This is a genomic window from Rhodococcus sp. KBW08 (assembly GCF_003852455.1).
In the GTDB taxonomy this organism is placed as follows: domain Bacteria; phylum Actinomycetota; class Actinomycetes; order Mycobacteriales; family Mycobacteriaceae; genus Rhodococcus_F; species Rhodococcus_F baikonurensis.
Map to the genome: position 1 here is coordinate 1 of NZ_QAJJ01000007.1, position 57,009 is coordinate 57,009.

Sequence of the window (57,009 nt, forward strand, 5' to 3'; positions counted from 1 at the left end):
CATCATCCGCGTCCCCAAGACCTAGGACGCGACCCAACCCACTGCACTGAACGATGGACACCGCCAACTGCGATCTCGAGTCAAGCAGCGACAGCTGTGGACCAACCGTGGATGTATCGGCACATGCATGGTCGAAGGCACTACCGTCGAACCGCCCTGAACATCAGCAAGATTCGGACCACGCTGTGCGCCGACAAAATAGCCAATGCCTCCAGCGCTGCAAAAAGCAGATCGCAACCCACGGTTGTCAATAGATACGATGATTGGCGACGAACAACACTCAGTTGTTGTGGAATATCATGCTTGCGCGGCAGGTTGATCTGTCAGCAGCTCACGAATGCGCCACAAGTTGATCAGACACAGAGCGACGTTCATTGCCACCATGGGCCAAATTTCGAGAGCACCATTGAAAATGGCCAGAACGACGCAGGCAGCGATGTTGAGCACGCGGAATCGCAGTACTCCAGCTTGCATGATCGAATAGATGAGCAGCGCGGACCCGAACCATCCCATGATGTCCAGCCAAGGCATGAGTACCCCATTGTCTAGTGAGCGGGCGATGTCTTTCCATGGCGGCTACGGTGCTGCTGGTTGCGTCGTTTTTGCAGCAGTCGAGCACGCTTGGAATGGGGCATCGGTGTGGATGTACCGGGGGCACCCCAGATCGGGTCAGTACCTATACCCCGCGAGCAGCGAGAATGCGACGCGCGCGCTCGAAAACCGGCAGATCAATCATCGAACCCTCCATCTGACTTGGCCCGTCTTCCGAGGCGTTCTCGATAACTCCACGCGCCCACTTCAACTCCGCTTCGTCGGGTAGATATGCGCGATTGATGGGGCTGACTTGACTCGGATGAATGCACATCCGACCACCAAAGCCCCTTTGTCGTGACAGATGAGACATCGTGTAGATCGCGTCAGGATCGCCGAAATTCATCGGAACGCTGTCGAGGGGTGCCGCTAACCCAGCGACACGGGATGCGAGTACAAGTTCGTACCGAGCATGAGCCAAGTTTTCATCGTCATTTGCAATGCCTAGGTCCAAGGTGAGGTCGACGGCACCGAGCGCCAGGCGTGCGGCACCCGCTGCCGCAGCCAACGACCGCACGTTCGCAACGCCCAAAGCGGTTTCGATCAACGGAATGACAGGTCGGTCGATCTCCTCCGCAGCCTCGTCGATCGCTGCGACGTCTTCGCTCTTGGACAGGATCACGCAGCGCAATCCCGAAAGGCGGCGGAGGACTTCAAGATCACGTGAGAACTCCGGCGAACTGGCTGCGTTTACACGCACGCAGCCGACGCCGCCGTGTGTCAGCCATTCCGTAATCGCTTGGCGGGCTTGCGCCTTCTCTGAAACTGGCACTCCGTCCTCGAGGTCGAGCACTAACATCTGGGGCGCGGCCGCAATTCCCTTGGCGAATTGCTCTGGGCGGTGTCCGGGAACGAACAGCCACGATGCCGAATCGGCAATCCCGTGGCGTGTCACGGCGATCTCCGCCTGGTGTTTTGTCACTGTCGGATTCCTTTCGTCTGAAGTTCGTAGTCGGATTGGATGGACGGGTTCGGCAACTAACGCGGAAGTTCCGTAAGGCTTGCGACCTTCTCGCCGATCAACCGCCGACTCCGGGAGAAGTGACGCCGCGCATCGAGTGCCGCTACTGCGACGATGCGACCGTCGAACGCGAAGACATTGACATGTCCGGTCTCGTCACTGGCGACCTGACGGCACTCGTCCCACTTGTTCAACCGACCTGCGACCTGGATTCGAGTACCGAGAAAGTCGCTCCAGAAATACGGGACGTCGTCGAACTCCATCTGAGTGGCTTTTCCCGCCAGATTGTGGCCCGCAGTCACTCCCTGCATGACCGCATTGGTCCAATGCTCAACGCGTATGCGCTCGCCGAACCTTCGGGAAGGCCAATTCGCAACATCACCGGCCGCGTAGACGCCGGGCACGTTTGATTCCAAAGTTGCCGAACAAACCACGCCATTCTCAGTCGCTACCCCGCTCTCTGCCAGCCAGGCAATGTTCGGCGTCGCGCCGACCCCCACCACTGCGATATCGGCCTTCAATACGCGCCCATCACTTAGGAGCACGCCCGCGAGATCCCGTACCCCGGCAAATCCGTCAACGACGACGCCGACTTCAAGGATTCCGCCGGCTTGCGTCAGTCGACGAGCAGCTGCGTCGCCAAGATCTGTTCCAAGAGAAGGGAATACAGTCGATTCGCGCTCTAGCACCGTAATGGCGAGCCCGAGACTGAGCAGGCTCGATGCTACTTCCATTCCGATGAACCCGGCGCCGACCACAACTGCGCGGCGTGCTGCGCCAATCGAGGCACGAAGTGAGATGGCGTCGTCGAGGCTACGTAGGTAATGAATTCCGCGGAGGTCGGAGCCTGGAACCTCGAGTTGCCTCGCGGATGCGCCCGTGGCGACAAGGAGACGCTCGTACGGATACTCCGAGTTCGATGTCCTTAAGATCTTGGCTGTCGAGTCCAGTTCCACCGCGCGCTCACCGCAACGCAGGTCCAGGTCGAGCTCAGAAATCGCATCAGCGTCCAACAACTTCGGCGGCCGAGTTCCAATCTCAGACGCCAGGTACTCCTTGGACAGCGGAGGCCGATCGTACGGCTCGTGTTCGCCAGCTTCGATCAGAGTGACTTTTCCAGCGAATCCAGCCCTGCGAACCGATTCGACTGCGCGCGCACCCGCGAGTGATCCGCCGACGACCACGATGCCGCGATTAGGCATCATTCCTCCCGGATCTGGCTGGCACATCGAGCAAGATTGCCCGGGCCGGACAAACGGCGATGGCCTTTGTCACTGCTTCAGCAAACTCGGGTTCGAGCAAACCTGCATCCGCTTGCGCGAGTTCAGGGGTGATTTCAACCAAGCCGTCGTCATCTACTCGGAACGCTGACGGTGAGACGGCTTCGCACATGCCGGCTCCAATACACACATCTCGATCGAGCAGTATCTGCTCTTTCTGAATCGACTCCGGCGCCATTTCGATTCCTCTCACACGGTATCCATCCCAAGCTGACCGCCCAGGCCGACTACTAAAATCTCGTCAGTGCCTAATCCAGATTTCGCGATTCTTGCTTGCACGTTAGATATCAACCAAGGCGGTTCGTCAGAATTGTTGATGATGCGCACAACTCGAACCAGACCGATCTCTGAAAAAGTTCGGAAACATCACCGTCAGTTCGGGCGGCTCATATCGGGTACAAAACAGTCACATGCAAGCTACGGCTTGAACCCGACAGGCAAATCAGGTCGACCCCGCGACGCGCCAGAACCGGTCTGGTAACACTGTCTGCCTTCCTACCTGGTCTGGATTGAATACTGAAACACTAATTGACACATTATAAAATGTCAACGGGCACTGCCGTGCGACTCGCGCGAGTACGCGCCACAGTGCCATTTACGCCGGATGTACGTGTCGCCAGGTTCAACCGCCATACAGCCGAGCAAGCTTTATATATTGTCAAGTTGAAACCCGGTTGCTACCCTAGCCCCTGTGTCACTGCAACCTGCGTTAACCCAAACCAAAGGCGAAGTCGCTTACACCAGACTTCGTGACGCCGTCCGGACCGGCGTCCTCCAACCAGGACAACGAGTCACACTCGTCGACTTGTCGGAACAGCTCGGCATGTCGTTGACACCGGTCCGCGAAGCACTGCGAATGATGGCGACCCAGGGCCTTGTCGAGCAAGAGTCGAACAAATTCACCACGATTGCTCAGTACACATTGGAAAGTGGACTTGAGGTGTATCGCTTGCGTCTTCTGCTGGAGCCGCTCGCCGTCCAGCTTGCAGTGCCGGTGGCCACTAAAGAACAATTAGCAAATCTGCGCGCCATCCAAGCTCGTGCTCGGGCCGCATTACCCTCGGGACATTCCGGAGTTCTGGCGGAGCTGAATTACGAATTCCATATGGCTCTCTGCCAGATTTCCAATCAACCTCTGCTTATGCAGTTCATCGAGCGACTGTGGAATGGTGTGCCATTTCAGGCAATGAGCTTGGCCGGCCGTAACGAAACATCCCTCGATGAGCACGATGAAATTGTTAATGCTATCGAGGATGGAGATCTGAAGGCCGCAGAGCTCATACGAAACCATATCGGCCATGCAGCAAGCGCTACTCTGCTCACGTTGCCGACGTCCAGAAACACAGATGAAGTACGCGCGGAGATCGAAGCGTTAGTCCATCCGATCAAATACTGAATCGTAGATGGACCCGCATCAGTGCTCGGAACGGGTCCTGAGAGGTCGAATTCAGTTGCCGGGCAACACACATTGAGTATCGAGGCCGAGGACGTGGTTGAGCCGACCGAAGGCCAACCACGATCCGAGGCACATGCTCAACTCGACGATTTCCCGCTGGGAGTAGTGAGCTGTCATACGTTCCCAGAACTCGTCGTCGAGTCCGTGGTGGTCGAGAGCGTATCTCTCGGCGTATTCGGCAGCGAGGCGTGTCCTGTCGTCGAAGGCATCGGTGGTGCGCCAGTCCGTGACAGCCTGATCGAACGTCGACTCCACTGTCTCGCCGTCACGCTCGGTGCGCCAGTCCTGACAGAAGATGCATCCGTTGATCTGAGCGATCCGAAGCCTGGCCGCCTCGAACTCGCGGAGTCCGAGAGTGCCGTCCGTGTAGACCTTTTGGGAGAAGCCGGCGGCCGCGGGCCCGATGCCTGGGACCATCTCGCCCCACACGTAGCCGATCGGATTCTTGCCTTCGGGTATGTCGATGTTCATGTGAGTACCTCCGAGTTTCGGGCACCGAGCTTGCCGACGCCGGGTGTGAGCGGAACGTCCAGCGCGTCGTAAAGACCGGGTTCGGCCTGACGAAGCCACGGAATTGCATTGACGAGACGTCCTACAGCCGTGGCATTTCCGCCGGCTGCGCGGTTTCCACCTTCATCGGTGGCCTCGACGTTGATCTCGATTCGTGGTCGTCCCTCGACGATCACCTTGTGCGCGCCATCGCCGCCGTCGGGCGGAAGCGGCCAATCGCGGGCACAGGACGGATGAATACGCGTGACGTGTTCGATCACGATCAAGGGTTCCCCGCCGACGATTCCCTGAACCTCGAATCGCAGTGCGCCCTGGGTGCCGGCCGCAAACTCCCCCATATGGTCGGTCGACACGGTTTCCTCGAGCGGGCGGCGCAGCAAGGTCTCGCGGATCTCGTCGAGTTCCACCCCGAGCGCCCGGGCGATGAGCCGAATCTGGCCGCCCCAGACCATGGTGGGCACACTCGGCGCGACCATGGGAGGTTCGTAGTCCATCGGCTGACCCATCCCGATGAGGTAGCGGACCGAATCCGGCTGTTCGTAGGTCGTGTAGTCGAAGATCTCCTGACACCTGATCTGGTCGATTGTCCCCGCGAGCCCGCTGACGAGAATCGGCAGGATGTCGTTGCCCCAGCCTGGGTCGATGCCGGAGACGAACAGAGCGCCGCCGCCTGCCTTGGCTGCAGCTTCGACGGGATCACGAAGCTCGGAGGGTGCAGATTTCGGGTCGTACAGCGCGTATACGGACGGCGTGACCACCACGGCTCCGGCGGTCAGCGCCCGCGTGATGTCTGCAACCGCGTCATCGGGCCGAATGTCACCGGAAGCCGCGTAGACCACCGCGCCCGGGGACCCTGCGAGCACGGCATCGGCATCATCGGTAGCCGCGACGCCCAGGTGCACTCCCAGATCGGCGAGGTCACCGGCGTCTCGTCCGACCTTCGCCGGGTTGGCAACGATGACGCCGACGAGTTCGAGGGCGGGATTGGCTGTCACAGCGCGAATCGATGCACGCCCGACATTGCCCGTACCCCACACGACGGTCGGAATCTTGGACTCGGCTTCATTCGAAACTGCACCCATCAACCGGACATTACCCAGCTCAGCGCGTCAGGTCAGCAGAATTGCAAGAATTCGTTTCACTTCATCCGGCCAAGAATGCCATGGCCTGCGCAGTCAGTGCGCCGTCACCGCGTCTCCGGTAAGTCTCGGCGGGCCGGCCGTTACCCGGCCTACTCATCTCGCCGGTACTTTCGAGCGCGTCGAACACCTGCCGGCGGAAGCTGTCCTTCTGAAACGGACGATCGAAGACCACCTCGTACAGTCCCCGAAGTTCGGCGACGGTGAACGATCCTCCCGCCAATCCGTCCGGATCCACGTACGACGCGTACCTCGTGCGGAGGTCCGTGACCGCGAGTCGCACCATGTCGGCGTGATCGAACGCGAGTCCGCTCACTGCCTCGTCGTCGTACACATCGACGAGAAGCGCCGAATCGGGCAGAGCCGATTCCGGTAGGCCCACGGTATGCGCGACCGACAGAACCCAACCGCGATCGTCGCGGTCAGGTCGGTCGAAGATCGCCAACTGGCGAAAGTCCGTCCGAGCCAACTCTGCCTTGACCGACAATGCGCGATCAGCTGCGGCCGTGAGCAACTCGCGTTCGTGGAGAAAAGTTCCCGGTAGCGCCAGCGAGCCCAGACGGCGCCGAACAACCAGAACCTTCAGGGATCCACCGCTGTACGTCAACACCGCGACGTCCACTGCCACGGACGGACGTGGGTAGTCCGATAATGCCCTGCCGCTCGTGTCTGTCCATTTATTCACCCTTGCATGTTATCTCAAACATGATCTATGGTTAGCGCAAAGTTGATCAAACGATCTCCGCGAACTTGAAAAGGTGGCTATGAAACTCACCGCACAGCAGTCCGATCGAGCGGCCGGCGTTCTGCTCGGCACCGCAGCAGGCGACGCACTCGGCGCTGGCTACGAATTCACCTATCCGAACACCGAGGTCACTATCGACATGATCGGCGGCGGCCCGTTCAACTGGGCGCCGGGAGAATGGACCGACGACACCTCGATGGCAGTTTCAATCGCCGAGGTGGCCGCGACAGGAATCGACATCGGAAGCTCTGACGGCCTCGATACCATTGCAGCACAGTTCATCCGGTGGTACGACTCGAAGCCTGCAGACATCGGCAACCAGACGCGAGCGGTATTGTCTGCCCGCTCCGAAAGCGCAGCCGCCATGGCGGATCGTGCGCGGGCGATCAGCGGCCGCAAGGCCGGCAACGGCTCGCTCATGCGCACCGCTCCCGTCGCCCTCGCCTACTTGGACGATGCAGAGCGAGCCAGGTCGGCCGCGCACCGGATCAGTTCACTCACGCATGACGACCCGCGCGCCGGACAGGCATGCGAGTTGTGGACCCACGCCATCCGCCATGCCGTTGTCGCCGGCAACTTCGAGGGGGCTCGCGACTTCCTCTCCGTTGCCGATCAGGAGGTCGCCGAATACTGGGGCCCGCTGCTCGATCAGGCCGAAACCGGGAAACCTCAGGACTTCTCCAAGAACGGTTGGGTGGTGCATGCACTTCAAACCGCTTGGTGGGCCATCACTTCCACGGACAATGCCGATGCTCGCCACCTCCAGTACGCGCTGGAAGCAGCCGTGCGAGCCGGCGGGGACACCGACACGACTGCGGCCATCGCGGGTGGCCTCCTCGGCGCCCGTTGGGGAGCGTCGGCGGTTCCCGCCCGGTGGCGCCGGATCATGCACGGCTGGCCGGGATACCGTTCCTCCGATCTGGTTCGCCTGGCGATCAAGACTGCTCGCGGCGGCACCGACGACAAGAACGGTTGGCCGTCGACGGCAGAACTCGATTACTCGCGGTTCCGCGGAACCCACCACCTGACCACGCACCCGCACGACGACGGCGTCCTGCTCGGCGGCGTCGATGCGGTGTCCACTGCGGACTACGACGCTGTGGTCAGCCTGTGCCGCATGGGAACACGGCAGGTCTGCTCCGATCACGTCGAGTTCTGGTTGGTCGACGATGGTCCCGATTCCAACGCCAACCTCGAGTTCGTCCTCGACGACGCAGCGCGCACCGTCCAGGCGTTGCGGGCTGAAGGCAAGCGCGTACTCCTTCATTGCGTTCAGGCACACAGTCGCACACCGTCGGTTGCGGCGCGATACTCGATGTTGATCGGACGTGACCCCTACGACGTACGCTCGGCTATGCCGTGGGCTCGCCCCAAGCGTGAACTCTGGAACACGGCCCTCGGAAACACGGCCGTTGGAAACACAGGAGGATCCATGCCCGCTATTACCGTCGTCGAAGGCGACATCACGACGCTGACCGTCGACGCCATCGTCAACGCGGCCAACTCCAGGCTCCTCGGCGGCGGCGGTGTCGACGGCGCGATCCACCGCGCCGGCGGACCGGAGATCCTGAAAGCTTGCGAGGTATTGCGCAACACCAGCCTCCCCGACGGCCTGCCGGTGGGTGCAGCCGTAGCCACCACCGCGGGAAAGCTCCACGCCAAGGCCGTGATTCACACCGTCGGCCCGAGGTATTCACGATCCGAGGACCGATCCGGATTGCTTCGGTCGGCGTACACGCGCAGTCTCGCCGTTGCAGACTCGATCGGCGCACGAACCGTCGCCTTTCCGTTGATCTCGGCAGGGGTCTACGGCTGGCCGAAGGAAGATGCGGTCCGACAAGCCGTTTCAGCGATTCGCGCGGCGAAGACCGAAGTCGAGACGGTCACACTGGTCGCATTCAACAAGGAGACGGCAGACCTGATGCGCCGCGCGATCGCTTGAACACCAGCGGCGCAGTCACGACACTCAGCCGTGGACCTGACGTGGACCAACTCGGTACGTGAATGCACGCTCGACTTTCGATACAAGTGCTGCACGTGGCTTTTCACGGTCGAGACGCCGATGAACAGCGCACAGGAGTTGTCGATATTGCTCACACCCTGTACCAGCAGTTCGACGACGTCGCGCTCCCGAGCAGATAGTTCCAATGTTCGGTCACTGCAGAAGAATCCGGCGCACTGGGCATACGATCCAGCATGCAGTAGGACTGTTCGACGAATCCGTGAAGCTTCTCCAGAGATTGATTCCTTCCCTCGAGAAGTCACCGCCGCGAACTTGTACCAGCAACTGTCATCGACACGGTGTCGCAGCTGCGCCAATCAAAGCGGTGACCAAGTGCGAATCCAGCGCCACCCGAGACGAGTTGCAATCTGGGCGATGGTGCGGGCTGACTCCAACAGATCAAGGACTTCTGAAATGCGAAACGACACCGGATGGCCGGTCAAGCGACTAGCGTCGAATCGTATGACTGCACTCAACGCTATTTCCCGGATCGGTGTCACTGCCTTTGCGGCCCTTACGATCTCCGGCGTGATGATGCCGGGGACCGTGGCAGCGGCGCCGAGCACGGTTCCGTTCCAGATCGATCCTTACATCCCGCTCGTCGACTTGCCCACGCCCCACCTAGGAGCGATGGTCGGCGAAGAGTCGGGCGTCGCCGTGCTGCACGTGCGCCGCGCGCCCGGGGACGGAAACCCGCACTCCGCGGTCGTCCACTGGCTCAGTCTCGGCACCGGAGCGTACGGATCCGAGTCATTTCCGACACTGGATGCTCAACCCGTCACCATTCGTCCGGGCTCGGGTCAGGTTGTCGCATACGTCGATCCCCAGGCGATCGGAACACCGGGGTTCGGAACCTTCTTCGTCCCGTGACACCTACGTGTTCGCCAGACCGCGCCCTCTGCGCCGACAGGACAATGTCACGTCGTTGAACATGAGGACTCCTGCGCACGGTTGGACAGCGCGAGTATGAGAGCTTCGGACGCTCTACCTGCCATCGCTACGATGTCCTTGTCTAAGCGCGTGTGCGAGAGTCCGAGCACGTATTCGTCGATTCAGTTCGAACTCGGAATGCGATCGAAGCGGCCCGCAAGGACGATGTCTTCTCGGCCCAACTCGACCAACCCGTGAGGATACTCGAGCACTCGCTCATAAGATGGGCATACCTCACGCACAAACTGTTTCGCACCCCCCCCGGGGAGCGCGGTTTCCAACTCCGCCACGCGCGGTAACTCTTCCGCCAGGACCCCGAACCATCCATCCATGCCGAGGGCCGGTCGATTATCTTCGGCCTAGATCTCGCCCAGCGTACGTCCGGTGACTGCTCGTAGAACACCATCGATCAAGTGACCATAGGTGCCGACATGCTCAGCAAGCGCTGAATCCCGGCAGACCCGCACGATGGGTGAGGACGTCCCGCAACGCAGTGCAGGCTCTCCCTTGGTTCCGCACTCTGTCCAGTAACGACTCAGTGGTTCATCGAGTTCGAGGGCCCTGCGCGACTGCTGCCAAAGTGTCGAGTGAGGCAAAGGGTTTGGAGGTTGAATACGCGAACTCCAAGGTGTCGGAACGCCACTGCTGACTATGACCCCGCTCCGCCCAGCCTCCAGACAAATTCATCACCTCGCACCCGCCGATACCGACACAGCACCTCCCACCGAACTGACACTCCGGCCCAATCGACCTCAAGTAGTCGTGCTTGACACCAGTACCCCCTCACCGCCTAGTCTATACCCCCAGGGGGTATCTCCAATTTCCCGAGAAGGGAGTCATATGTCTACCCATCCGAAAAACTGACACACGTCCAGCGCCATCTTCGGTAGCGGTCGGAGGTTTGCGCGGAGCCCCTGGTCGGATTCTTTCCGAGATAGAGCCGAGCCCGACGAAATCTGAAGCGCACGACCCAGGTGATTGCCAAGCCACCGGCATCGATTCCCGCGGCCGGCGAAACGATCTCGGTGAGGCGACCGGACGGGAAGTGCGGGCTGTTCTTTCTCTCCCGTCAATTCACCCCTTCGGCCAGACAGCCGGCCGAATGTTGTTCAGCCCGAACGTCAATGACTAGAAAGGAAACACCGATGTCCACTCCAAAACTCCTCATCGCCTACGACGGGTCACCGAACGCGCGTGGCGCGATGCAAACCGCTGCAGGACTTTTCCCCGGCGCTATTGCAGTGTTGCTCTACGCCCGCCAACCGCTCGAAGGCTTTGCTGCGCACCTTGAAGGCCATCCGGCTCTGGAGAAACTGCAAGGCCTCGACGCCGCGGCATTAGACGTCTCGGAGAAAATTGCCACCGATGGCGCGGAGCTGGCACGCAGCTTCGGCCTTGTCGCGGAGCCCCTGATCTCGTCCACGATGGCCACAGCGTCTGAAGCTATCGTGGAGGCCGCCGAGGAACTAGACGTCGATGTGATCATCCTCGGATCCCGCGGCTTGCGGGGCTTCAAGGCGACGCTACTAGGAAGCACGTCTGCGAACGTCCTTCACCATGCCACTCGTCCCACTCTCGTAATACCCTCGGATGCAGTAGCTTTGGCACGCCGAAACAATGGGAGAACAGCAGACGCAGAATAATCACGCCCGAACAGCATGCAGAACAAGCTGACTGGCCGATCTCGCAATCGGGATCGGCCGTCAGTGCGTTGTCAACGAAGACAATTACTACATCGATACTTCACGCAGGTCTTTGCCACAATCTGCCGACGGCCCCGAGGAGGCACCTAGGCGACTCCAATACAGCCTGAGGCGGTCGCGAAGATCAACGACCCACTCCGCGCCTGGTCCACTCGGAGAATCAAGCCCTGAGCGCCTTTCTGTGGCTTCGAGAGTCGATTCAGCCCCTCGGTAGAGCGGAGAAGAAATCCGACTGCGCAGCGTGGCAATTCTGCATGACCATTGCGGAATTCACACCGACCAGGTCGGCGTGGTCATTGCCAGCAGCCGGTGTTCGCACCTCTGATCGACAGCTGCTCGTTGCTCAGGATCGTTCACTACCCCGTGTCTGGACACATTCGCCTGTGCCTGGTGTGATCGATATCGAAGCACTACACCAGTTCCGCGTCACAAACCTGAACTCCAATTGCTCAAGGAGTTCCGCGCCGAACTCTTCCGTCGTATGTACGACGAACCGATTCATGCTGCAAACCTGAGGCTCGAGCGTGATCCCGATTTCCATGTCGAAGCCGACGAGATCTACCGGGAACCGGCGTACGACTTTCCGCCGCGCGGACACCACACCACGTTGAACACACCACATTGAAGCGCTGGAAACGGGCCTGGCGAGTGGAGAAATTTCACCGGTTGGACGTTTGTCCAACAATTTGTCCGATTCGCATATTTCGCGGCGCGCTCTGTGTTCTACTCCTCTCCAGGGTTTGAGCTGGTGATGAGCAAACGACAAAGATGTATTCGCTTCTCTGTCAGCTCGAGGCCGGTTCCCGGACCCGGCTTCAAGCCGAGAGCTCGATTTTTTTCGAGCGCTACTCAAGGAGAATGTGAATGGTGTCGACGTTGATGCGCCGAGGAGTGGGGGTGGCTGCGTCCTTGACCGGATGCGTTGCCCTGGTCGTCGGCGGAGCGGGAGTGTCATCCGCCGCTGATGTGAACCTTCCGTTCACGGCGTCGTGTCACGGGTGGCAGTTCCCCGGCCCGATCACACACAACGAGACACGCGATTCCGGCGTCACGATCAGTGCCCCGACCGTGGTTCCGCCGAACTCCACCTTCACCTACCGCCTTGCCCCCAAGCCGATGACGGTCCCCAAAGACGGCTACGACCTCAGGTCGGTCGTGAACTGGACGCGTCTCAAGTTCGATTTCGACATTCCTGCGGGCACCACCTTCGTGGGAGCGCAGATCGTGGCCGGGACCAGCTCGAATCTGGGTGGGGTCGCTCCCTCGGTCACTCGTGTGAACGATGCCGGTTCACCCGATCCGAATGGGACGCATCTTCGTATCTCGGGCAACAACATCACCGCGGGCAACGGACCGAATACCGACGACAACGGCGGCGGCGGAATCGAAGTCGGTGGAGGAAAGACGTTCCAGCTCCCGGCAGTCGACGTCACCGTCACGTCCGGGGCCGTCGGCACCCAGATCAAGCCCATGCTCCGCGTTTCCGATACCAACTCGGGTTCCTACGACAGTGCCGCCAACTACCTGACCTTCCTGCAACAAGAGACCCTGCTCGGCGGCGTCAAGTACTGGCTGACCACCAATTGCTCACCACGCGACAACCGTTCGGCCGGATTGAACGCTGGCGGCCAGCCACTCGCCGTGATCAATGTCGACTCCAGCCTCGCCCAGACACAGACGCGAATCGACGCACCCGGTAAGGCTGTCGTCGGCGACTCCGTCGAGTTGACGGCAACGGTCACTCCTTGGCCGTCGGGAGGAACGGTGCAGTTCCGTGACGGAGGGGTCGATCTCGGCGCTCCGGTGGCCGTCGTCAACGGCGTCGCGAAGGCCAACCGCACGATGACAACAGCAGGCGACCACAACATCACGGCGTACTACACGGGATCTGCAGGCTTCATGGAATCGATGTCGGGTGCCGTGACGATCAACGTCGTCGAACCGTCCGAGCCCGAGCCTGGCACCGGTAGCCTCGGCAGCCTTGGTACCCCGGGATTCGGGTCGTGAAAACTGTGAACGGAAACCAGGATTCGTCGATGAACTCGAAACTGCTACGCGGCTCTGCGATTGCAACAGTCTCGGTACTGGCAGGCGGCTTGTTCTCCATCGTCGGCGGCGGAATCGCCTCTGCTGCCCCCGAGACCAAGAGCGTGGCCTTCACAACTGCATGCCATGTGCGCGAGATGGACGGTGCGGCAAGCCCGATCACGTTCAACGAGACGCTCGGCTCGGGGGTCACCATCACCGCGCCGACCACCGCGGCACCAGGTGAGACCATCACCTACCGGGTGCAGCCGAACGAGATGAAGGCAAACGGCGGCGGCCATGCCAGCCGTGGAGTCGTGCATTGGGCCCGGATCAAGTACGACTTCGACATCCCGTCGGGCGTCGAATTCGTGAGTTCCCAGCTTGTGGCGGACAGTGCGTACGGCCTCGGATCCGACAGTGCCACTCCAACAGTCACACAGATCGACGACGGCGGTAATCCATCGGCATCCGGTACGCACCTGCGTATCTCCGGATCGAATCGGACCACCGGAAACGGTCCGTCCTCCGCGGTTCGATCGAGTGACGGCATCATCGTCGGTGCCAACACCAAGTTCCGACTCCCCGCAGTCGACGTCACAGTCAAAGCCGGTGCGGCTGGTAGCGAGATCAAGCCTTCGCTGCGAGTTTCCGATCCCGGCTCCGCCAACTACGACGACGACCGAAATGCGCTCACATTCGTCCAGCGCGAGAAGGATGTCTTCACAGTCAACTACTGGGAGCGCTACAACTGCTCCCCGCGGGACAACCGGAACTCCGGCCTCAACGCCGGTGGGCAGGCCCTGACCACCATCTACGTCAGCCAACCGACAACCACCACAATCCAGATGCCCGACTCGATCCAAGCCAGCACACCGACAGAGCTTGTCGCAAAGGTGGATCCGGCTCCGGTCAACGGAAACGTGCAGTTCAGGGTGGACGGCGCTGACGTCGGTACACCTGTCACGCCCGGTGCCGACGGCACTGCCCGGCTACCGCATACCTTCTTCACCGCCGGAACCGCGCGGGTCTCCGCAACGTTCCAGGGAGTCAACGGATTCCAGAGTTCCAACTCGACAGAGACGATGGTCACGGTGACTGCCGCACCTGTCGTCAAACAAACCGACACTGCCGTGAACGTTCCTACCGATGCAAAGACGGGCGTATCGGTGTCGCTGAGGGCGCAGGTCACGCCGACACCCACCGGCGGCACTCTCCAGTTCAAGGACGGCGCTGCTGATATCGGTGCTCCGATCCCGGTGGGCGCTGACGGCAAGGCCACTCTCGAACATGCCTTCACCTCGGCAGGATCTCACGCAGTGTCGGCCTACTACTCCGGCGCAACAGGTTTCATGCCGTCGATGGCATCGGCCCAAACGGTCACCGTGTCCGATCCCGCGCCCTCCGATGTCACCACCTCGACCTCACTGGCAGCACCCGCGACGGCCAAGCAGAATGTCGCAACAGAGCTGACCGCGACGGTCGCTCCCAATCCGGGCGGAGGCTCGGTTCAGTTCTTCGACGGTGACCAACCCATCGGACAGCCCGTTGTCGTCGGAGTCGATGGTGTGGCGCGCCTGACCCACGCTTTCGCATCGACTGGTGATCATCGGATCACGGCGTCTTTCGCGGGGCGAAGTGGATTCACACAGTCCGCGTCCGACGAATCCGTCGTCAAGGTCTCTGCTGCGCCTGACGATGGCGGGAACGGCGGCTCGGGCAGCCTCGGTTCACTGAGCGGTCTCTTCGGTTCCTGATCGTATTTCGCTCGACACTGTTGCCGCTGCACCGATTCGGAGCAGCGGCAACAGCATGTCACGGCTGTAGTCATAGCACTGATTGATTTATCGATGGAGCACAGGTGTTCAGGAATTCTCTTTCTCGACGGTCCTTTCTCGCCGCCGGGGTCGGTGCGACTGCAGTCGCCGCCACTTCCCTTCTGCCCCCGTCCCTTCAGCGCGCACTGGCAACGCCCGCAAACTCCGGTGGGCTCGATTCGATCGAGCATGTTGTCCTTGTCATGCAGGAGAACCGATCTTTCGACCACTACTACGGCGCACTGAGGGGTGTTCGCGGGTTCGGGGATCCGAATGCGTTGCGACTACGCAGCGGCCACAGCGTCTTCGAACAACCCGGGCCTACCGGTCCTGTGCTCCCCTTCCCCATCCGCGACTCCGCTGCGGCACAACGCATGGACACCCAGAACGTCACCGGGCTGGATCACAGCTGGGCGGGCGGACATGCCGCACTCGCCGACGGCTGGCACGACGGCTGGGTAGCAGCAAAGACCGGCACGACGATGGCATACTACGACCGGCAAGACATCCCATTCCATTACGAACTGGCGGACGCGTTCACGATCTGCGATGCCTACCACTGCTCCGTGCCGACCTCGACGAGCCCGAACCGGAACTACTGGGTCTCGGGATACACCGGATACGAGCCACTTTCGCCCAATCCAACCGAGTCGATCCTGCCCTCGGATCCACCCGGCCCCGAGGGAAGAGCTGTCACCAACGCGGCCTACAACCCCTGGCACGCCGGCTACGGATGGAAGACGGTCCCCGAGCGGTTGCAGTCCGCCGGCATTTCCTGGAAGACCTACCAGGAGTGGGACAACTTCGGAGACAACAATCTCGAATACTTCACTGCCTTCAAGAAAGTGGCGGCAGGGCTGCTTGGCCGACCGAGCCTGCTCCCTTTCGAACTGCAGACCCTGGCCGGGTTCTATCTCGCCCTGCCCTCGATGCCGGCGCCGGTTCAGGATGCAGCGGTACTGGCCCTCGAGGATGCCGCAGATCAACTGTCGGCTGCTGATCGCCAACTCTACGATCGCGCGCTGTACCGATCCCGGCCCGGCACATTGGCCGCCGAGTTCAGGAAAGACGTCGAGTCGGGTCGACTGCCGCAAGTCAGCTATCTCGTTCCGTCCGAGGTGGATTCGGAGCATCCGTCGGGATCGTCACCCGCGGCGAGCGCAACACTGCTCTACCAAGTTCTCGACGCCGTCGCCTCCGATCCGGATCTGTGGGCCAAGACGGCCGTGATCGTCAACTTCGACGAGAACGACGGTTACTTCGACCATGTACCGCCGCCCCGACCGCCGCACTCGATCGAAACCGAATGGGTCGGCAATCAGCCGCTCGGTCTCGGCCCGCGGGTGCCGATGACGATCATCTCGCCGTGGACTGTCGGCGGTTTCGTTTGTTCCCAGGTTTTCGACCACACGTCCGTCACACAATTTCTGGAGAAGCGGTTCGGAATCACGCAACCGGAAATCGACCCGTGGCGACGCACGGTGAGTGGTGACCTGACGTCGGCGTTCGACTTCGCCAACCCGCGTAGCCGACCGACCGTGTCCCGTCCGCAACCCACCCCACCACTGGAACCGCGCTGGACGCCAACCCCACCCACCGAACAGAGAATGCCCCTGCAGGAGAGCGGTACTCGACCAGCGCGGGCACTTCCCTATCAGCCCGACGCTCACATGAGCGTAAACCCTGGCGCCGGCTCGTTGACGCTCCATCTGGCCAATACCGGTGCCGCATCCGCACACCTGGCCTTGTACCCGTATGCGCGAGAGTTCGACGAGCCGCGACATTACGACGTCGAGGGCGAGATCGACGACATCGTTGCGCTCAACGAACGCGTCTACAACCTGACCCTGTTGGGTCCCAACGGGTTCAGACGAGAGTTCGGCGGAGCGACCGACAGCGCGGCGGCCGCGCTCGACGTCTCCACCACCGTCGACGCAGGGTCGCGCACTCTCATGCTGTCCACGACAAATTCCGGAAGTCGTGCACTGTCGGTCAATGTGGACGGGGAACGACGGAAACTCGCTGCCGGGGCACGCGGTCGGTGGACGGTGATGTCGGTGGACGGTTGGTATCAGGCCACCGTGACAGTCGACGAAGATCCTGAATTCAAGCGCGTACTCGTCGGGCACATCGAAAACGGGCGGACCAGTGTCAGCCAACCGACGTGAATCAACAGCCAGCGATCGAGTCCAGACCCGAATTTCCAGTGGGACAAGTCAATCCATCCACACTTTTGTAGGAGGCTATCCGTGCGTCGCATCCCGCTCTCGGCACTGATCATCGCAGGCTCGCTGGTACTGGGCAGCGGCATAGCCGCCGCCGAAGGTAGCCTGCCCATGCCCGGCAGTGCCGGTGGCACGGACGTGCCGCCGTCATATCTGACCGACGACGCCGGCCGCTCTCTGATCCTGCGAGGGTTCAACACGGCGTCGAGCGCAAAAAGCGCTCCGGACGGCATGCCGAAGTTCACCGAAGCCGACCTCGAGCGCGAACACGCGGACATGGGAACAAATTTCGTGCGGTTCCTGATCTCCTGGCGATCGGTGGAACCCGAACCGGGACAGTACGACCAGGAATATCTCGACCGCGTCGAAGACCGGGTCAGCTGGTACGCCGACCGCGGCTACAAGGTCATGCTCGACATGCATCAGGACGTCTACTCCGGCGCGATCACTCCCGAGGGCAACAGTGGAAACGGCGCCGGCAACATCGGCAACGGCGCACCGGCCTGGGCGACCTACATGGACGGCCTTCCGGTCAGCCCTCAAGACCGGTGGGAGCTGTACTACATCCAACCCGGTGTGATGCGTGCATTCGACAACTTCTGGAACACCACGGGCCAACACCCCGAACTGGTCGAGCACTACGCGAATGCCTGGCGGGCGGTGGCCGAACGTTTCGCAGGCAATGACACCGTCGTGGCCTACGACCTGATGAACGAGCCGTGGGGCGGTTCCCTGCAGGGCCCCGCATTCGAAGGTGGACCACTCGCCGCCCTGTATCAGCGAACCACCAACGCCATCAGGGAAGTTGATCAGGACAGCTGGGTATGTGTGGCTCCGCAGGCGGTCGGCGTCAACCAAGGTGTCCCCAGCGGGCTCACCAAGATCAACGATCCACGTGCCGGCGAGCAGCGCATCGCCTACTGCCCGCACCTGTATCCGCTGCCCCTCGACCTCGGTGACGGATACTCGGGCCTCTCACGCACTCTCACCGACGCGACCATCGACACCTGGCGCGACAGCGTCGAACACATAGCCGGAAACGTACTCGGCGGCGCTCCGATCATTCTCGGCGAATTCGGGCTCGACACAACACTGCCCGGCGCAGGCGACTACATCGACCGCGTCTACACGACCGCCCGAGAACTCGGCGCGGGCGTGTCCTACTGGTCGAGCGATCCCGGGCCCTGGGGTCCGTATCTCCCCGACGGAACACAGACGATCCTCGTCGACACCCTGAACAAGCCGTATCCCCGCGCCGTCGCGGGCACACCCACCGAATGGTCCTCGACCGTTGACCGTCTCCAGCTGACCTTCGCCCCGGACCCCGCGGTGACGGCACCGACCGAGATCTATCTACCTGAGAGCGGCTTTCCCGGCGGCGTCGACGTCGCGGGTGCCGACATAGTGAACTGGGATCCCCAAAGCCGCCTCCTCACAGTGGAAACCGCGGACGACACGGGTCCCGTCACAGTCACGGTCACTCCGGCTGCCTGATCTCGAGAGTCGAAGTTCCTGGATATCCGTCCCGTTCTTTCGTAACGTACACACGACGGGTGATCAGCCGACGGAAGGCGAGTATGTCCACGGAGAAGATGTCTGTCCAAGATCGTGTTGCGCGGGTGGTTCTCGATGTCGTCGGCGCCTTACCGACCGGCGCGCAGCGCATTCTCGGTGGCAGGCCTAAGGAGGTCGACGGGCAGACTCTGCACCCCGAGATCCAGCTTGCGCTGCGATTGCTCTCGGCAGTGGAAGGTACGAGCTTCGAGAATCTTCCGGTCGAAGAGGGACGCGCTCAGATCGACGCCGAATCACGGCTGTTCGGCGGTACACCGATCGACATCGAGACGGTTCGTGACCTCGAGATCCCGTGCGGGGATCACGCAATTCCCGCACGGCTGTATCGCCCGGCCGGAGTCTCCACGCCCGCTCCACTTTTGGTGTACTTCCACGGCGGCGGGTTCGTCCTCGGCAGCCTCGAAAGCGGCGACAGTGTGTGCCGCTTCCTGGCCCGACACGGCGAAATCAGCGTGTTGTCGGTGGACTACCGGCTTGCGCCCGAGTTCCCGTTCCCGGCCGGGGTCGACGACGCCGTCGCCGCCTTTCGGTACTGCGTCGAACATGCCGCAGAACTGGGCGCGGATCCGAGATCCATTGCGGTGGGCGGAGACAGCGCCGGCGGGAACCTGGCTGCCGTCGTCGCGCAGTCCACGACCGAAGACGCCGTCAAGCCCGTCTTCCAACTGCTCTTCTTTCCCTGGGTCGACCTCTCGTCGAAGCGTCCGTCGCACAAATTGTTCGGCACCGACTTCTTTCTCACCGACGCCCAACTCGATTGGTATGCAGCCCATTACCTGTCGGGCGGCGCTTCGGCTCTCGACCCGCGAGTCTCGCCGCTGCTCACTCCGGACCTGGCCGGACTGCCGCCCGCGTACGTTGCGGTAGCCGGTTTCGACCCACTACGCGACGAGGGCGAGGCGTATGCGAACCGGCTGCGAGAGGCCGGAGTCCCGGTCGCGCTGAGGCGTCACAGCGGATTGATCCATGCCTTCGTCAACACCACCGGCGTCGGCCATACCGGGCAAGACGCGATGTTCGAGGCCTGCGGCGCTCTACGGGTGGGACTCTCGGGCCCGCACTGACGGCAGATCAGGAAACGGGGAGAGCCAGATCCGCCCACTCGACCATCGCTTCGAGCACGGAGCGCAGTTCCATCCCCGTCGCAGTGAGTTCGTACTCCACTCGCGGCGGCACCTCGGCGTAGGCAGTCCGGGTCACCAGGTCGAACTCCTCGAACCGTTTGAGCCTGGCCGACAGTGTCCTTGGACTGATGCCGGGCAATGCGCGTCGTAGTTCCGTGAAGCGCATGGGGCCGTGCGTGAGCTCACGAACGATCAGTGTCGCCCAAGGTCCGTCCAGGACCAGCAGGAAGCGCGCGACGCCACACTCCGGAAGCACGTGACCTGATTCACTCATCGATTCCCCATTAGTTCACTTGAAGTAACTGGTTCCCGATCTGAACTATAGGCGTCATGACTTACACAGTGCATGGCGCCACCGGCGCACAGGGTTCCCCCGTTCTCGCGGGATTGGTCGCGGCTCTCGCCGGATCGACAGGCGCGGAGGTCCGGGCAATCACCCGTAACCCCGACCAGACGTTCGAGGGTGCGAACACCGTCGTCGCGGACAATGCGTCAGTCGACGCTCTCGCCGACGCTTATCGCGGGGCGGACGGGGTGTTCTTTCACCTGCCACTCGCCGGCGACACCGAGACGCTTGCGGGTTACGCCCACAACGTTCTGGCAGCAGCGAGAGTGGCACGTCCTTCACGCTTCGTGATCTCTACCAGCGGTACGGTCATCGGCGACACCACTTCGCCGCTTGGCGGTCCCAACGCCCCCGTTCTCTCCGAGCTCGTCGACGGACTTCGCGCCGAAGGCATCGCGGTGACCGTCCTGACCCCACGCTTGTTCCTCGAGAATCTACTTCTGCCCACCGTTCTGTCGGGGGTGAAAGACGATGGCGTCCTGCGTTACCCACTGCGTGCCGATCTCGCGGTCGCATGGAGTTCACATCTCGACGTCGCTGATGCAGCCGTCGCGGCCTTGACTCTCGACGGGGCACCGGACGCGGTCGACATCGGACAGATTCCGGCGATCACCGGCACCGAATTGGCCGAGGCATTCGCTCAACACTTCTCGCGCGCAGTAACTTTCGAAGCCGTGACACCCGACGCCTTCGGTGCGTCGATTGCACCGATCATCGGAGCGGGCGCAGCGGCCGGGGTTTCTCAGCTCTACACGGGGCTTGAGTCCGCCGACAACGTCGCGTTCGACTCGGCGACGGGTTCTGCTGCCACCTTGGGTATCACTGCCCGCAGCACCCGGGCCTGGCTGGCAGATCTCGGGGTGAACTGACCGGAACAACGCAAACGGCCGGCTCCGCGAAGCATCGCGTGGAGCCGGCCGTTTTCCGGGGTCACCGGTGCGTGCGGGTCTTCAACTGGCGGTTCAGCTGCCGACTCCCGAAGTCCAGACCGGCACCGTCACTGGTGGCCAGCACGGTGAGTCCAGCGGCGACCAGCAACGAAATAAGCACAACGCTCATGGTGAGTCACCTTTCTTCCTGTCGTGAAACGGTTTTGCGCCTCCGGGAAATGTCGACATATCCGGCACCCCACTTCAGCTGACCTCAAAGTATCTGTAACTATGGGTTACGCGCAATGTGTGGTCCCTCACCTGAAAGCGCAGGGTGATGCGCAGATCACGCTGCGCTCGTTGGCGGATTTACCCGGCCAGAACCATGTTCACGAACTCGTCGGCGAGTGCATGACGGTCCGCATCGCTGCGAGGAACCGCATCGGGCGCACTGTGCACCAGTTGCATCTGCCCCAGGTACATCGAATACGCAAGTACGCCACGATATTCCGCCTTCTGCCCGTCCATACCCAGATCGATCAACAACGTCACGATGTAGGCGACTCGACGCTCGGTGACACGTCGAACCACCGCAGAAACCAAAGGATGGTCGATCCCGGCAAGCAGTTCCAATTCCGCACGGCGTCCTGCCAGTCCGGTCGTGACCGCCTCGACCAGGCGACGCAATCTGACCTCCGCCGGTTCACCGGACGACTCGACGGACGAGATCAGACGCTCGGTTGCCAGGACCTCCCATCGATCGAGAGCAGCCTGCAGTAATTCGTCGCGGCTCGCAAAGTGCCAATAGAAGGAACCCTTGGTCGATCCGAGCGTGCGCGCCACCTTTTCCACGGCTACTGCATCAGGCCCATGGCTGGTCAGAGCCTGGAAAGCTGCATCGATCCACTGGTCGCGAGAGAGTCGGGCACGGGCATTCGTCACCTCCGTACGGTACCGTATGGGTAGGTTCCATACGGCACCGTACGGAGGACGAAATGACACTCGCTTTCAAGGCCATGCCTGCACCGGACTGGGCAGAAGCCACCACGATCACCATCCCGTCTGTTCCGACCCATACCTCCGAGGAGTGGGCGCAGGCAGTCTTCGACGTCAAGAATGTCCCCGCGCCAGTCCTCGCGATGTTCTGGCTCAGGGAGCGGGTAGTCGGACTGCTCGGCATCGCCCAGGGACGCCCAGACACCTTTGCCGTCGACAAGATCGCCGACGGCGAGGCCCTCATCGAAGCGGACGAGAAACACCTACGATTCGTCGCCTCGGTTCAGGCCGACAACGACGCCGGTCTCCTGCACGTCGTCACTGCAGTGGAGCTGAAGAACCGCGCAGGCCGAATCTACTTCGCACCCGTTCAGGTACTGCACGGCGTGATCACGCGGGCAATGATGACGTCCGCACGAAAGAGACTGTGCACGTGATCAACCGTCCGGACCGCCCTTGAGTTCCAGACTGATCTGATCGGCATCCAGCGCGGCAAGTGCCGATCCGAGCATCCGGGCGTCAAAGAGCCCGTCGTCCCGCGCGTCGAGGAGCGCTTGACGCTGCGCGTCGATCACGTCGAGCTGGGTCTTCTTCTTCGACTGCCCTTCCGGTGGAACGAAACCCGCAGAAGCATCCTCGAGGAGAGCGAGCAATCGTCGATGTTCGTCGAGTTCGGAACTGGTGAGGTCCTGGTCTGCCGGGCCGACCGCTGCGACGACGCGCTTCAACGTCCCGCCCTGCAGTATCAATGAGCCCGCAGCCACCAGGAACGCAACCAAGATCAGGAGTGAGCGGCTCGGGGTGTCTTCCGGAAGAGTCTGCGCGGCAGCCAGAGTGACCGCTCCGCGCATACCAGCCCAGATGACGATCGTGCCTTCACGCCATCCCAGAGGCGCGGCAAGGTAGTAGTCGATATCGGCAACCGTCCGCCGAACCCGAATCTTGAACCGTTCCATCTGGTTCGCCGAAGGCTCCCGACGCCTACTGCGGCGTCGTTCGTCCGGTGGGTAGTCCTCGGGATTGTCGAGTCGATTCGCGATGTCGGAGAGTCTGGGCTTCATGCGTTCTCGAAACTTCGCCCGTGCTTGGAGTGCTCGCAGGAGCGGGGCCACGTACAGGGCCCGCACCAAGATCGTGAGGAACAGTGCACCCGCCGCCACGAATACCGCCGTGTATATGCCCTCGTGGTCGACCCGGACGTCGTCGACTATCGACGAGAGTTCGAGGCCCATCACCAGGAAGATCGCACCTTCGAGGACCAGTTCGACTGTGCGCCAGTTCTGGGAGTCCGACAACCGATGACTCGGCGACAGCTTCCGGGGAGCGTCGTAGCCGGTGACGAGCCCGGCCACGACGGCAGCGACCAACCCTGACGCACCCAACTCTTCGGCAGGGATCGCCGCCAGAAACGGCACCGTGAACGAGATGACCGTGTTGACCGTCGAGTCAGTGACACGGGCGCGAACCATCAGGTTGACCTTGCCGACGACCACACCGATGACCGCTGCCACGACCACGGCAAAAGCGAACTTGCCCAACACACTCCACAGCGACACCGACGCGGCCGCCCCGGCGATGGCAGTACGCAGCAGAACCAGAGCGGTGGCGTCGTTGAGCAGGCTTTCGCCTTCGAGGATCGACACCACCCGCGGCGAGACCGGGAGTTTCTTGACGATGGACGTAGCGACGGCGTCCGTCGGGCTCACGATCGCGCCGAGTGCAATGCCCCACCAGATGCCGAGTCCTGGTATCACCCAAGAGAAAAACGCACCGAGAACAAGCGCACTCACCACCACGAGCAGAACGGAGAGTCCACCGATAGCACCGAACTCACGCCGAAACTCCATCGACGGCATCGAGACCGAGGCGGAGTAGAGCAGCGGCGGAAGCACGCCTGCCAGAATCCATTCCGGATCGATGTCCACCGCGGGGACAAAAGGTAAGAGGCTGACAACGATCCCGGCCATCACCAGAATCAGCGGTGCTGCGACTCCGATCCGCGCTCCGAGCGTCGAGGCCGCGACGATACCGAGCAGACCGAGCACCACGATGATCAGAGCATCCACTGCTTCCCCCCACACCCCGGATTTTGTGTCTCGCTCTTTCTACACCTGCGCCGGCGCCGGGGGCGAGACCTGCCAGGCGACGGCGATCAGAACAACCGTGAATGCCGATGCAGGCCACAGAGCGTGAAGACCGATCCATCGATGAACCAACGCACCGATTACCGCTCCGGCGATCAATCCCGCGCACATCCCGAAGTGTTGCAGCCACGCCCACTTCGGGCCGCCCAGGAAGGCTCCGGTCAGACGCTGGCCCATCTTGACCAGCGCACCGGTCATGTACGTGACGCCGATCGTCACCTCGCCGTCGCGCTGGAACACCGAGTTGACGGCTCCCATTGCCAAAGCCATTGCCGAGATCGCGCCTGGGGTGACGTCGAGGCTGCTCATCACCGAACCGATGGCAAGCAGCCCGGCCACAACCGCGAGCACCGTGACCTTGCGAGCCCGGACGGAATAGCGCTCCGTGAAGTGGGTGACGACGGTTCCCAGCGCGATTCCCAGGAGGAAGAGCACGATGATCCCGCCGGCCACCCGCGCAGTCGACCACACCCCGTCGGCAAATGCGACGCTCGCCTGCGTCATGTTTCCGCTCATGAACGAGACGAAAGGCCCTCCGAGCGTGATGAATCCGAGCGCGTCGACGTAACCGGCCAGCCCGGCGAGCGCTGTCGCCAGGCCGATCAGCGACCTGCTGTATCCCGTCACCCGACGAGCTCGGTTCAGCTCAGCTTGCTGGTACGCAACTCGTGACCCTTGGACGTCTTGCAGCGGCCGGTCTCGAGATCCCACTGCCAGCCGTGCAGATCGCAGGTGAGGTTGGTGCCGTCGACGACACCGAACTTCGACAGGTCGGCCTTGAGGTGGGGGCAACGACGCTGAATCTCGTACCCGCCCAACTCGATCGACGCGCTGTCGTCGTGGGCCTCGGCGAACCAGCCATCGGCGTAGGCGATGCGTTCGTCGGTGAGGCACTTGAAGAACGTGTAGAGGAACTCGTTGTAGCCACCGATGCGCCACGCCGTGAACCGCGTCGACAAGAAGATGGTGTTGACCCAGTCGGGCTCGTCGTCACGCAGAACAGTGCGAACCAGTTCGGGAGCGATACGGAAGCCGTAGCGGTACTTGCCTTCTCCTTCGATGGGCTCGCGAACGATCCGCTTCGGGAAGTCGAGGACGACGGTCTCCTCCCCCATCACGAGTCCGACGGGGTAGCCGATTCCGTCGCAGATGAGGTCGGACTGAGCCATGATCGGCTCGAACTTGGCCTTGAGACCGTCGAGCAGCGGCTCGCCTTCGGCCGGAGCCCACGTGGCCTTCTGCGCGGCGATGACCGGCGCCATCTTCTGCGCCATCTTCTCGATGTATTCGGCCTTGTTCGAGAAGATCTTGTCGACGTCCGCGTCCGGGATGGGATGCGTCAGGGCGACCTTCTCGCTTCCCCGAAGTTCGACGGCCGAGCCGGGGATCATCAGCAGACCACGATCGTTGCCGTTGATGCGCATCTGCTCGAGGAACGTGATCTGGTCGGGGAAGATGTTTCCCTCGTCACCGTGATCGTCGTTGAGGTAGCGCAGGTCGTCGTCGAGGAAGACCGGAGGGCCGGCCGACGGGACAACCCAGGCAGCGTCGACCTGGGAGATGTAGTTGCGGCAGCGGTCCATGCCGCGCTGACGCTTCTGCTTGCCGAAGTTGCGCTTGGTGCCCTTCGGGATGTCGTAGACCATCGGGTACCAGATCGCGCCCGAGTACTGCAGCAGATGGATGTCGACCTTCCCGAAGGCGTCGGTCAACGGGTCAAGGTCGACGGGCCTGGCGTCGTTCATGTTGAAACAGGTGGTTTCCCCGTCCGAGACGACGAGGCCCGAGTCACCGATCGGACCGTCCGCGGGAGCGCGTAGAGCGATGATCATGATGTCGAGGTCGCCCTTGGGGCCACTGACCGTGTGCTTGACGGAATCCTCGGTCTCGAAGAACTTGTGGAAGCCGAGCTTCTCGAGCTCACGCTTGAGGTCCGGCACCGGGTAATCGGGGAGCAGGACGGTGGCGTCCTTGTTGACGTGCGCGATCAGATTCTTCGGATCGAAGTGGTCCTTGTGCAGGTGCGAGACGTAAAGGTAATCGCAGTTGCCGAGCGCGTCCCAGTCCAATTCGGTGTTGTCGGGGAACGGCACCCAGGACGCGAAATACGTCGGGGTCACCCATGGATCACACAGGATGGATCCGGCCTCGGTCTGGATGTGAAATCCTGCGTGGCCGACGCTGGTGATCTGCATTGCAACCTCCGAAATCGTACTGCTGATCAACTCAGCATAGTCGGCGCGATCAGGGCCAAATCGCGATCGAGGAGGCGGTCGGTTGTGACGTCATGCACGTCAGAGGTCGAAAGTGGGTTGCGGATCAGACCGGCCGGTGACGCGGACAACACTCCCTGCGCTGGCGTGTTCGCCGTATTTCTTGGCGCTCGCGGGAGCTGTTTCAGCATTCCCGGAGACAGCCTCTAAGGCTAACCTAACAAGCATGACTCGACTCCTTTCTCCCTCCACGACCGATCGCGACTACTGGGCGATCGTGGACAACCTGACGCGACGCGGTTTCTTCGGCGTCGGCGCGGGCGTCGCTGCGACCGCGTTTCTCGCGGCCTGCGGCAGCACGGAAAGCTCGACGCCCGACAACGCGGAGACCTTCGAGTTCACGCGCGGCGACGAGAAGCTGATCATTCCCACGGACCCCCGGAATGTCGTTGCCCTCGATCCACGCGATGGCCTCGAATTGTCGATCCTCGCCGGATACCCGGTGACCGCCTACCCCACCGGCGCCGCCGAACACCTGCGCCGTGAGGTCCCGGATGCCACGGGTGTCGAGATCTTCGCCGAAGGTGCTTCGGATCCCAACTTCGAATACATCTCGACCCTCGGCGCAGACCTTCTCGTCCTCAGCGCCGGCTGGTGGGACACCGGGTCGTACGGCAACGACCGGATGCAGCAGATTGCACCGGTCCTCCCCGTCGGCAAGGACTTCACCCCGGAGTGGCGGAAGGTCATGTCGGACTTCCTCACCGGCATCGGGCGCAGCGATCGCGCCGAGGAAGTCCTCGCCGACTACGACGCCCATGTGGCGCAGGTCCGCCCGACCGTCGAACCGCTGATGGCCGGCAAGAAGGTTGCCTTCGTTGCCGCCGCAGAGGATCAGATCGCGTGGTTCCAGAACGATTTCCGCACCGCCGTCGCCGAGGACCTCGGGTTCGAGGTGCTCCGTGAAGGCCCCGACCTCCGCGTGATGCTCGGGTCGGAGCAGTTCAACCGCCTCGAAGAAGCCGACGTCATCTTCGCCTTGGATCGCAGCGCCTCCGGCAGCGTGTACACCTCGCCGACGTGGCAGCGCCTGCCCGCCGCTCAGGCGGGTCGCGTCATTCCGTTCGACTACTACAAGGCCGCGGGATACGCCTTGACCGCCAAGGTCCTGGTCGACGACTTGGCTGCCGGGGTCAAGCGCTAGAACTACCTTTTCAGTAGGGTGCGGATCGTTTCGACCACTTCGGCAGGCGCCTCTTCTGCCATGAAGTGACCAGCGGACAGCGTGCGGTGTTCGAGATCGGGCGCCCACGCTTTCCACAGGGCCTCGGCGTCGTAGCCGAGCATCGAACCCCAGTCCTGCTGAATGACCGTGACCGGCATGTGCAGTTGGTTGCCCGCATCGCGATCTGCCTGATCGTGTTCGACGTCGATGCCTGCCGACGCCCGGTAATCGGCAACGATCGACGGCACCGCCTCCCGTGAGGCGCGCAGGTATTCGGCCCGCACGTCTGCCGGAATCGCTTCGCGGTTCTGCGTCCACACGTCGAGAAAGTACTCGAAGAATGCGTCGGCGCTGGCGCTGATCATCTGCTCGGGGAGACCGGGTGGCTGAGCCATGAGATAGAGATGAAATGCCACAGCAGCGTTCGATCCGTGCAGGATGTCCCACATATCCAAGGTGGGGAGCACGTCCAGCGAACCGAGCTGCGTGATCACGTTCGGATGATCCAGCCCCGCTCTGACGGCAACCAGTGCGCCACGATCGTGGCCGACGAGGGCGAACTTCTCGTGTCCCAATTTCCTCGCCACCTCGACGATGTCGGCAGCCATTGTTCTCTTGGAGTAGGTGTCCGGGTTTTCCTCGACCGGTTTGTCGCTGGCCCCGTATCCGCGGAGATCCGGGCAGATGACGGTGTGATCCGACGCCAAAGCAGTGGCTACGTGACGCCACATGAGGTGAGTCTGGGGGAAGCCGTGCAGAAGGACCAGTGGGGTTCCGCTTCCACCGACCGCGACATTGAGTCGCACGCCGTCCGTGGCGGAAATCTGCTGGTAGTCGAAGTCTGGGATGGTGATCGTCATCGGTTGCTCTCGTTCGTCGGGGTGATGGCAATCAGCTTCGCCGCAGTCGATGAGCATTCGATGAGCGCGATAGCGTGGGGAAATGCGAGACCACACAGCTATCGGAGTTCTCGGACCCGTGGTCGCGTGGAACGATTCGTCAGGGTTGATCGATCTGAAGGGCCCACGACACAGAGCGGTCCTCGCTCGTCTGATCATCGCCCGGGGACGTGTCGTTCCGGTGGACGTGATTGTCGACGACCTCTGGGTCGATCCTCCGGCCGGGGCGACCAGCGCAATACGTACGTTCGTTTCCGCACTGAGGCGCTCACTCGAGCCGGATCGTGCGCCGCGAACGAAGCCGAAAGTCATTGTCACCGAAGGGCCTGGCTACGCCTTTCACGCTGCACCCGACGCCGTCGACGCCTGGGAATTCGAAAGACTGGTTCGTGAAGCCACCCACTCGACGCCCGCGCAATCACTCGAACTGCTACGAACCGCGCTCCAGTTGTGGCGAGGACCGGCGTACGCGGAGTTCACCGAAGAACCTTGGGCTCGATCCGAGCGGTCACGCTTGGAGGAACTGCGTCTGACTGGTGTCGAAGGCTTGGCATCCGCGCTCCTCGATCTCGGGCGAACCGCCGAAGCAATTCCCGAACTGGATGCCCACGTGACGGAACACCCTTGGCGCGAGGATGGTTGGCGGCTACTCGCTCTCGCGCTGTACCGCACCGACCGTCAAGGCGATGCTCTGGCAGTCATCCGTCGCGCACGAAAGTTACTCGCCGAAGAGTTGGGTATCGACCCCGGTCCACGACTGACCGATCTCGAGTCCGACATTCTTCGCCGCGAGACTCACCTGAATCCTGTAGCAGCAGAACAGATCTTCGCTCAGGTTTCGGCAGCGTACGACCGGACCGTAGCGGCAGGATCGAAATCGAGATTGGAGTCCACAGTCGGCCTCCTCCGAAGTCTGGCAGTTGCGGGTGGAAGCGGACTGGAGACTGCCCGAAACCAGCGACTGACCATCATCGGCGCCGCTGAACAAGTGGACGATGTCGAACTCACCGCACGGATCATCGGCAACTACGACGTGCCCGGAATCTGGACACGATCCGACGATCCTCGGCAGGCTGCGCAGATCGTCGAGGCCGCTCAGCGCACCCTCGATAGACTTCCGGTCGGCAACGAACTCGCTCGGGCCAGACTGTTGGCAACAATCGCACTCGAATCGCGCGGACTATCCGGTCATCGCGGACTCGAATGTGCCCGTGCTGCAGTGCAGATCGGTCGCGCTCTCGATGATCCAGGGCTCCTGGCCTTCGCTCTGAACGGGTTGTTCATGCAGACGTTCTGGACTACCGGTCTGGCCTCCGAGCGCGACTGTATCGGTCGTGAACTGGTAGACCTCTCCGTTCGACACGGCTTGTCCACCTTCGAGATCCTCGGCCATCTGATCCGCATGCAAGCCCTCAGTGCATTGGGGCAATTCGATGCAGCCGAGCTACACGCCGAGACAGTTGATCGATTGGCCGGACGTCACGAGCGACCGTTGGCAGCGGTGTTCACCACCTGGTTTCGCGCTATGCGTATTGCCGCTACCGGCGCGGAGGTCGCGCACTGCGAGAAGCTGTACGAAGCTGCGGCGGTGAACCTTTCCGATTCCGGTATGCCCGGCCTCGAGGACGGCATACTCCCCCTCGCAATTCTCGCCCTCCGCGTGTGGAGGGGACTGCCGGCGGTTTTCGACCCGACTACGCAGTGGGGCCCGTACGAACCCTGGGTCCGGCCGCACCTCCTTCTCGCACACGGGCAGGTGAGCGAGGCCGCCCGGGCAGTCGAGGCAATGCCGGACCCACCCAAAGACCTGCTCTCCGAGGCACTGTGGTGCCTGACTGCCGCAGCGGCCACTGCAGTCGGCAACCCTCGAGTCGAGGAGCGTGCGCGAGCGGCACTCCTACCTGCCGTCGCCGAAATAGCCGGCGCCGGAAGTGGAATGCTCACTGCGGGACCCGTCTCGCACTATCTCGCCAAACTGCAGTAAACCGGAACCATCAGGTGAATGCGATCACCGTGTCACCCCACGCCTCCCGGATCTCGCGGTCGAGATCAGCGACGACGGCGTCGTGCTTGTCGATCAACAGTGTCGAGCGTGTATCGGTGTCATAAGTGGGCCACCCCGGAGCCGTACCCAGTTCGCGATCGGCCCCGATCCCGTAATCACCTGCAGCTCTGGCGAAATCCAGCCACCTCGTCTGCATACGCTCCGATACATGACGCGCCGCGCTCAGTCCTCCCAACTTGTAGGTGATGTCCCGTGCTCCGTGGTTGATGTTGCCGAAGACGTAGGCGAGTTCGGTACCGTGCGTCGCACCGATCTTCAGCGCCTTGAGCATCGGCGGCGCGTAGTCGAACCGGTACAACCACGTCGGCGCAATCTTGCTGTGCGCCTCGGCAATCCACAAGGTCGGCAGACGGAATCCGAAGTCACGGGTCAACCCGAGACCGGCACCGAGCTTGGACAGTCCCGAATACGCACCTTCGATCTGAGAATGATCGGGCAACTCGAGCCCTGGATGCTCGTCGGCGATCTCTGCGAACATCGACGTGATCACGACGGGATCGATCGGCATCAACGGCGACTTCATCATCCGGAAGAGCGAAGACTCGTCCTTGTTGGTTCCGATGATCAGCGGAATCGGGTGTGCGTTGCCGTGACGGAACGCTCGCACCGGGTAGTCGGGGAGCAGATCACCGTCGACGATCGGTGCGAACGCCAGAGTTCCCGGTGTCTCCTGCGGAACCCGTGCGAACAGTTCGTCCGAAGGCCCGAGAAGGTCCTCGGCGGCAGTGGTTCGCAACAGCCCCAGATCGGCCTCGCCGCCGCTGAAGATCTCGAGAAACAGCTTCGCGACGATCTCGCCGCGTTCACTCCCGTACACCGAAGTGGCGGGCGAACTTTCGGCGATGGCGCGATGAAACAATCCGCGGGCGGACGGGACGGTCATCAGCGTCGTCACGGCGCCGCCGCCTGCCGACTCACCGAACAGCGTCACTCGATTCGGGTCACCACCGAAGGCTGCGATGTTGCCTTGAACCCATTGCAGCGCTGCAATCATGTCGCGGAGAGCGACATTGGGCTCGAAGGTATGTTCACTCGAATTGAAGGACGAGAAGTCGACGAAGCCGAAAACACCGATACGGTAGTTGATCGAGACGACGACAACGTCACCGTTCTCGGCCAATGTGGTTGCGTCGAAAAGTGGTTGGCTGGATGCTCCGCGGAAGTACGCTCCGCCGTGAATCCAGACCATCACCGGTTTACCCGGTCCATCCGCACCGACCGGGCGCGGCGCCCACACGTTGAGAAACAGGCAGTCCTCGTCCATCGGCACGTTCTCACCGAGCGGAATCATCGCGAGCCGACTTTGCGGCTCACACGGCCCGAACTCTGTTGCGTCCTGAACCTCGGTCCACGGCTGTGGCGGAACTGGCGCGCGAAATCGCAGCGGACCGACAGGAGGTGCCGCGTAACGAATCCCCTTCCAACTCGACACCGAGCCTTCCGTCGATCCTCGAACCGGCCCGTACGTTGTCTCGACTACCGGCGCTTCGCTGGGTGTGATCGTCATTCGATTTCTCCTCGAAAACAAGGTGGCTACTTCGACAGGGCTTCGACAACGTGCGAGAGTTCCAATGCTGCCAGCATCAGGAACAAAACGGTCATGATTGCCGCATTGTGGCGGATCAGAGTGCTTTTGGTAGAGCTCAGCGCATCGGTCACCTTCGCTGAGGGCACGGCAGCCAAGGCAGACAACACGATCAAGGCAATCGACGCTCCGACCGCGAACAGTACCGAGTACGCGATCACGGTTATCCAAGTGAAGTGGCCGCCACCGATAATCGAACCTGCCTTGAGTTCGAGCGGCAGGTTCTTCGCGTTGGGTACGGTCAGCAACAGTCCCAGGATGGCAGCTTTGGCCGGTTGCATCGAGTCGATCTGCGCCAACCACGACGGCATCGCCGGCTCGGCATCGTCTTTCGGGCGGCTACGCCAACTCGAGTACGCGAGCGCCAGGAAACCGACGGTGAACACAACGGCGAACAACGTCTGGACGGTATGCGCGCCGCCGCTGGACTTCGATTCCACTCCGGTGGTGGAGAGTGCCGTGACTGCCGTAACCGCAGCTGCAGCCAGGAGGATGCTCGCGGTGTACGCGAAAGCATTTGCCTTCGCCCGAGCCGACAGCAGGATCGCGATGATCGCAACCAGAGGAATCGGGCTGATGACGACGCCAGTGGCGAGTGGGATGAGCTGCGCGGTAATCGATTCCATTTCTGCGACCGTACAAGTCGCAAATCCGGCCACTGGCGAAATGTTCGGTCTCCACGACATTGCCACTCACGGTGTCACAGAAGCACGGCGGTGAGAACCACCTGGTCTTCCTCTTCGACAAGTTCGAGGGACGTTACCGTACCGGCGAGCGATTCAAGCCCGATCCCCGAATCCCGTGCCGCCGGCAGCCGACCTGGCGAACTGATTCGCACTACTACAGCCCGAGCATCGGAAAGTGTCACCTCGAGGAAGACGGGCCCTCCTTCACCGTGTTTCACGGCGTTGGTCAGTCCCTCCGACAGGATCTCCACCACGCTGTCGAGCCGAGCGGAGCCTGATCCGATCACGGGCCAGACTTCGTCGTCGACGTGACTGACGAGCGGAATTGCGTAGCGCCACACCGTGACCAGATCATCGATGCGCTTTCGGGCATCGGAGTCAGCCGGCTGATCAGAAGACGCAGACAGGTCGCTTTCCAAACCGTCGAGAATTCGGGCAATGGTCTCTGCAACATCGACACCGCTATCGGCCCCTGAAGTCCATGCGGCCGCTACGAGTTCGCTCTGAACCGACGAATGCAACAACCTGGCTAGTCCACGTCGGGTGTGCATGAGCTCGGAATGGATACGAGCTGCATCGAGCGCTTGCCGACTCAGGGCGCTGCGGAGTTGATGCTCCTCGTCCTGACGCTGCGTATCCGCAGCCCTGATCAGACAGACGGATAACGCAACCAACGGGTAGACGGCCATCGACGAGAGGTAGAAAGTAGGGACATAGCCGAACGCAAACAGGAGCAGACACGTCGCGGCACTGCTGATCAGCGCACTCGAGCAGTACACCGCGGCAAGAGTTGCAATCCGTCGTAGGGGGCCGTCTCCGTTCCGAACGATGCGCCGGGCGCACACATTGCCACCGACAAAGATCCAGAAACCGGCGCCGAGCTGGACCGCCGTGAACGTCACGCCGTAAGTCGCGAGCAGGTAGACGGTCACCAGTGCCGTGTACGCGAACACCGGTACGTACAGTGGCGCCGGTTCAACGCTGCGTACGACGCCGATCAGTCGATCTCTCGCCGTCAGCCGCACACCCGGCGTCGGTGATTCGATCGGGGGAATCTCCCGGAACAGTCGATGACTCATCGGGCGAACCACGTCGTCGGAGATTCGCTTCAAGAGAGCGGCCCCTCGCACTCCCTCGAGTTCCGTTTCAGCAACCGTGTGCATGACTGTCTCGATACTGCGCTCGAGCTCTCTCCGACACTGCGCACGGGTTTGGTCGAGGCGAAATCGATCGCGGGTCTCTTGGAGCTGGACGGCGGCCCCGGCAACCTTCAAACTCCGTTGCAGCGCGATGCGGTCACGGAGAGCACTTACCAGTACGGCGGTCAACGACAAGAAGACAACGCTGCACACGACGTTGAGTGCCACCCGGACGAGCATCGGTCTGGGGTCGACGGGGAGTTCGAGCGCGCGGGTGATCGCGTCGAGGACGAACGGGCGGATCGCGCCGATCACTGCGAACAGGGCCAGGGCTGCGAGCTGCGATCTGTGTGCTGCAAGGACAGCCCTCGCAATCAGCAGCATCACCCCGACAATGCAGTGGGTCGCACAGGCGCCGACTGCCATCACGCCGACCTCGCGCACCCCGGTACACAGGTAGTAGTTGGCCATCACGGTCACCGCGAACGGCAGCGTCAGAATCCAGGACCACTTGGTGACGATGTTCCGATCACCGAGTCGAAGCCACCACTCGCGCGGGTTCACACCGAGTCGGTCACTTCGGGTACACCGAAATGGCGGATGAATATGCTCGCAGCAAGCACTCTCGGATTGGTGGACGAATCGTGCGTCAATCCCAGGCTCTCGAGAGTGCGCGCGATGAGCTTCTCCACCCCTCGGATCGAGGACCCGCGATGCGCCGCGATCGCCCTGTTCGACCAGCCGAGCGAGATGTAACGCAGAAGATCGAGCTGTGATCTGGTGAGGCTCGACAAAGCGGAATCCGGATCACTCCCGAGCGTCGGTGGCTCGGTTTCCGTCAACGCGGCCTCCACTACGCCGATCAACTGATCCGCCGACTTGACAGCCGCTTTGTCCACGAACAGCGATTTCGGCGGCACACCCGCAGAACCTGGCGCTGTCGATGCGTTGGGGTAGTTCGTCAGGAACACGATCGCGCAATGCGGAGCCTTCACCGTGACGATGTTCGCGAGATCGACGCCGTTCGGCCGCACGCCAAGGTCGATGTCCGTGACCAAGAGGTCAGGATCGAATCCGTCGAACTCCGTGAGCGCTTCGACCGCCGATCCGGCCGTATGGACCACGAACCCGGCGTGTGTGAGCGTGTCACCTACGAGCGCACGCATCAGTGGTTGGTCTTCCACCACCAACACCCGTCGCACCCACTGGCTGGTCTCCATGACCAGAGATTAACCGTTGGGAGAGTGCGCATTCGACCGAACGGGTGGTGACCGATTCCGAGTAACACGGCAGTTATCGACCATGTGGGTTCCAAGCATTTCGCCCGATATGTCCCAAGCGTCGGAGCGCAGGGTGTTCCGAGTACACACCCCTTCGACCATCAGGACGGGCCATGACCGCACCGATCACCCCGAAGAACACCGCAGTACGGAACACCGCAGTACGCCGAGCCACTCTGCTGGCAGTGTGCGTGAGCACCGCGATGCTCATGCTCGACATCGCCGTCGTCAACACCGCCCTGCCATCGATCGCATCCGATCTCGACACCGGTGTCAGCGCCCTGCAATGGGTGATCGACGCGTACACGCTGGCATTGGCGACCGTGGTTCTCAGTGCCGGATCGTGGGCAGACCGACGGGGTCGACGCCATGTCTTCATCATCGGCATTCTGTGGTTCACCACGACATCTCTGTTCTGCGCGCTCGCGCCGAACATCTGGGTGCTCGATCTCGCGCGGGCCGCTCAGGGCATCGGCGGTGCCGTACTCTTCGCCTGCTCACTTGCCTTGCTGGCGGACGTGTTCGCGAAGGGCCCGCAGCGCGCAACGGCTTTGGCTGCCTACGGCGCCACGATCGGTGGCGCGTTTGCCGTCGGCCCATTGGTCGGCGGACTACTCACCGAGTTCTTGGATTGGCGCGCAATCTTTTTGATCAACGTTCCGATCGGGTTGATCACCCTGGCGCTGACGGTGCGGTGGGTTCCGGAATCACGCGATCCTCGACCTCGGGGCGCGGACGTGCTCGGGCAGATTCTGGTGTCCACCGGCCTGGCAGCTCTGGTGTTTGGTTTGTTACGCGGCAACGAGGCCGGGTGGTTCGAGCCGCAGCCGGTAATCGCCGCAGTGATCGCCACCGCTGCCCTGATCGGTTTCTACCTACACGAGCTTCGTACCACCGAGCCCATGCTGCCCCCGCATCTGCTCGCCAATCGGGCCTTCGCCGGAGCGCAGATCGCAGCGTTCTCGATCTCCGCCTCCCTGTTCGCGGTCTTCGTCTACACGACGATCTACCTGCAGAACGTGCTGCATCTGTCCCCTGTGGACGCAGGCCTGGTGTATCTACCTGCGACGATAGCGATGTTCGTCGTCGCCGGTGGCACCGCGAAATTGGACGGACGCATCCCCGTCTCAGTCTCATTGACGTGTTCGCTACTACTCGTCTCCATCGGTCTGGTCATGATGACCGTCGTCGACGTGACCAGTTCGCCGCACGCGATACTTCCCGGATTTGTTGTCGCGTGTATGGGGGCCGGGGTGTTCAACCCCGTCATGAGTGGGTTGGTTCTGGGCGAAAGCACTTCGAACCATTCAGGATTGGCCGCAGGGATCAACGACGCGTTCCGACAGACCGGCATCGCGGTTGGGGTTGCCCTGCTCGGTGCCTTCCTACCGGCGCAGTCGATACTGCCCGGCGGATCACCGGACGACTTTGTCAGTGGACTCCGATTGGCACTGTTTGTCGCTGCCTTCATCGCGGCTCTCGGTGCGTTGGTCTGTGCGGCGACGCTGCGCACTACCAGGGTCAACCAGACTCTTTCCGAGGAATCCGAGCAGGTGTTGACGAGAACTAGTTGACCGTTTTGTCCTGCATGTATGAATTTCACTCCTTAGAATCGAACCGTCCTGCGTCCGCAGGTACGAGGGGAAACGGATGATCTATCGACTGCTCGGGCCGTTGGAGGTCGCACGCGGGCCGGCGACGAGCGACGTGATCGATCTGGGCCCTCGAAAACAACGATCGGTCCTTGCCGTCCTACTGCTCAACCGTGGTCGCGTCGTCTCCACCGACCGCCTGATCGATGCTCTCTGGCACGACGACGCACCGGCGAGTGCGATGGCAAGCATCCAGGCGTACATCTCCAACCTGCGCCGAGCACTGCGCGTCGAAACCGGTACGGCGTCACCGATAGTGCGTCAATCGCCTGGCTATGTCCTCGACGTCGCTCCGGCAGACATCGATCTGTCGGTGTTTCTCGACGACGCCGAAACCGCGCGACAACACGCTGAGAACGGACGGTGGCAGGAGGCATTGACGACCGCTGACCGTGCCCTCGCCTCGGTCCGGGGGCAGCTTCTGGACGACCTGAACGACGCGCACTGGGTGGAGGTGGAAGCCGCAGCCTTCGAGGAAGTGCGGACCGAGTGCCGGGAGACCCGGATAACGGCGCTTCTGGCTCTCGGGCGCCTGGCACCCGCGCTGGTCGAAGCTGCTCAACTCTGTAGCGAGTACCCGTTCCGCGACCGGACCTGCTGGCTCCGAATGGTTGCCCTGCATCGGGCGGGTAGGTCACCGGAAGCCTTGGAACAGTTTCGATTACACGCGTCTCGGCTCGACGCCGAGCTGGGACTGGAGCCCGGCGGGGAGCTGACAGCACTGCAAGGCGCGATCCTGCGCCACGAACCGGGATTGGCCGCTTGGCCGCGCACTCCGGGATGGACGGGAGCCGAACAAGTTCCGGTCCCGACTTCACCCCCAGCGGTAGCAGCCATATCCGAGACTGATTCCTCACGCTTGTTCGTCGGGCGCGAGGACCAGACGGTCGTCGCCGACAAGATGTTCGACGACGTTCGCCGGGGCTCGCCTCGCTGGTTGATCTTGACCGGCCCCGCCGGTATCGGGAAGACACGATTTGCCGAGGAGTGTTCGACAAGAACAACATCCATCCAGGGAGCCGCCGTATGGGCACGTTGTCCGGAGGACGACGGAACACCGCCGTGGTGGCCGATCCGCCGACTGGTTCGCGAACTCGGTGTCGACGCCGACGTCGTACTGACGCCGCCGACCGGCGCCGATCCGGACGCGGCGAGATTCGCCGTCTACGAACGGGTGCGCACCACCATCGAAGCCGTGGCGACAGATGCACCGTTGACCGTCGTCATCGACGACATTCAATGGGCCGATCCCACCTCACTTCGTTGCCTGACCTATCTGGTCGGCGCAATGACCAGTGCCAGAGTCTGGTTCGTGTCGACGCTCCGAGACTCGGAAGTCGTTCCGGCAGTGCGCAAGTTCGAGGAAGCCGTACTCCACGGCGAAGGAAACCGAACCATGATTGTGCCGGCGCTCGCGCAGGCCGAGGTTGCAACACTCGCAAAGTGTGTCTCCGGGGACACGCTCGACGACGCGGAGGCGCGAACCCTGGCGGAACGAACCGGCGGCAACCCACTGTTCGTCTCGGAGTACGCCAGGCTTCCGAAGAACGAGCGACTCGGCGACAGCATCCCCCTCGCGGTTCGGTCTGTCCTCGGTCGCCGGCTTTCCGCAGTGGAACCGGCAGTGTTGCAAACTCTTCAGGTTTCCGCAGTTATCGGCGACGGCATCGAGGTGTACACGCTGGCTGCAGCCACCCGTCTCGATGTCGACACTCTCGCCGATTATCTCGACGCGGCTGCTGATGAACGAATCATCGTCGCGGACTCGGCAAACGGCGGTTACGTCTTTGCTCATGGCCTTCTCCGAGACGAAGTCCTCGAAGCGATGCCCACGCTTCGTCGCCGGCGGATACACGCCCGAGTTGCCGAAGTGCTCGAACACTCTTCCGATCCGGACCGGCTGAGCCGCCGCGCGCAACATCTGATGTCTGCACTTCCCCTGGTCGATCCACTCGTTGTTCTGGAGGCGTGCACGGCTGCGGCGCAGGACGCAACCGATCGTTGGAGTTCCGAAACTGCAGCCGAGTGGTGGGAGGCCGCGGTCCGCGCGTTCGACCTACTTCCGGCATCCCGGCAATTGGCCGACGATCGGGATGACCTGCTGGTGGCCAGAGTCGAGGCTCTTGCCCGAGCCGGTCGAGGGCAGACGGTTCTCGACGTCGTCAATGCCGGTCTCCTCGAGGCTGTTCGGGAAGACCGAACTTCCGCAGTCGGGCGATTGGCAGGCGCGCTACTTCGCGCAGCCGGAGCCTGGCCGTGGGTTTCGTACGGACGTGATCCAGGGCCACTGCTCGAACGGCTCGCGGCGGTGGAGCCACTGATCGAGAACGACAGAGCAGCTCACGCAAGGGTTCTCGCTGCACTGGCGGTGGGCAGTTGTTACCACCCCGATGCCGAGATCCCGAATCGATGGAGTGCCCGCGCTCTCGACATCGCCCGCGAACTCGACGATCCAGATGTGATCGCCGACGCCTTGCTCGGACGGATTCTGCTTTTCTCCGGAGTCGCGGTGCACAGCGTCGAATCGATGCGCCTACTGCGCGAGCTTTTCGAACTGCCGCACCAACAATCGCGTGTCGACAGCGTCGTCGCACACGCCGTCGCGAGCATGACGGAGATGAATCTGGCCAATGTCGATGCCGCCGTCAAACACCTCAGGCAGGGGATCATCGGATGCGAGCTTCTGAAGCTCCCGGTGGTTCGCGTCCAATTACGCTGGATGGAAGCAACTCTCGCCGAATGGCACGGAGACTTCGCGCAAGCCCGGCGGCAGTACGAGACGGCCAGGCAAATCCACCTGCAAACGGAGCTGTACACGGCAGGTAGCGCAGACCTGGCGTTCAACACATTGGAATGGGAGCGAGGTGCGTTGGCAGAATCCGACCCTGGTGTGGTGGAACCTGATTCGTGGATCATCGCCATCGACGCCGCCCGAGGCGAGCTCGAGGCCGCTTCTGAAGGCATCAGGAAGTGGCTGATCAATCGTGGGCCGCAGACATGGACAACACTCGGGCACCAGACACTACTCGCACGGATCGTCGCAGATCTGGAGTTGGTCGACTACGCCGACACGTTCATCGACCTTCTCGAGCCGCACACCGGCCGCATCGCAACGGTAGGCCATGTCGGCGAACTGGGCTCGGTCGCCGAAGCCTCCGCACGACTACATGCCCTGCTGGGTCGCGTCGAGCAGGCATCGACTCTTCTGGATCGGGCCGAGAAGGTCGCCGGCGGTTCCAGAGGAGCACCGACACTGCTGCGATGCCGACTGCTACGGGCCCAACTTCGGGAGCCGTCGACCGAGCGTGAACGGGAGCTGACGGAGGTTGCGACGGAATCGGAGGCACTCGGCATGCTCGGTGTAGCTGCCCGGGCGCGATCGATAATGCCCTGAACAGCAAAAAACGTGCTTGGACAAAACTTGGATTCGTTCGAGTACGCACGTCAAGAACCACCCAAGCGCGTTCGGACATCCTTCCCTTGACCGAAGACGGATGAGGAAAGGAAAGCCATGAACCTTCAGACCCCCACGCTCGACGCCGCGGCCGAATCACTGCGCGCAGAGGTGACCGGCTCCGTCGCCCTGCCGGGTGAAACGGGATACGAGTTGGCGACTCCGTGGAATGTTGCGGTCCCGGTCACTCCCGGTGCCGTGGTGGCTGTCGAGAACGCGCAGGACATTGTTGCGACTGTGCGATTCGCGGCGAAGCTTGGCCTGCGCGTCGGTGTTCAGCGCACCGGCCACGGCGCGGTACCCCTCGGCAACGACGTTCTGCTCGTTCACACCGGCAGGCTCACGGAGTGCGTCATAGATCCCGAAAACCGCACTGCCCGAATCGGCGCCGGCTTGATCTGGCAGGACGTCATCGACGCCGCCGCTCCCCATGGCTTGGCGCCCCTGGCAGGTTCTTCACCCACCGTCGGAGTCGCCGGCTTCCTCACCGGTGCCGGCATCGGCCCGATGGTGCGCACGTACGGACTGTCCTCCGATCACGTCCGTTCATTCGACATCGTCACCGGCAGCGGTGAACTCATTCATGTCACTCCCGACGAACATGCCGAACTGTTCTGGGGGCTACGCGGAGGAAAGGCCACTCTGGGAATCGTCACAACCATCGAGATCGACCTACTACCCATCACTCACTTCTACGGCGGCGCGCTCTATATCGACGGCGCAGATGCAAGCGTGGTTGCCCACGCGTGGCTGGATTGGTGCGCCGACTTGCCCGAACACAGCTCGACCTCGATTGCCTTTCTGCAACTTCCGCCCCTTCCACAGGTTCCGCCGCCGCTGGCCGGCAGGCTCACCTTCGCTGTCAGATTCGCAAGTCTTGCCGAGGAATCCGATGCCACGCCACTGATCGACCGAATCCGTTCAGTCGCAACACCACTGATCGACACAGTCGGCGTGCTGCCGTACGCCGCCGTCGGGGCAGTGCATGCCGATCCTGTCGACCCAATGCCGACGCACGAATCCACGGCATTGACCACCGACCTGTCACACGAGGCTGTCGACGCACTGCTGGCCGCTGTCGGCCCCGGGTCCGGTTCACCGCAAACAGTCGTCGAACTACGTCTTCTCGGGGGCGCCCTCGCACGAGAACCGAAGCACCGCAGCGCCTTCTGTCATCGCGATGCCGCTTTCACGTTGTTCACGGTCGGCGTTCTCGCCCCACCGATGTCGGACGCGGTTGTCCCGCACGCCGAGGCTCTCAGTCGCGCAATGGCGCCCTGGACGAACGGGTGCGCTCTCCCCAACTTCGCACCGAGCGTCGACCCGGAGAAGATTGCCCGCACCTACGACGAGGACACCGCTCACTGGCTCAGCGCATTGGCGAACACGCATGACCCACAGGGAGTTCTGGCCGTCGGCCAGGTCATGCGCCGGATTTCGTGAACTTCGCCAACTCTCGCAATCGGACCAGATCCCAGGCATGCCTGGGGCGGCGTACCCCGGGACGATCTTTCGGGACGCGGACGCGGAGTGCCTGCGGGCTGACCGTGCACCGAACCGGAGTGCGCATCACCAGAGCTTCGCCGTCGACGCCGACCGGAATTTCGTCGGTGTCGGCGTCGACGATCACCTCGAATCCGGTGCCCTGAGCCAGACCGTGTTGATGTGCCCGATGGAGCAACCCGACGGCCTGGCGGGCGCTGCCGACGGAGATCGCGACGATGCCGAGAGTGCCCCGGTCCAATCGCGGCCGATGGCCGAGCCCCGCCAGGTCGTTCATCTCGTACGGTCCGTTGCTGACCAGCACAGCCTGTGGGCCCACGGCAGACAGGCTTGCGGAGCGCGCGGTCAGCACCGCTCCCGCACGTCCGGCGAGCAGATCCGGGAGTTTCTGCAGAAAGGTGCTGGTCTTGGCGTCGCGGTACTCCGGACTCTGGACAACTTCGGCGTATGCCCCGAACGATGCGTTGTTGACGAAGGTTCGACCGCCGACATTTCCCAGATCCACGGTGATCTCGACGCCGTCGACAAGAGCGTCGAGGCACCGTGACGGATCGTCGAGGTCGAGACCCAGGTCCGCGGCGAAATGATTGCGCGTCCCGGCGCTGACGACCAGGAAGGGCAGGTCGTGTTCGGCCGCAACAGCGGCAACCAACCCCTGAGTTCCGTCGCCACCGGCAACACCGAGTAGGTCGGCGCCGTCCGCGACCGCTTGCCTGGCCAGGGCCGTCACGTCGATCTTCTCCGGCCCCTCGAGCAGTGCGACCGTGGCTCCCCGTTCCTCGGCCTTGCGTTTCAAGTCGAACTTCTCGACCTTGCCACCGCCGGAGTTCGGGTTCATCACGAAGAAAGGCTTGACGGGCGGCGGCGCCGGTCGCTCGACTACCGGCAGTTCCTTCTCCTCCCCCTCCAAAGCGGTGCGAGCGCAGATACCGGCTATGACGAACAACCCGATCGAGAGCAGCACCACCCACAGGAGTCGTTCGCGGACCAGGAAGGCGAGCACCACGATCGGTGTCAGAACCGCCACGGCCAACGAGATCCAGCGGAGAAATCCGCGGGTGGTCAGAAACCAGTACACCGCTACGACGCACACGACCACCCCACCGATCCCCAGGATCAGCATGGTCAAGGTCTTCAGTCCGGCGAAAATCAGGAGCACCACAACTGCAAGAACCAGCGCCGCAAATGCCGCACGTGCCAACCAACTCTGTTTCGACGAGGGCCGATCCGTGTGGGCAGGGGTCGTCATCGAACCACCTCCCCGCGATTGTCATTTCGGCCGGTACTTCGACGCTATCCCTTCGACGCAGGCCAGTCACCTACCGGAAGAAATCCCACGAACGAGCACTGCTATTTTATGACGACACCTCGTCATAAAAAGGAGAAGGCCCATGACAACACCGACGTCCGCAGCATGGGGATCCTCGGAGGAGCCTCTGACCTTGGCGCGGAAAGCCGGTCTTCACGGGCTGCGATGGATGGCCTGGCTGGCCGGCGCGACTGGCCTCGCACAATTGGTGTCGACCGGGCTGAACTTCACCGACACCGTCCGCGGAGTCGCGCCGGCCACCTACCCGACGGTGGACGTGGTGTGCAGTGTCGTGGCGCTCGTTCTTCTGGTCAGCCTGCTTGTCGGCCGACCCGACGGCCCCGCGATGTTGTCGGGTCTCGCCCTCCTCATGGCCATGCTGATGGCGCCGACTCTCCACAAACATGCACCCGAGTCGCTCTGGCTGGCGGCGGCACACGCCGTCGCGGTCGTCGGCGTCATCATGCTGTCGGTGATGACTTCGCGGTTCTCCAGTGCCGAGTTGGATCGGCCGTGACACCGGATTCACCCCTCGCGCTTGCGGCCGAAGAATGGATCACTGATCTGACTGCCGCGGAGATGGAGCGATTGCGCAAACGCACGACCCTCACCGCCGCCGAAGAGCAAGAGGTCTGTCGATCCGTGCGCTCGATCGCGCAGCAGATGATGCTCGTACCCGTCTCGATGTGGCAGGGTGATCCACGCCTTGTTGCGGATCTGTTCGACCTCCCCGTGACCGTGAATCAGACACAGGAGGAACGACCATGCCGAAGCTGACCGGTGGCGCGACAACTGCGGAGCACAAGATTGCTACCCGAGAAGCCATGTTGGACGCGTTCATTCACGAACTTCACGAGCAGGGCTGGCAGAACGTGAAGCTGCAGACCGTGGCTCAGGCAGCCGGCGTCTCGCGGACAGCGGTGTACAACTACTTCCCCGACAAATCTGCATTGCTGCTTGCGTGGTCCACCCGCGAGATGGATAGATTCCTGCTCCTGGCCGAACGAGAACTCGCGGATCGCGAGAATCCTGTCGACCGAATCGAGATCCTCGTCAAACTGACACTCGTCGAGTTCTCACTGCAGCGATTCACGGGAATCGCTTTGGCCGAATTGTTGTCAGCGCAGGATCGCGAAAACTTCCTCGAACATATTGTCCCCCTGTCTGATCTGGTCGAACAACTCGTCCAGGAAGGTATCGACGCTGGCACTTTTGTCGATTCGGACGCCGGCGCTACGGCGCAACTCATCCTCGCCTGCGTGGAGAGCCGACGGCCGATGCTCATGGCCGGTGATCGAGTGGACAGCGTCGTGGCAACCACCGTCCCGTTCATCATGCGCGCGTTGGGCGTCTCGTGGCCGACTTCCCTCACCGCCGATCCCACCGATCGGCCTGCTCACGATCGGTAGGATCGCAGGTATGCACTTCGACCTCCCGCCCATCGATCAGCAGGCCGAGCGATTGATCGAACTCGGGGTACACGAGATGGCCGGACTTTCTGCGGGCGACGTCAGGGCAGCCGCCGCAGCCGGACAGGGCGATGTGGGACTGCTTACCGTGCACGAAAGACTCGCTCCAGCTTCTGTTTTGGCTTCACTGCTCGAACACAAGAACAAGCGGGGCTTCATCGTCGTCGACATGGCCGACGTCGATCTGTTCGCTCCTACCGAGCCTGCCGCGTTGCCTGACACCGCGATGTATCTGCTCGGTGAAGTCGACCGCGGGGATCACCTGGCCAATTGGAGCCCGGACGAAGCACTGCCTGCAATCGTCGAGGCGGACCGGACGCCGCTGACACTCACCGAAGGCATCCACTGGCTGCTGCAGCGCCCCGACGTCCTCGAACGCGGAAAGTGCTTCATGACGATCGGTTCCCGGTTGCGCAAGCCCGATGGATCTTTCGACACCAGGACTCCCGCCGTGTGGATCAGCAACGGAACCGGTCGCGACGGCAAAGACAACCGCAACGCCCCGAAGGTCGGGTGGTGCTGGTGGGGCAACCGCCACACGTGGTTGGGGTTCGCATCGGCGAGCGACCGGGTACCGCTCCCGAACTAGAGCACGGTTGCGCGGTCGAATCGGTACCGATCCTTCCACGGCATCTCGGCCTCGAGCATTGCAGCAGCAGAGAGCAATTCCGCGTCGCAACCCCACTTCGCCGAAATCATCACACCGAGCGGAACGCCGTCTTCCGTCCAACCGAGTGGCAGACTGATCGACGGGAAACCGGTTGCATTGGCGACGACGGTGTTTCCGGTGAATGCAACCATGTCGATCAATTCGGTCGCGGGATCTTCGTCGTTGCGCAACTCCCCGATCGCGAGCGGAGGCTTCGTCACCGTCGGGGTGACTACAAGGTCGGCGTCGGCGTAGTCGAGGCTCCATCGCCGCGCCCAGGCTTGAACAATTCCGATTGCCGCGGCCAGATCGCCCGACGGCACCCCGCTTGCTTGAACTCGCAAGTGCTGCACTATCGGACGGAGAAGGTGCTCGTACTCCTCCGGGATCGGCTTGGTGCCGGCCAAGGACGAGAACATCTTGACGAACGCATCGACGAAAACATCATCGCGGGCTTGAGGTCGCTCGAACACGTTGTGCCCCAAGCTCTCCAAAACACTGCCGACCTTCGATACAGCGTCCGAGAGTTGCGGATCCACGACTCCGCCGGAGACCGATCCATGCGCTAGAGCGACAGTCAAGGGCCGAGCGCGCACTCCCCCAGCCTGTACGACGAACTCTTCGAACGACTTCGGCCGCGCCGGGTGGATAGTTCCGGCGCCAGGTCGCGTCGCCAGAACGTCCAGCAGCGCAGCGGTATCGCGAACCGTCCGGGCGATCGGCCCTTTGCTCGCAAATCCGAAGTTGTCATGCCCCGCCACGCCCATCGTGATCAAACCGCGGCTCGGCTTGAGGCCAACCACTCCGCACGTACTCGCCGGAGAACGCAACGACCCCGCCGTGTCGCTTCCCTGCGCAAACGGAACCAGACCAGCTCCGACGGCGGCTGCGGCGCCACCACTGCTGCCGGCAGCACTTCGTGTGCGATCGAACGGACTGCGGGCAGGCGGAGCAACTTCCGGCTCGGTGTAACAGGCTGCCCCGAACTCGGGCACCGTCGTCTTACCGATGTCGATCAGTCCACCTTCTCGGATCGCCTCGACGATCTCGTCGTCAGCGTCCGGCACGAAGTCGCGAAAGAGCGCCGATCCGAAGGTCGTGCGAATGCCGCGAGTAGCGACAAGGTCTTTGATTGCCGTCGGAACGCCGAACAGGCGCGGAAGGGGCCCGGCGTCCCGCTCGTCCAACCTGCGCTGTGCTTGTTCGGCGAGGGCGACTGCGTGCTCCCCGGCGATCGTCGTGAAAGCACCGACGTCGTCGGAAGTGGTCGCACGGTCGACGAAGTACCTGGTGACTTCGGGAATCGAGACCTGCTTGGCGGCGATCACACCGGCAAGTTCGACGGCGGACAGTTGGTGGAGATCAGTCATCGGGCAGCGCTCCTTGTAGGTCAATAGACACTTGTAATTTCGATACGCGTATCGCTATTGTTGTCAGCATGGTATCCGAATCCGCCAGCTCTGCAAGGGCCGGTCGACCAAAAGCATTGAGTCACAGACAGATTCTCGATGCCGCGGCAGAGATCGCCGATACGGACGGCCTGGATGCGGTGTCATTTCGAGTGCTCGCCGAACGACTCGGCATATCGCCGATGTCCGTCCACCGCACAACTGGTGGCATCGACGCCTTGAGGCGAGATCTGATCTCGACTCTCGTAGGCGAAGCCGTCTCGTCAATCGACTGGCCGACCGACTGGCGCGGGGTTGCCCGCACGTTCGCCTACGGCCTCCACGATCTCCTGATGCGCCATCCCCTGGTCCTGGAAGCCCATCGGCAGGCATCACTGGAAGCACCCGGGGCCGACGATACTGCCCACCGAGTCGTGAACGCCCTTTCCTTGGCCGGCCTCGAGGACGAACAGGCCACGTACGCGTACGGCGCACTACACGATTTCGTCACCGGACACGTCGCAATTCAATTGGGACGCGGCGCTTTCGACAGCGCACCGGCCGATCGACGCGAGGCATCGGTGTTCGCGCTTCATCACGATCCCACCCGAAGGTTCGAGTTCGGAGTCGCCCTCATCCTGGACGGGGTGGCGTCGATCGCGCAGCAAGGAAACACACCATGACGAGCAGCGTGCCCACAACCGAAATTCGCGACGCCTCGGGGCGTCGTATCGCATTCTGTGAGTACGGCGATCCGACTGGCCACCCGGTAGTCGTGGCCCACGGATCACCTGGCAGCCGATACGAGGGGCTCTCACTCCACAACGCGGCTGCGACGGCAGGCATACGGCTGATTGTCCCTGATCGACCCGGCTTCGGACGCACGGATCCTTACACGGACAAGGGATTTCATTCCTGGGACGACGACTACGTCACCCTGATCGATCACCTCGAGGTGGACTCGGCCACACTGATGGGTTTCTCCGGAGGCGGCGGTTACGCGCTCGCAGTCGCTGCAGCCGTTCCCGAACGAGTCTCGAAACTGGTGCTGGCGTGCGCCATGATCCCCGGGGCGCCGCGAGATACTTTGCGACGCAGAATAAAACTGGTATCCGCGCTGTATTTTGCCGCCAACTGGGCTCCCCGCATGGCCGGCGCAATGCTCGCGGGAACCGGAGTGTTCTCCAAGCTACGCAGCGACTCCGTCTCGATCTGGCCGGCCGCCGATCAAGCTGTCATGACCGACGAGTCGCATCGTCCCGCTCTCCAACTGGATTCATCCGAAGGGATCGCGCAGGGCGGGTCAGCTGCGGTTGTCGACTTGGCTCGGTATCGCCACGAGATGCCAGGATTATTTCAATCTATTTCGGTACCAACGGTTTTCCTACACGGAACCGAAGACGGAAACGTACCCATCGAAGTAGCCCGCTGGGCACACTCTTCGATCTCCCACTCACGCTTCGAAGAAGTCAGCGGGGGCGGGCATCTGTTCGTAGTCGCGGACCCCACCCCACTGATTCGCACCCTCAGATAATTCCCTTGACTCGAACGCATGTTCGAGTATGCTTTGGGTAGGGGATCGGGGGATTCAATGAGTGTCTATCTGTCGGACGTGGTGTCGGGTTCTGCGGTGGGGTTGCGTGGACGTCTGTGGCAGTTGACGGCTTCTGAGTTGCGGGCTGCTGCTATCGAGGCGAGTGCGGAGATTCTGCGTCTCGAGGCTGTTCGGGTGGCGGTGGTCGACGAGTTGTCGTTGCGTCCGGATGATCAGGTGATCGCCAGCCGCGGGGTGGGTGCCTGGTTGGCAGCGAACACAATGCTGCAAGTTCGGGACGGGAAGAAGATCGCCGCGTTGGGTGCAGCGCTGCGGCCGTTTCCGGCAGTGGCGGCTCGGTTCGATTGCGGGGATTGTTCGTTCGAGCACGCCGTGTTGATCGTGGCGTTCTGCGAGTCGCCTCCGAAGGGGATGCCGGACGAGGCGTTGCCTCGCTGTATCGATTTGTTGTTGGCGGCTGCGTCGGGTGTGGAGGCCACGACCACGAAGGTGCGGAACGTCATCGCGACGTTGGAGCGAATCTTCGAATCCGATGAAATTCCGCCAGCCGAAGACGTCGACCGCAACGAACTCCGCATCGCCTCTACCTTGAATGGTCGGGTGGTAGTGCGCGGGGATTTCGACGCCCTCACCGGCGAAATGCTGCTCTCCGCCCTGTCGAACCTGACGATGCCGACCCCGGCACCGGACGGAACCCCGGACGCAAGGTCGGCGGCGAAGCGGACCGCGGACGGGTTCACCGAACTGATCCGCCGCTATCTGGACTGCGCCAAGACCGGCATGGATGGTGGGCAGCGTCCGCACGTGAACGTGCACATCAATGCCCGCGATCTCGCCGAGCACCGCGACTGCGCAGCATCTGCCGCTGCCGCTGATGCCGACGAAGGCACACTCGATCTAGATCTGTCGGATCTCGATGTCGGGCACATGCCGTGGCTGGGACCACTGTCGGTGTCGCAGACCAGGCTTCTCGGGTGCGACTGCTTCCTCTCGACCGTCTTGCTCGATGATCACGGAGCGCCGTTGGATGCGAAACCCGGGAAGCGGTTGGTCACCGCCGAACAACGCGTCGCCCTGATCGCGAGAGATAAAGGCTGCGCGTTCCCCGGCTGTACGTGTGTGCCCGCCTGGACGGATGCGCACCATATTCGGCACTGGGCCAACGGCGGCCCGACGGTGATGAACAACCTGGTCCTGCTGTGCCGTTCACATCACCGGTTGATGCACCGAAAATCCGGGTTCGTCGGCAAGTGGGAGATCCGGATCGGGGTCGACAACAAGCCGTGGTTCATTCCGCCGCCGTCGATCGATCCGCAGCGGCACCCGCGGCCGGCGAACACCACCTTCAAAACCTGAGAAGAACTCGGGCACAACCGAACATAGCCGAGCACCGCATCGAAGAAGACCTCGATGCGGTGCCAAAAGTCATGCTCAGCCCAAGTCGGCGACAATCCGCTCGGCGAGTGGCCTTGACGAAGCTGGATTCTGGCCGGTGTAGAGCTTGCGGTCCACCACGACATAAGGCGACCACGCCTCAGCCTTCGAGAATTTGCCGCCCAATTCGCGTAGTCGAGTTTCGAGCAGCCACGGAGCCTTGTCCGCCAGACCAGCCTGCGTCTCCTCTTCGTTGGTGAACGCGGTCAGCTGATAGCCGTCGAACAGCCAGCTTCCATCGGATCTCTGGGCCGGCAGGAGTGCCGCCGGCGCGTGACAGACCGCCGAGACCACCTTGTCCGCGTCCAAGAAGTTCACGAGAAGCTCACCGAAGGATGCCGACACCGCAAGATCCTCCATCGGTCCATGTCCACCCGGTACAAAGACCACGTCGTAATCGGCGGCATCGGCGTTCTCCAGAATCTCCGGCGAATCGAGCACCGGCTGCAGATCGGCGATGTACTTGCGCAAACGGTCGGCACCTTCTTGCCCGCCGTTCACCTCGGGCGCCAGGCTTCCCTCGTCCACAACGGGAGCTTTACCGCCAGGCGTCGCGATCACGATGTCGTAGCCGGCGTCGACGAAAACGCGATGCGCCTCGACCAGCTCTTCCGCCCAGTACCCGGTCGGGTGGGGTGTTCCGTCCTTCAGCGTCCAGTGATCTGCAGAAGTGACCGCAAACAACAGCTTTGTCATCGCGCAACCTTTCGTCGGTAACAGGAACCCAGTGGTGACAAGACACCATCGTCAAGGCCCGATCAATGAAACAACGTCCAGTCAGTGCAACACGCAGTCCTTGTGAGAATTCCTCACCACCGCAGAATCACGTCACCCACTAGGTCCCGATCGGCTTGCCGAACAGGCCTGCGACGAGTTCACCAACCGCATCCACCCAGACTGGCCAGGTCCTCTGATCAAGCGCCATAGATCCAGCGTCGAAGGTGCTGCATCCCTGTTGGTCAGGGACACCAGCGAACCGATCACGAAGCCACAGTAGAGCACTCGGCAATGCGACGACTTCCATGCTGACGTGCTCACTGAAGTGGTCTCTGGTGTAAACGACACTCGCAGAAGGATCTTGGCAATAGGTGTCGACAAGCTTGTTCACCGGGCCCACAGGCACCAACCAGTCGGGATTCGACTGATAGATGTACATCGGCACATCAGGAACCGACTTGCCCATGGCAGCTCGGGAGAGCGCGGCTCTCACCGTGGGGTGTTGGACGGGATCTCCCGGGACATCGAGGAAACCTTTGATGTTGAGGAAGGGCACTGCAGCCGACGTCCAGAGCATGCACAGGTTGTCCTTGGCAGCGAAAAGCGCTCGGCCGGCGTGGTTTATGTGCTGATCGATGAAGCCGGCAAGTTCCGAATCCTCTCGGCTCACTCCGATGACACCGGCAGCGACGATCCCGGCCCCTAGAGCGTTGTTGGCATTGTCGAGCAAAGCGCCGAGATCCGCGGCAACGCCACCTTCGGCGACTCCGACGATGTTCAGTTCCGGCGCGTACGCCTGCCGTATTTCAGCTGCGTGACCGGTAGGAATCGATCCACCCGAGTATCCGAGCAGCCCTACGCGAGTTGACCGCCCTTGCAGCTCCATGGGTTCGAAGTTCTCAGCGGCACGAATACCGTCGAGCGTGATCCGGGCCGCTACGGGGCCGGAGGCGAAGGAAGAATTGGGTCCCTGATGATCGGGCACCGACAATGCCCAGCCCTGCGCCAGCGCCGCCTGCACTTCGAGGAACTGAGTCCCACCGGTCGCAGCGCCCGTCACCAGCCACGGCAACGCGCCTTGCTGCATGACATACGAAGGTGCGCAGTAGCTTCCGAGTGAATCTTCTGCCATCTGAAAGGACAGCAGTGGACGCGGCCGTCCATCGCGAGTGTCGCCGCGTGGCTTGATCACTGTGGTGACAGCTGGAATCGCTTCACCTGCAGCATTATTGGATCGATACGAGATCTGCCACGCATCCACGTTGGCCGGAATCAGATTGAGAGTGCCGAGATTAACCGCACGGGCGGCGATGATCTCACCCGGATCCCTGGCTTCGACGACCCCGACAGGCGGTTCGTAAAAGGCCTGGTCCAGTTCAGGCAATGGCGGTGCAACCGCAGGCGGCAGGGCAGGCTGGACCTGAACTTGGGTGGGAACACCTTCGTCCGGCGCCGCTGAGGCAGGTGCCGAAAGCCCGATCTGCCCGATTACTGCAATCACGGCAATAGCCAAGCCCCCGCGTTGTCGGTCAGTTGTCCAGCGTCGTCCCATACCAATTCCTCCCCGGAAAAGCGCAGATTGCCTTGTGTTGCCGCAGTTCTCGTCACGAGCACACAAGTTAGATGCGAGTGTCTAACATAGTGAGGACGAGAGTAGAGCGTTGTGGGCTGGATTACAATCCCCTGGTGTTCGTGACCTATTCGCCGGCACGAAGGGGTGCGTCGTCAATCAACGCATTCAAGAGCACCGTCATCAGATCGACCAGTACCGACACAGGAGGACGAGGCTCCGTAGTGCTCCACTGATGCACCAGCGCGGTAAGCGCGCCGATGAAGGCGGTGGACGCCCATCGGTAACCACCCGGCGGTTCGTAATCGTCGCCCACAATCCCTTTGATGATCGATTCGAAAAACGTTGCCCAGACCGAACGTTGGTCCACGCGATGCTTTTCCACGCGAGGACTGACACCTACGACGTCGATGAAGGCAACGTGTGCGCGTTGTGGGTCACTTCCGACCGACTCGACGAAGGCGGCCATGGCCGTTGCTGCCTTGTCACGGAGATTGACCGAAGGCTCCGCATCGAGTGCGTCGACCATTGCAATTCTGGCGTCGAGTTGAATCTGGTCATACAGCGCGAGGAGTAGATCCTCGCGACTGCCGAACTCGTCGTAGAACTGCCTTCTGGCCAGACTCGCGGACGCACAAATGTCTGCCACCGAGCTTCCGGCATACCCCTTGTCTGCAAACACGCTGAGAGCAGCATTCAAGAAGAGGGAACGGCGTTCGGCCTTGCGAGCCGCGACCGATCTTCCGCCATAGTTTCTGTCCGTTTCAGCGATTGCCACGCCTGCCAGAGTATGCGGCATCGTGCCGCACACAAAACGCATCTGACCTGCTGTGTAGTTCCTTCACCGCCACCACTGGCGCACTGGCACGGCAGCTCGATCAGGCCAATACGAATGCCACGGCAAAAAGAGTCCAGGCGGCCGCGAGAACCGTCGACGCAGCGGTAACGACCCCAGTCACCGCAGGTCGAGTACTGCGGTTGCGTGCCGCGATGATCCCGATCGTCATCAAGGTCAGCGCCATCAGGAATGACAAAACCACGATCTTCATCAGCAACCCCTTCGACGTCGGTCAACAGAACCGGAGACTATTTAGATAGTACACAAATAGATCGTGCATTAATCAAACTACGAATCTGTCAGGGAGTTCTTGACAAATTTCGAGATGCCCTGTCAGGCTAGTCCTGACGAAAGGAGAACTTCTCATGGAAGACCTGATCGAACGCGCCCTGACTGCGAAGGTCGAGACCGCCGCGATCACTACGGTCAACGCCGCTATCACCGAGGCCGGCACTCAGGCAGACAAGATTGTCGGAACGGACCCTTTACCTGGCAGCGCTGAGTGGGAGGCGGAACAGGACACCGATATCCCGGCGCAGCGTCAGATGGCGTGGCAGTTGGTCTGTTTCCGGATTCAGCTCGCAGCGGGTATCGATTCGACGGCAAGCGTCATGAGCCTGCGTAGATTCGGCGCAACGTGGACGACCATAGGCCGGGCGGCCGGAATGACTCGTCAGTCCGCGCATGAACGGTGGGGTCGACGCGTCTCGGACATGCTCGATCCTTATGGAGTAGGAATGCCGCCCATGGTTCCTGACGACGATCCGTCGCAGGCGTGACCACTCATCGCAGATCCGGGAGTAGTGCATCCGCCTTCGCGACCAGAACTGCACGCTCACGCTCGTTCCCGGCCAGCCGAGCGGCTTCGAGGAGTTCGGTCCTAGCCTCCTCGGATCGGCCGAGCTGACTGAGCAACTCGCCTCGAACGCTCGGAAGCAGGTGGTAACCGGCTAACTCACCTGAAGCGACAAGCTTGTCGACGAATTCGAGCGCCGGGGCCGGACCGTAGGCCATCGATACCGCCGCCGCATGATTGAGGTCGACCACAGGTGAGGGTGCCAGTTGCGCCAAAGCCTCGTAGAGGATGACGATCTTCTTCCAATCGGTGTCCTCGAAAGTTGCTGCTCGCGCGTGGCATTCGGCGATTGCGGCCTGCAAGCCGTACGGGCCGCGTCCACGCCCGACGGCGTCAGCCCGTTCCAGCGCCGCAAGTCCCCGTGAGATCTGTAGGCGGTCCCACCGAGTCCGGTCTTGGTCGGCCAGCAGAATGGGCTCACCCGTCGAGGTAGTCCTGGCACCGAATCGCGAGGCCGTCAGCTCCATCAACGCGACGAGGCCGTGCACCTCGGATTCCCCCGGCACCAGCTCGGCCAGTATCCGCGCGAGCCGCAGCGCTTCTGCACTCAGATCCGCACGCATCCACTCGTCCCCCGAACTGGCTGCATAGCCTTCGTTGAACACCAGGTACAGCACTCCGAGTACGGCGCCCAACCGCTTCGAAAACTCTTCTCGCCCTGGAACTTCGAATACCGCTTTCGAAGCAGTCAATGTCTTCTTCGCGCGCACGATTCGCTGCTGCACCGTCGCTGTCGGCGTCAGGAACGCTTTGGCGATCTCGTCCGTGGTCAACCCACCCACCACCCGAAGAGTCAAGGCTACCTGCGCTTTTCGATTCAACACGGGGTGGCAGGCGATGAACATCAGCCGAAGGACGTCGTCGTCGATGCGATCCGGATCCCAGCTGACGTCGTCGAAGTGCGAAGCGTCGTTTTCGAGTTCGCGCGCAAACTGGGCGTAGCGCTCGTCCAACCTCTCACGTCGTCGCCACCCGTCAATTGCCCGTCGTGTCGCAACAGATGTCAGCCAGGCAGCGGGATTTCGCGGAACCCCGGTGGCAGGCCACTGCTCGACGGCTTCGAGCAGAGCCTGCGCGGCCAGGTCCTCGGCAAGATCGAGATCTCCGACGGTGCGAGTCAACGTGGCGACGATCTTCGCGGATTCGATTCGCCAAACCGCGTCGACAGCCGTTCTCGTTGCTTCTCGCACCGCCTCGTCGGTCATGGTTCAGCCTGCGACCGGGCGATCGGTACCGAGTTCTTCACGCCAGCCGGCCTCTTTCTGGATGTACTCGTTGTCCTGATCGAAGTCCGACATCTCACTCACCCGACGCACTTCGAGCTTGCTTCCCGGCCCCAACGGGCAGCGCTTTGCCCACTCCAATGCTTCGTCCTTGGTCGAGGTCTGAATGATCCAGAATCCCGAGAACAACTCCTTCGTCTCCCCGTACGGGCCGTCGGAAACCAGCGGAGGATCGGATTCGAAGTCGACGATGAATCCCTCCTCCATGGCCAGTCCCTCACCGGCCAGCAAGACACCTGCCTTGATCAGGGACTCGTTGTACTGCCCCATCGCAGCGATGATCTCGTCGAAGTCCATGTCCTTGGATGCTTCGATGGCCTCGTCGGTGGAACGCATGATCAGCATGTACTTCATGGGAATCTCCTTCGTTTGTGGGCCGTTCCGTTCGGCCCCTCTGCCTACACGTCGAACGGCACACTCACCGATCGACAAACTTCCGAAACTAATTTTCCGAGGACATAACCGCCGGTCGAGATACGCTGCCCACGGTATCGGCAGACGAGCCGTCGGGCCGGTCAGAAGTCGAGAAATCCCGGCACAACTTCACGTGCGAGCCCAGTCGCGTCAGTGCTCCCGTAGAAATACGCCGACCCGTAACCGAATAGGTACTCCTCTACGAACTCGGGGTGGGACTCGTCGACTACCGGCCACCCCTCCTCATTGATCTGGAACAGGAACCTGTGTCCGTCCGCCTCGACGGCAGTGGCGTAGGACGGTTCGTTCTGGATGAGCACCGGTTGCGGAGCTATCCGCACCAACGGCATCACGTCGTCGTCCGGAGGAATCCTGATCAACGCCGCGCTGCCCAGGCCCTCGTGGGCGCCCGACGATTCCGCACTTCGCGATGACGGTGGGTGCAACACAGCCCGGACCCCGATGTTCGGGTATTCGAGGTCGTCGTCGCCGATGGTGAAACCTCGACGGATGAAAACCGAAAGCTCTCGCTCACCGAGCCACCGCGCCGTGTGTGCCCCGAGCGTCAAGAGATAATCATGCGTCTGCAGAATCGGCTGAGCAGCGAAAACCTGCGGCGGGCGTCCACCGATCCTGGCTCCAACTTCCGAATCGCTCGAACCCACCCCGAGATGTACTCTGTCCACCGGCGCCATCCTAGGGAGATCCGACGGGTGTCGGACAGAGACTCCCCAATTTCCTACAAACCACCGGTGCCGCGAGCCCATGCAAGCTCGATGATGGGTGCATGACAACATTTCCCACTATCGACCCCGAGCTCGCCGCAGCAATCTCCATGTTGCCGAATATCGACTTCACGGACGTCCTTAGCGCTCGGACCATGTTCGACGGGCTGATCCGCACCATGTTGGCCGACCGGTCGTTCGACGGAGTCGTGCTTCACGAACTATCCGCGCCTGGTCGAGGCAGCGATCCGGAGGTCCCGATTCGCTTCTTCACTCCGGATAACGCCGCCGGCCCTGCCCCTGTCCTTCTCTGGATCCACGGCGGCGGATTTGCAGTCGGCACAGCAGAATCCAGTGACCCTTTCTGCATCCAGGTGGCACGCGAACTCGGATTCGCAGTTGCCAGCGTGGAGTACCGCCTCGCTCCTGAGACGCCTTTCCCCGGCCCCCTCGACGACTGCTACGCCGCCCTCCTCTACATCCACTCCCACGCCGAGGAACTAGGTGCAGATCCCAACCGCATAGCAGTCGGAGGCCAGAGCGCGGGGGGCGGACTTGCCGCAGGCACGGCACTGAAAGCCCGCGACGAGGGCGTTGTACCCGTGGCATTCCAATTCCTCGAAGTCCCTGCTCTCGACGACCGCCTGGAAACGGTCTCGATGA

General features: G+C 62.1%; 53 protein-coding genes and 2 pseudogenes (1 of these 55 only partly in view). 27 read left to right on the top strand and 28 right to left on the bottom strand.

Going from position 1 to position 57,009, the window contains the following annotated elements; translation table 11 throughout:
* Nucleotides 1-297 precede the first annotated feature (297 nt).
* From DBV08_RS08585 to DBV08_RS08600, 4 genes are all read right to left on the bottom strand, one after another.
* Nucleotides 298-531, bottom strand: coding sequence for a hypothetical protein (locus DBV08_RS08585; protein WP_124567148.1), 234 nt, complete (start codon nt 529-531; stop codon nt 298-300).
* 145 nt (nt 532-676) lie between these two features.
* Entirely contained in the window at nt 677-1,513 is an 837-nt protein-coding gene (locus DBV08_RS08590) for a CoA ester lyase (protein WP_185564547.1), read from the bottom strand.
* 56 nt (nt 1,514-1,569) lie between these two features.
* Nucleotides 1,570-2,754 (bottom strand): NAD(P)/FAD-dependent oxidoreductase, encoded by a 1,185-nt coding sequence (locus DBV08_RS08595; RefSeq protein ID WP_185564550.1) that lies wholly within the window; start codon nt 2,752-2,754, stop codon nt 1,570-1,572.
* Nucleotides 2,747-3,025, bottom strand: a complete 279-nt coding sequence (locus DBV08_RS08600; RefSeq protein ID WP_260395396.1) for a ferredoxin — start codon at nt 3,023-3,025, stop codon at nt 2,747-2,749. The genes DBV08_RS08595 and DBV08_RS08600 overlap by 8 nt, the downstream gene beginning before the upstream one ends.
* 498 nt (nt 3,026-3,523) lie before the next feature.
* Here DBV08_RS08600 and DBV08_RS08605 point away from each other — a divergent pair, with 498 nt between their 5' ends.
* Nucleotides 3,524-4,228, top strand: coding sequence for a GntR family transcriptional regulator (locus DBV08_RS08605; RefSeq protein WP_124567151.1), 705 nt, complete (start codon nt 3,524-3,526; stop codon nt 4,226-4,228).
* A gap of 51 nt (nt 4,229-4,279) precedes the next feature.
* Here the strand turns inward: DBV08_RS08605 and DBV08_RS08610 are convergent, their stop codons facing one another.
* The 3 genes from DBV08_RS08610 to DBV08_RS08620 all read right to left on the bottom strand — a co-directional run bounded on the left by DBV08_RS08610 (nt 4,280) and on the right by DBV08_RS08620 (nt 6,622).
* Nucleotides 4,280-4,759, bottom strand: coding sequence for a carboxymuconolactone decarboxylase family protein (locus DBV08_RS08610; protein ID WP_019745891.1), 480 nt, complete (start codon nt 4,757-4,759; stop codon nt 4,280-4,282).
* Entirely contained in the window at nt 4,756-5,880 is a 1,125-nt protein-coding gene (locus tag DBV08_RS08615) for a dihydrodipicolinate reductase (protein ID WP_124567152.1), read from the bottom strand. Before DBV08_RS08615 ends, DBV08_RS08610 begins: the two co-directional genes overlap by 4 nt.
* A 61-nt stretch (nt 5,881-5,941) precedes the next feature.
* Complete coding sequence (locus DBV08_RS08620; protein WP_124567153.1) at nt 5,942-6,622, bottom strand: NrtR DNA-binding winged helix domain-containing protein; 681 nt, start codon at nt 6,620-6,622, stop codon at nt 5,942-5,944.
* Nucleotides 6,623-6,701: 79 nt separating this feature from the next.
* Between DBV08_RS08620 and DBV08_RS32805 the strand changes: the two are divergent.
* Both DBV08_RS32805 and DBV08_RS32810 read left to right on the top strand, forming a co-directional pair.
* Nucleotides 6,702-7,544 (top strand): annotated as a pseudogene (locus DBV08_RS32805) (ADP-ribosylglycohydrolase family protein); the annotation flags it as partial.
* 570 nt (nt 7,545-8,114) lie between these two features.
* On the top strand, nt 8,115-8,624 hold the full coding sequence (locus tag DBV08_RS32810; RefSeq protein ID WP_042922970.1) for an O-acetyl-ADP-ribose deacetylase: 510 nt from the start codon (nt 8,115-8,117) through the stop codon (nt 8,622-8,624).
* A gap of 50 nt (nt 8,625-8,674) precedes the next feature.
* On the opposite strand, the pseudogene DBV08_RS33245 reads toward DBV08_RS32810, so the two are convergent.
* Nucleotides 8,675-8,947 (bottom strand): annotated as a pseudogene (locus DBV08_RS33245) (response regulator transcription factor); the annotation flags it as partial.
* 199 nt (nt 8,948-9,146) lie between these two features.
* Here DBV08_RS33245 and DBV08_RS08635 point away from each other — a divergent pair.
* The 8 genes from DBV08_RS08635 to DBV08_RS08675 all read left to right on the top strand — a co-directional run bounded on the left by DBV08_RS08635 (nt 9,147) and on the right by DBV08_RS08675 (nt 20,023).
* A complete protein-coding gene (locus DBV08_RS08635) occupies nt 9,147-9,554 on the top strand; it encodes a hypothetical protein (RefSeq protein WP_124567155.1) in 408 nt (135 codons plus the stop codon).
* Between the two features lie 1,205 nt (nt 9,555-10,759).
* On the top strand, nt 10,760-11,257 hold the full coding sequence (locus DBV08_RS08645; protein ID WP_124567157.1) for a universal stress protein: 498 nt from the start codon (nt 10,760-10,762) through the stop codon (nt 11,255-11,257).
* Between the two features lie 505 nt (nt 11,258-11,762).
* Nucleotides 11,763-11,942 carry a hypothetical protein gene (locus DBV08_RS32260; protein WP_124567158.1) on the top strand — a complete coding sequence of 60 codons (180 nt, stop codon included), beginning with the start codon at nt 11,763-11,765 and terminating at the stop codon, nt 11,940-11,942.
* 239 nt (nt 11,943-12,181) lie between these two features.
* Complete coding sequence (locus tag DBV08_RS08655; protein WP_124567159.1) at nt 12,182-13,324, top strand: Ig-like domain-containing protein; 1,143 nt, start codon at nt 12,182-12,184, stop codon at nt 13,322-13,324.
* Nucleotides 13,325-13,353: 29 nt separating this feature from the next.
* On the top strand, nt 13,354-15,099 hold the full coding sequence (locus DBV08_RS08660; protein ID WP_260395400.1) for an Ig-like domain-containing protein: 1,746 nt from the start codon (nt 13,354-13,356) through the stop codon (nt 15,097-15,099).
* 104 nt (nt 15,100-15,203) lie between these two features.
* On the top strand, nt 15,204-17,327 hold the full coding sequence (locus DBV08_RS08665; RefSeq protein ID WP_124567161.1) for a phosphocholine-specific phospholipase C: 2,124 nt from the start codon (nt 15,204-15,206) through the stop codon (nt 17,325-17,327).
* Between the two features lie 81 nt (nt 17,328-17,408).
* Nucleotides 17,409-18,878, top strand: coding sequence for a cellulase family glycosylhydrolase (locus tag DBV08_RS08670; protein WP_124567162.1), 1,470 nt, complete (start codon nt 17,409-17,411; stop codon nt 18,876-18,878).
* An 83-nt stretch (nt 18,879-18,961) separates the two neighbouring features.
* The gene (locus DBV08_RS08675) at nt 18,962-20,023 is read left to right on the top strand and encodes an alpha/beta hydrolase (RefSeq protein WP_124567163.1); all 1,062 of its coding nucleotides are present in this window, start codon (nt 18,962-18,964) and stop codon (nt 20,021-20,023) included.
* 7 nt (nt 20,024-20,030) lie between these two features.
* On the opposite strand, the gene DBV08_RS08680 is transcribed toward DBV08_RS08675, so the two are convergent.
* Nucleotides 20,031-20,357, bottom strand: coding sequence for a helix-turn-helix domain-containing protein (locus DBV08_RS08680; RefSeq protein ID WP_019745900.1), 327 nt, complete (start codon nt 20,355-20,357; stop codon nt 20,031-20,033).
* Nucleotides 20,358-20,413: 56 nt separating this feature from the next.
* Between DBV08_RS08680 and DBV08_RS08685 the strand changes: the two genes are divergently transcribed.
* The gene (locus DBV08_RS08685) at nt 20,414-21,298 is read left to right on the top strand and encodes an SDR family oxidoreductase (RefSeq protein ID WP_095972271.1); all 885 of its coding nucleotides are present in this window, start codon (nt 20,414-20,416) and stop codon (nt 21,296-21,298) included.
* A gap of 61 nt (nt 21,299-21,359) precedes the next feature.
* On the opposite strand, the gene DBV08_RS32815 is transcribed toward DBV08_RS08685, so the two are convergent.
* Together DBV08_RS32815 and DBV08_RS08690 are read right to left on the bottom strand one after the other, a co-directional pair.
* A complete protein-coding gene (locus tag DBV08_RS32815; RefSeq protein WP_003943237.1) occupies nt 21,360-21,488 on the bottom strand; it encodes a hypothetical protein in 129 nt (42 codons plus the stop codon).
* Between the two features lie 179 nt (nt 21,489-21,667).
* Nucleotides 21,668-22,240, bottom strand: coding sequence for a TetR/AcrR family transcriptional regulator (locus DBV08_RS08690; RefSeq protein ID WP_095972270.1), 573 nt, complete (start codon nt 22,238-22,240; stop codon nt 21,668-21,670).
* Nucleotides 22,241-22,293: 53 nt separating this feature from the next.
* Between DBV08_RS08690 and DBV08_RS08695 the strand changes: the two genes are divergently transcribed.
* Nucleotides 22,294-22,731: a DUF2867 domain-containing protein gene (locus tag DBV08_RS08695; protein ID WP_124567164.1), complete on the top strand. Its 438-nt coding sequence runs from the start codon at nt 22,294-22,296 to the stop codon at nt 22,729-22,731.
* On the opposite strand, the gene DBV08_RS08700 is transcribed toward DBV08_RS08695, so the two are convergent.
* Genes DBV08_RS08700 through DBV08_RS08710 form a run of 3 tightly spaced genes read right to left on the bottom strand, consistent with a single transcriptional unit; the run spans nt 22,732 to nt 26,633 of the window.
* Nucleotides 22,732-24,360, bottom strand: coding sequence for a sodium:proton antiporter (locus DBV08_RS08700; protein ID WP_124567165.1), 1,629 nt, complete (start codon nt 24,358-24,360; stop codon nt 22,732-22,734).
* Between the two features lie 39 nt (nt 24,361-24,399).
* Nucleotides 24,400-25,065: a YoaK family protein gene (locus DBV08_RS08705; RefSeq protein WP_124567166.1), complete on the bottom strand. Its 666-nt coding sequence runs from the start codon at nt 25,063-25,065 to the stop codon at nt 24,400-24,402.
* A gap of 14 nt (nt 25,066-25,079) precedes the next feature.
* Nucleotides 25,080-26,633, bottom strand: a complete 1,554-nt coding sequence (locus tag DBV08_RS08710; RefSeq protein WP_124567167.1) for an MBL fold metallo-hydrolase — start codon at nt 26,631-26,633, stop codon at nt 25,080-25,082.
* A 244-nt stretch (nt 26,634-26,877) separates the two neighbouring features.
* Here DBV08_RS08710 and DBV08_RS08715 point away from each other — a divergent pair, with 244 nt between their 5' ends.
* Nucleotides 26,878-27,855: an ABC transporter substrate-binding protein gene (locus DBV08_RS08715; RefSeq protein WP_124567168.1), complete on the top strand. Its 978-nt coding sequence runs from the start codon at nt 26,878-26,880 to the stop codon at nt 27,853-27,855.
* Between the two features lie 2 nt (nt 27,856-27,857).
* Here DBV08_RS08715 and DBV08_RS08720 read toward each other — a convergent pair whose 3' ends face one another.
* Nucleotides 27,858-28,736 (bottom strand): alpha/beta fold hydrolase, encoded by an 879-nt coding sequence (locus DBV08_RS08720; protein ID WP_124567169.1) that lies wholly within the window; start codon nt 28,734-28,736, stop codon nt 27,858-27,860.
* Nucleotides 28,737-28,818: 82 nt separating this feature from the next.
* On the opposite strand from DBV08_RS08720, the gene DBV08_RS08725 reads away from it, so the two are divergent.
* Nucleotides 28,819-30,759: a BTAD domain-containing putative transcriptional regulator gene (locus tag DBV08_RS08725; protein ID WP_124567170.1), complete on the top strand. Its 1,941-nt coding sequence runs from the start codon at nt 28,819-28,821 to the stop codon at nt 30,757-30,759.
* A 10-nt stretch (nt 30,760-30,769) separates the two neighbouring features.
* On the opposite strand, the gene DBV08_RS08730 is transcribed toward DBV08_RS08725, so the two are convergent.
* The 4 genes from DBV08_RS08730 to DBV08_RS08745 form a co-directional block, all read right to left on the bottom strand.
* Nucleotides 30,770-32,347 carry a carboxylesterase/lipase family protein gene (locus tag DBV08_RS08730; protein ID WP_095972263.1) on the bottom strand — a complete coding sequence of 526 codons (1,578 nt, stop codon included), beginning with the start codon at nt 32,345-32,347 and terminating at the stop codon, nt 30,770-30,772.
* Nucleotides 32,348-32,373: 26 nt separating this feature from the next.
* On the bottom strand, nt 32,374-33,051 hold the full coding sequence (locus DBV08_RS08735) for a GAP family protein (RefSeq protein ID WP_124567171.1): 678 nt from the start codon (nt 33,049-33,051) through the stop codon (nt 32,374-32,376).
* Between the two features lie 74 nt (nt 33,052-33,125).
* Nucleotides 33,126-34,814, bottom strand: coding sequence for a two-component system, sensor protein (locus DBV08_RS08740; protein WP_124567172.1), 1,689 nt, complete (start codon nt 34,812-34,814; stop codon nt 33,126-33,128).
* Entirely contained in the window at nt 34,811-35,470 is a 660-nt protein-coding gene (locus DBV08_RS08745) for a response regulator (RefSeq protein WP_166809926.1), read from the bottom strand. The genes DBV08_RS08740 and DBV08_RS08745 overlap by 4 nt, the downstream gene beginning before the upstream one ends.
* 173 nt (nt 35,471-35,643) lie before the next feature.
* On the opposite strand from DBV08_RS08745, the gene DBV08_RS08750 reads away from it, so the two are divergent.
* The 3 genes from DBV08_RS08750 to DBV08_RS08760 all read left to right on the top strand — a co-directional run bounded on the left by DBV08_RS08750 (nt 35,644) and on the right by DBV08_RS08760 (nt 42,079).
* Nucleotides 35,644-37,104, top strand: a complete 1,461-nt coding sequence (locus tag DBV08_RS08750; RefSeq protein WP_124567173.1) for an MFS transporter — start codon at nt 35,644-35,646, stop codon at nt 37,102-37,104.
* A gap of 76 nt (nt 37,105-37,180) precedes the next feature.
* Complete coding sequence (locus DBV08_RS08755; RefSeq protein ID WP_124567174.1) at nt 37,181-40,576, top strand: BTAD domain-containing putative transcriptional regulator; 3,396 nt, start codon at nt 37,181-37,183, stop codon at nt 40,574-40,576.
* A 117-nt stretch (nt 40,577-40,693) separates the two neighbouring features.
* Nucleotides 40,694-42,079 (top strand): FAD-binding oxidoreductase, encoded by a 1,386-nt coding sequence (locus DBV08_RS08760; protein ID WP_124567175.1) that lies wholly within the window; start codon nt 40,694-40,696, stop codon nt 42,077-42,079.
* On the opposite strand, the gene DBV08_RS08765 is transcribed toward DBV08_RS08760, so the two are convergent.
* Complete coding sequence (locus DBV08_RS08765; RefSeq protein ID WP_124567176.1) at nt 42,060-43,388, bottom strand: diacylglycerol kinase family protein; 1,329 nt, start codon at nt 43,386-43,388, stop codon at nt 42,060-42,062. The genes DBV08_RS08760 and DBV08_RS08765 overlap by 20 nt on opposite strands.
* A gap of 142 nt (nt 43,389-43,530) precedes the next feature.
* On the opposite strand from DBV08_RS08765, the gene DBV08_RS08770 reads away from it, so the two are divergent.
* The 4 genes from DBV08_RS08770 to DBV08_RS08785 are packed head-to-tail and all read left to right on the top strand — an operon-like array spanning nt 43,531 to nt 45,506.
* Nucleotides 43,531-43,965 (top strand): hypothetical protein, encoded by a 435-nt coding sequence (locus tag DBV08_RS08770; protein WP_124567177.1) that lies wholly within the window; start codon nt 43,531-43,533, stop codon nt 43,963-43,965.
* Nucleotides 43,962-44,225 carry a hypothetical protein gene (locus DBV08_RS08775; protein WP_124567178.1) on the top strand — a complete coding sequence of 88 codons (264 nt, stop codon included), beginning with the start codon at nt 43,962-43,964 and terminating at the stop codon, nt 44,223-44,225. The genes DBV08_RS08770 and DBV08_RS08775 overlap by 4 nt, the downstream gene beginning before the upstream one ends.
* Nucleotides 44,213-44,857, top strand: coding sequence for a TetR/AcrR family transcriptional regulator (locus tag DBV08_RS08780; protein ID WP_124567179.1), 645 nt, complete (start codon nt 44,213-44,215; stop codon nt 44,855-44,857). Before DBV08_RS08775 ends, DBV08_RS08780 begins: the two co-directional genes overlap by 13 nt.
* Before the next feature lie 10 nt (nt 44,858-44,867).
* Nucleotides 44,868-45,506, top strand: coding sequence for a DUF5701 family protein (locus tag DBV08_RS08785; RefSeq protein ID WP_124567180.1), 639 nt, complete (start codon nt 44,868-44,870; stop codon nt 45,504-45,506).
* Here the strand turns inward: DBV08_RS08785 and DBV08_RS08790 are convergent.
* The gene (locus DBV08_RS08790) at nt 45,503-46,936 is read right to left on the bottom strand and encodes an amidase (protein WP_124567181.1); all 1,434 of its coding nucleotides are present in this window, start codon (nt 46,934-46,936) and stop codon (nt 45,503-45,505) included. The genes DBV08_RS08785 and DBV08_RS08790 overlap by 4 nt on opposite strands.
* 68 nt (nt 46,937-47,004) lie before the next feature.
* On the opposite strand from DBV08_RS08790, the gene DBV08_RS08795 reads away from it, so the two are divergent.
* Genes DBV08_RS08795 through DBV08_RS08805 form a run of 3 tightly spaced genes read left to right on the top strand, consistent with a single transcriptional unit; the run spans nt 47,005 to nt 49,865 of the window.
* The gene (locus DBV08_RS08795; protein WP_260395404.1) at nt 47,005-47,637 is read left to right on the top strand and encodes a TetR/AcrR family transcriptional regulator; all 633 of its coding nucleotides are present in this window, start codon (nt 47,005-47,007) and stop codon (nt 47,635-47,637) included.
* Nucleotides 47,634-48,488 (top strand): alpha/beta fold hydrolase, encoded by an 855-nt coding sequence (locus DBV08_RS08800; protein WP_124567182.1) that lies wholly within the window; start codon nt 47,634-47,636, stop codon nt 48,486-48,488. Before DBV08_RS08795 ends, DBV08_RS08800 begins: the two co-directional genes overlap by 4 nt.
* Before the next feature lie 57 nt (nt 48,489-48,545).
* A complete protein-coding gene (locus tag DBV08_RS08805; RefSeq protein WP_124567183.1) occupies nt 48,546-49,865 on the top strand; it encodes an HNH endonuclease signature motif containing protein in 1,320 nt (439 codons plus the stop codon).
* Nucleotides 49,866-49,940: 75 nt separating this feature from the next.
* On the opposite strand, the gene DBV08_RS08810 is transcribed toward DBV08_RS08805, so the two are convergent.
* From DBV08_RS08810 to DBV08_RS32265, 4 genes are all read right to left on the bottom strand, one after another.
* Nucleotides 49,941-50,639: a type 1 glutamine amidotransferase domain-containing protein gene (locus DBV08_RS08810; RefSeq protein ID WP_095971771.1), complete on the bottom strand. Its 699-nt coding sequence runs from the start codon at nt 50,637-50,639 to the stop codon at nt 49,941-49,943.
* Nucleotides 50,640-50,778: 139 nt separating this feature from the next.
* On the bottom strand, nt 50,779-52,212 hold the full coding sequence (locus tag DBV08_RS08815; protein WP_124567184.1) for a lipase family protein: 1,434 nt from the start codon (nt 52,210-52,212) through the stop codon (nt 50,779-50,781).
* Between the two features lie 145 nt (nt 52,213-52,357).
* Complete coding sequence (locus DBV08_RS08820; RefSeq protein ID WP_124567185.1) at nt 52,358-53,050, bottom strand: TetR/AcrR family transcriptional regulator; 693 nt, start codon at nt 53,048-53,050, stop codon at nt 52,358-52,360.
* Nucleotides 53,051-53,108: 58 nt separating this feature from the next.
* The gene (locus DBV08_RS32265; RefSeq protein ID WP_166809936.1) at nt 53,109-53,279 is read right to left on the bottom strand and encodes a hypothetical protein; all 171 of its coding nucleotides are present in this window, start codon (nt 53,277-53,279) and stop codon (nt 53,109-53,111) included.
* 154 nt (nt 53,280-53,433) lie between these two features.
* On the opposite strand from DBV08_RS32265, the gene DBV08_RS08825 reads away from it, so the two are divergent.
* Nucleotides 53,434-53,847, top strand: a complete 414-nt coding sequence (locus DBV08_RS08825) for a hypothetical protein (RefSeq protein ID WP_124567186.1) — start codon at nt 53,434-53,436, stop codon at nt 53,845-53,847.
* Nucleotides 53,848-53,851: 4 nt separating this feature from the next.
* Here DBV08_RS08825 and DBV08_RS08830 read toward each other — a convergent pair whose 3' ends face one another.
* The 3 genes from DBV08_RS08830 to DBV08_RS08840 form a co-directional block, all read right to left on the bottom strand.
* Nucleotides 53,852-55,129 (bottom strand): RNA polymerase sigma factor, encoded by a 1,278-nt coding sequence (locus DBV08_RS08830; protein ID WP_124567187.1) that lies wholly within the window; start codon nt 55,127-55,129, stop codon nt 53,852-53,854.
* Nucleotides 55,130-55,132: 3 nt separating this feature from the next.
* Nucleotides 55,133-55,561 carry a YciI family protein gene (locus DBV08_RS08835; RefSeq protein ID WP_007735729.1) on the bottom strand — a complete coding sequence of 143 codons (429 nt, stop codon included), beginning with the start codon at nt 55,559-55,561 and terminating at the stop codon, nt 55,133-55,135.
* A gap of 161 nt (nt 55,562-55,722) precedes the next feature.
* The gene (locus DBV08_RS08840; RefSeq protein WP_124567188.1) at nt 55,723-56,316 is read right to left on the bottom strand and encodes a hypothetical protein; all 594 of its coding nucleotides are present in this window, start codon (nt 56,314-56,316) and stop codon (nt 55,723-55,725) included.
* Nucleotides 56,317-56,408: 92 nt separating this feature from the next.
* On the opposite strand from DBV08_RS08840, the gene DBV08_RS08845 reads away from it, so the two are divergent.
* On the top strand, nt 56,409-57,009 hold the 5' portion of the coding sequence (locus tag DBV08_RS08845) for an alpha/beta hydrolase (RefSeq protein ID WP_124567189.1). 371 nt of this gene lie beyond the right edge of the window; the window shows 601 of its 972 coding nt (coding positions 1-601); the start codon lies at nt 56,409-56,411; the stop codon falls past the right edge of the window.

What these genes read in the sequence shown, in the direction of transcription:
- DBV08_RS08585 (WP_124567148.1), bottom strand. Translation starts at nt 531, where the DNA reads ATGCCTTGGCTGGACATCATGGGATGGTTCGGGTCCGCGCTGCTCATC.
- DBV08_RS08595 (WP_185564550.1), bottom strand. Translation starts at nt 2,754, where the DNA reads ATGCCTAATCGCGGCATCGTGGTCGTCGGCGGATCACTCGCGGGTGCG.
- DBV08_RS08610 (WP_019745891.1), bottom strand. Translation starts at nt 4,759, where the DNA reads ATGAACATCGACATACCCGAAGGCAAGAATCCGATCGGCTACGTGTGG.
- DBV08_RS08615 (WP_124567152.1), bottom strand. Translation starts at nt 5,880, where the DNA reads ATGGGTGCAGTTTCGAATGAAGCCGAGTCCAAGATTCCGACCGTCGTG.
- DBV08_RS32810 (WP_042922970.1), top strand. Translation starts at nt 8,115, where the DNA reads ATGCCCGCTATTACCGTCGTCGAAGGCGACATCACGACGCTGACCGTC.
- DBV08_RS08635 (WP_124567155.1), top strand. Translation starts at nt 9,147, where the DNA reads ATGACTGCACTCAACGCTATTTCCCGGATCGGTGTCACTGCCTTTGCG.
- DBV08_RS08645 (WP_124567157.1), top strand. Translation starts at nt 10,760, where the DNA reads ATGTCCACTCCAAAACTCCTCATCGCCTACGACGGGTCACCGAACGCG.
- DBV08_RS08655 (WP_124567159.1), top strand. Translation starts at nt 12,182, where the DNA reads ATGGTGTCGACGTTGATGCGCCGAGGAGTGGGGGTGGCTGCGTCCTTG.
- DBV08_RS08660 (WP_260395400.1), top strand. Translation starts at nt 13,354, where the DNA reads ATGAACTCGAAACTGCTACGCGGCTCTGCGATTGCAACAGTCTCGGTA.
- DBV08_RS08675 (WP_124567163.1), top strand. Translation starts at nt 18,962, where the DNA reads ATGTCCACGGAGAAGATGTCTGTCCAAGATCGTGTTGCGCGGGTGGTT.
- DBV08_RS08680 (WP_019745900.1), bottom strand. Translation starts at nt 20,357, where the DNA reads ATGAGTGAATCAGGTCACGTGCTTCCGGAGTGTGGCGTCGCGCGCTTC.
- DBV08_RS08685 (WP_095972271.1), top strand. Translation starts at nt 20,414, where the DNA reads ATGACTTACACAGTGCATGGCGCCACCGGCGCACAGGGTTCCCCCGTT.
- DBV08_RS32815 (WP_003943237.1), bottom strand. Translation starts at nt 21,488, where the DNA reads ATGAGCGTTGTGCTTATTTCGTTGCTGGTCGCCGCTGGACTCACCGTG.
- DBV08_RS08695 (WP_124567164.1), top strand. Translation starts at nt 22,294, where the DNA reads ATGACACTCGCTTTCAAGGCCATGCCTGCACCGGACTGGGCAGAAGCC.
- DBV08_RS08710 (WP_124567167.1), bottom strand. Translation starts at nt 26,633, where the DNA reads ATGCAGATCACCAGCGTCGGCCACGCAGGATTTCACATCCAGACCGAG.
- DBV08_RS08715 (WP_124567168.1), top strand. Translation starts at nt 26,878, where the DNA reads ATGACTCGACTCCTTTCTCCCTCCACGACCGATCGCGACTACTGGGCG.
- DBV08_RS08720 (WP_124567169.1), bottom strand. Translation starts at nt 28,736, where the DNA reads ATGACGATCACCATCCCAGACTTCGACTACCAGCAGATTTCCGCCACG.
- DBV08_RS08725 (WP_124567170.1), top strand. Translation starts at nt 28,819, where the DNA reads ATGCGAGACCACACAGCTATCGGAGTTCTCGGACCCGTGGTCGCGTGG.
- DBV08_RS08730 (WP_095972263.1), bottom strand. Translation starts at nt 32,347, where the DNA reads ATGACGATCACACCCAGCGAAGCGCCGGTAGTCGAGACAACGTACGGG.
- DBV08_RS08735 (WP_124567171.1), bottom strand. Translation starts at nt 33,051, where the DNA reads ATGGAATCGATTACCGCGCAGCTCATCCCACTCGCCACTGGCGTCGTC.
- DBV08_RS08745 (WP_166809926.1), bottom strand. Translation starts at nt 35,470, where the DNA reads ATGGAGACCAGCCAGTGGGTGCGACGGGTGTTGGTGGTGGAAGACCAA.
- DBV08_RS08750 (WP_124567173.1), top strand. Translation starts at nt 35,644, where the DNA reads ATGACCGCACCGATCACCCCGAAGAACACCGCAGTACGGAACACCGCA.
- DBV08_RS08755 (WP_124567174.1), top strand. Translation starts at nt 37,181, where the DNA reads ATGATCTATCGACTGCTCGGGCCGTTGGAGGTCGCACGCGGGCCGGCG.
- DBV08_RS08760 (WP_124567175.1), top strand. Translation starts at nt 40,694, where the DNA reads ATGAACCTTCAGACCCCCACGCTCGACGCCGCGGCCGAATCACTGCGC.
- DBV08_RS08765 (WP_124567176.1), bottom strand. Translation starts at nt 43,388, where the DNA reads ATGACGACCCCTGCCCACACGGATCGGCCCTCGTCGAAACAGAGTTGG.
- DBV08_RS08770 (WP_124567177.1), top strand. Translation starts at nt 43,531, where the DNA reads ATGACAACACCGACGTCCGCAGCATGGGGATCCTCGGAGGAGCCTCTG.
- DBV08_RS08780 (WP_124567179.1), top strand. Translation starts at nt 44,213, where the DNA reads ATGCCGAAGCTGACCGGTGGCGCGACAACTGCGGAGCACAAGATTGCT.
- DBV08_RS08785 (WP_124567180.1), top strand. Translation starts at nt 44,868, where the DNA reads ATGCACTTCGACCTCCCGCCCATCGATCAGCAGGCCGAGCGATTGATC.
- DBV08_RS08790 (WP_124567181.1), bottom strand. Translation starts at nt 46,936, where the DNA reads ATGACTGATCTCCACCAACTGTCCGCCGTCGAACTTGCCGGTGTGATC.
- DBV08_RS08795 (WP_260395404.1), top strand. Translation starts at nt 47,005, where the DNA reads ATGGTATCCGAATCCGCCAGCTCTGCAAGGGCCGGTCGACCAAAAGCA.
- DBV08_RS08800 (WP_124567182.1), top strand. Translation starts at nt 47,634, where the DNA reads ATGACGAGCAGCGTGCCCACAACCGAAATTCGCGACGCCTCGGGGCGT.
- DBV08_RS08805 (WP_124567183.1), top strand. Translation starts at nt 48,546, where the DNA reads ATGAGTGTCTATCTGTCGGACGTGGTGTCGGGTTCTGCGGTGGGGTTG.
- DBV08_RS08810 (WP_095971771.1), bottom strand. Translation starts at nt 50,639, where the DNA reads ATGACAAAGCTGTTGTTTGCGGTCACTTCTGCAGATCACTGGACGCTG.
- DBV08_RS08815 (WP_124567184.1), bottom strand. Translation starts at nt 52,212, where the DNA reads ATGGGACGACGCTGGACAACTGACCGACAACGCGGGGGCTTGGCTATT.
- DBV08_RS08820 (WP_124567185.1), bottom strand. Translation starts at nt 53,050, where the DNA reads ATGCGTTTTGTGTGCGGCACGATGCCGCATACTCTGGCAGGCGTGGCA.
- DBV08_RS32265 (WP_166809936.1), bottom strand. Translation starts at nt 53,279, where the DNA reads ATGAAGATCGTGGTTTTGTCATTCCTGATGGCGCTGACCTTGATGACG.
- DBV08_RS08825 (WP_124567186.1), top strand. Translation starts at nt 53,434, where the DNA reads ATGGAAGACCTGATCGAACGCGCCCTGACTGCGAAGGTCGAGACCGCC.
- DBV08_RS08830 (WP_124567187.1), bottom strand. Translation starts at nt 55,129, where the DNA reads ATGACCGACGAGGCGGTGCGAGAAGCAACGAGAACGGCTGTCGACGCG.
- DBV08_RS08835 (WP_007735729.1), bottom strand. Translation starts at nt 55,561, where the DNA reads ATGAAGTACATGCTGATCATGCGTTCCACCGACGAGGCCATCGAAGCA.
- DBV08_RS08840 (WP_124567188.1), bottom strand. Translation starts at nt 56,316, where the DNA reads ATGGCGCCGGTGGACAGAGTACATCTCGGGGTGGGTTCGAGCGATTCG.